The organism is Stutzerimonas frequens (genome assembly GCF_024448335.1).
GTDB classification, from domain to species: Bacteria; Pseudomonadota; Gammaproteobacteria; order Pseudomonadales; family Pseudomonadaceae; genus Stutzerimonas; species Stutzerimonas frequens.
In genome coordinates, this window is the sequence record NZ_JAMOHM010000009.1 from 111,171 (window position 1) to 167,139 (window position 55,969).

The window sequence follows — 55,969 nt, forward strand, 5'->3', positions numbered from 1 at the left end:
CCGGCCAGGGCCTGGAGCTCAAGCCCGTCACCCACCCCAACGATCTGTTCGCTGGCGAAGCCGCCGAGTTCGTCTTTCTGCTCGATGGCAAGCCGGTCGCGGATGTCGAGATCAGCGTGATCCCGGGTGGCAACCGCTACCGCGACGAGCTCGGTGAGATAAAGGCGAAAACCGACAAGGACGGCAAGGTCAGCATCACCTGGCCGGAAGCGGGCATGTACTGGATGGAAGCCGAGCTGACCACCGACAAGGGCGTCAGCAAGCCGGCAACCGAACGCCGCGCCAGCTACAGCGCAACCCTGGAAGTGCTGGCGCCCTGACGCGCCGAAAGGCCCGCGCCGTGATGACGGCTCGGGCCTGCCTTATCCCCTTCATCGATGAGCCTTCCGTTGCACTCATCCTTCTTATCCCTCGTGCGCGCCTGGCCGCTGTACAGCTGTATCGCCGTCGCGACCTGCCTGCTCTGGTGGCAACCGGCGCGGGAGGTCAGCGCGGCAGTGGTGATCGCGCTGTATCTCGCGCTTTCGCTGCACTGCTGGCGTGGGCGGCTGCGCCCGCGCGTGGCCGCCGCTGGCCCGGCACAGCTGCTGGTCGCCTACGCCAGCCAGGGCGGCCAGGCACAGGGCTTCGCCGAACGCAGCGCAGCGCAGCTGCGCGACGCAGGCGTGCAGGCGCTGCTGCTGCCGCTCAATGCGCTGGACCCGAATGATTGGCCGGCCCCGCGCGTCCTGTTTGTCGTCAGCACCTATGGCGAAGGCGAGGCGCCGGACAATGCGGTCCGCTTCGAGCGGCGGCTCGCCGCCGCTGGCATCCAGGCGCAATCGCTGGAATATGCCGTACTGGCCTTCGGTGATCGCCAGTACCGGGATTTCTGTGCCTTCGGCCGCCGTCTCGACGAGCGTCTGCGCCAGCTGGGGGGCTTGCCGTTGTTCGACCGGCTGGAAGCCGATCGCGGCGATCCTGGCGTGCTGCGTCACTGGCAACATCAACTGGCCCACCTGAGCGGCGACAGCAATTTCAGCGACTGGCTGCCGGCACCCTATCAAATCTGGCGCCTGAGCGGCCGGCACTGCCTCAATCCCGGCAGCTCCGGTGCGCCGGTGCATCTGCTGACCCTTGCGCCGCCGAGCGAGCAGGCATCATGGCGCGCGGGCGATATCGTCGAGGTCGGCCCGCGCCACGCCCCCGCCCGCGTTGAAGCCTTGTTGCAGGATTCAGGCCTCGATCCGCACGAGGTATTCGATGGCCAGAGCCTGGCCGTACAGCTGTCCAGAAGGCATTTGCCCGCCGCTGGCGACCTGCACGGCCTCGACGCCGAGGCGTTGCTGGCCCTGCCGCTGTTGCCGCATCGCGAATACTCGATCGCCTCGATACCGGCGGACGGCGCCGTGCAGCTGGTGGTGCGCGAAGCCTCCCACGCCGACGGCACGCCCGGGCTCGGTTCCGGCTGGTTATGCCGCTACGCGGCCATTGGCGAAGAGATCGATCTGCGCATCCGCAGCAACCCGGCATTCCACGGCCCGGACGCCGCCACGCCACTCATCCTGATCGGCAACGGCACGGGGATCGCCGGACTGCGTGCGCACTTGCGCGAACGTGCCGCACATCAGGGCTCGCGCAACTGGCTGCTATTCGGCGAGCGCAACGCGGCGCATGACTATCTCTTCCACGAAGAATTGGCACAGTGGCGTGAAAGCGGCCATCTGCAGCGGCTGGACCTGGCGTTCTCCCGCGACCAGCCGGAGAAGCGCTATGTGCAGCACGTCCTGCGGGATGCGGCCGACGACCTGCGCCACTGGGTCGATCAGGGCGCGGCGATCTATGTCTGTGGCAGCCTGGAAGGCATGGGCCAGGAAGTGCAGCAGATCCTGCTCGGCCTGCTCGGCCAGGCGCGACTGGAACAGCTGAGCGAACAGGGGCGCTATCGCCGCGACCTGTACTGACGCCCCTTAACGACAAAGGCCGCTTCGAAGAGCGGCCTTTGTCGTTTCACAGCGGGATCAGAAGTGGAAATTGGTGCTCAGCAACGCGGTCCGACCGGCTGCGACATGGGCATAGTGGCTGCCGTAGACCTGATCGAAGTAGCGCTTGTCGGTCAGGTTCTGCACGTTCAGCTGCAGGTCCAGGTTCTTGCTGACGCGATAGGCGGCCATCGCATCGTAGCGCCAGTACTCAGGCACCTCGATGTTGTTGGCCGCATCGCCGAAGCGGGAGTCGACGTAAGTCGCACCGCCACCGATGGTCAGGTCCTGGGTCAGGTTGTAGGTGTTCCAGAAGCTGAAGCTGTGCTTCGGCGTGCTGGGTACCTCGTTACCGTCGTAAAGCCCTTCCACGTACACCGGCGCCGCGCGCGTACCGATGTTGGCGGCCCCGGACTTGACCAGCTCGGCGTCCAGATAGGTATAGCTGGCGAACACCTGCCAGTTACGGGTGATCTGGCCGGTGGCGCCCAGTTCCAGGCCGTCGACCTGGGTTTCACCGATGCTTTCCTGGAAGCCGCTGGCGTTGGTCACACGTGCATTGGTCTTCTCGGTGCGGAACAGCGCGGCAGTCAGGCCCAGACGCTCATCGAAGAAGTCCCACTTGGTGCCGATCTCGTAGTTGCGATTGCGCTCCGGATCGAGAACCTCGTTGTTCACGCTGAGTGCATCGGAGCCTTCGCCACCGGTCTCGCCGGACGGATTGCTGGAGGTCGACCAGGCCGCATAGATGCTGCCATTGGGCAACGGATTGAAGACCAGACCCAGCTGATAGTTCCAGAAGTGGCTCTTGTTTTCCGGACGGGTTATCACACCATCGGTGGATACGGCCTTCTGCTCCGTTTCGTAGTCGTCGTAGCGCAGGCCCATGTTCAGCGACCATTGCTCGTTGAACTTCAGCGTATCGAATACATAGGCCGCCAGCGTTTCGGTGTCGGTATCGGTCGTCGCCGTGCTACGCGCAATGCTGCCTGTCCAGGCATCCTTGGGACTCGGGTTGTACAGGCTGGTGCAGTCACCAGACGCCAGCGAGGCAGCCGAGCAACCCCGACCATCGACCCCTTGTGTCACGACATATGGGCGGTTGTGCACGCCAACATCGCTGATTTCCACGCCCGTCACCAGGGTGTGCTCGATGCCGCCGGTATCGAAGCGCGCGGTCAGGTCAGTCTGGTTGACCCAGCTCTGGGTATTGGAGTTGCGGCTCTTGGCTGCTCGCGAAACCAGCCCGTTGGGCACGTTGCCGCGCGAATCGTCCGGGTTGGTGACGATGTAATCCAGTGTGGTACGGGCGATTCGCGTGGTGTTGGAGACGGTCAGGTTCTCGTTCAGGTCGTGCTCCAGGCGAATCGTGCCGGCATCCGTGGTGCTCTCGCGGAAGTCGCGGCTCTCCAGCCCGTAGAAGTTATCGCGATCCACGCTCACCGGCTCGCGGCGCGGATTGCTCGGTGTGGCCACTGTCAGCGGAATGCCGTAATCCGGCATGTCATCGGTTTCCAGATGGTAGTAGGACAGCGTCGCCCGGGTCGGCGTATCGAAGCCGAAGGTGATGGTCGGCGCCACGCCCCAGCGGCTGACGTCAACGCCATCGCGGCCGGCGACGTTGGCCTCGTGCTTCATCAGGTTCAGACGGCCGGCGACGTTGTCACCCAGCACGCGGTTGACGTCCAGCGTGTAGCGGCGGGTCTGGTCCGAGCCGAGGGTGACACTGGCGTCGCCGAAGTCGTACTGCTTGGCGGTCTTGCTGATCAGGTTCAGGCTGCCGCCGGTGGAGCCGGCACCGGTGTAGGCGGAACCCGGTCCTTTGCTCACCTCGATGCTTTCGACGTTGAAGATCTCGCGGGTCTGCGAACCCACGTCGCGCAGGCCATCGATGAAGGTGTCGCTCTCGGCGTTGAAGCCGCGAATGATCGGCCGGTCGCCCGCCGGGTTACCGCCCTCGCCCGCACCGAAGGTGATGCCGGAGGTGGTGCGCAAGGCATCGACCAGCGTCAGCGAACCGGTGTCACGGATCACCTGGTCGGTGATCACGGTGACCGACTTGGGTGTCTCGCGCAGCGGCGCGGTGTACTTCTTCGAAGCGGAGGCATCGGCTTTATAGCTTTGCTCCTGCTCACCGATCACGGTCACTTCGTCGAGCGCAACTGGCGCCTCGCCGCGCGCAGCGGTGATATCCGGCGCGGACTGGGCGATGGAGGGGGCGGAGAAAGCGGTTAGGGCAACACCAATAGCCGAAGCCAACACGCGAGGTGGCTGGGCCAGTTCTAGAGACTGACGCGACATGTAATGCGGATCCTTGGAAAGTTGATGCAACTGCGAATTGCTATTATTAGCAGGTAGCATTCTGATACATTCTGCCGCATTCTGAAACACCCAAATGCAAACTAATATCATTTGCTCTTTCCAACCCCTCCGGTGATCCATGCTGCTACGCATTGCCAATGTGTTTTCCCGAGAAGAAACCGACCGTATCCGCACCGCACTGGAACAGGCCGACTGGCGTGACGGCCGCGTCACCGCCGGCTACCAATCGGCCAGGGCGAAACACAACCTGCAGCTGGCGGAGGATGATCCACTGGCGCGCGAAATCGCCGAAGCCATGCTGCAGCGTCTCTGGCAACATCCGCAGTTCATGTCCGCCGCGCTGCCGAGCAAGGTCTTCCCGCCCCTGTTCAACTGCTACACGGCCGGTGGCGAGTTCGGCTATCACATCGACAATGCGGTGCGGCAGGTGCGCAACAGCGCCGAACGCGTGCGCACCGACCTGTCCGCCACGCTGTTCTTCAGCGATCCCGACGAATACGACGGCGGCGACCTGGTGATCCAGGACACCTATGGCACGCAGCGGGTGAAGTTCGCTGCCGGCGACATGGTGCTCTACCCCAGCACCAGCCTGCACAAGGTCGAGCCGGTGACCCGCGGCGCACGGCTGGCCTCGTTCTTCTGGATTCAAAGCCTGGTGCGCGAGGATGCCCAGCGCACGCTGCTCTACGAGATGGATCAGGCCATCCAGCAGCTGACCGCCGATGTGCCGGACCACCCATCCCTGGTGCAACTGACCGGCACCTACCACAACCTGCTGCGCCGCTGGGTCGAGGTCTGATGCGCCTTCTTCTGCGCCGCGAGGAAGCCCTCGACACGACCCAGCTGGACGATCTCGCCGAGCAGCCGCAGCGTGCCGCGCGGCTGGTGCTGGCGGCTGCCGCGGCCGGCGAAGTCGAGGCCCAGGCGCTGCTCGGCCAGATCCTGCTGGAAGGCCACGGCATCCAGGCCGACCCGACGCTGGCCCTGACCTGGTTCGACATCGCCGCCGAACGCGGACATGCCATGGCCTGCAACATGGCCGGACGCTGCCACGAGCACGGCTGGGGTTGCGCCGCCGACCCGACGCGCGCCGCCGACTACTACCGGCGCGCCGCCGATCTGGGCCTGGATTGGGGCATGTACAACCTGGCCAACCTGCTGGCCACAGGGCGTGGCGTGGTGCAGGACCACACGACCGCCTACCGGCTCTATCGTCAGGCTGCCGAGCTTGGTCATGCCAAGTCGATGAACCTGACCGGCCGCTGCCTCGAAGACGGCTGCGGCGTGGCCCGGGATGTCACCGAGGCACATGCCTGGTATGCACGCTCGGCCGAAGCCGGTGACTTCCGCGGGCAGTTCAGCCACGCTGCCGTATTGCTGGCACAGGGCCAATGGGAGCAGGCCCGCGGCTGGCTGGAGCGCGCGTTGCGGCTCGGCCATCTCAGGTTTATCGAGACCGCGCTGGCCAGCCTGCAGGCGGCCGAGCTGCCACTGATCGCCGATATCGTCGAGGCCTATGCGCAGCGACGCGACGAGCTACGCGCCGGGGCGCGGTGAGCGAAAGGCGGAAACGAAAACGCCCCGCATGGCGGGGCGTTCGTGCAGCGACTAAGGCTTAGATGTAGTAAGCCTTCAGCGGCGGGAAGCCGTTGAATTCCACCGCGCTGTAGCTGGTGGTGTAGGCGCCGGTGGATAGCCAGTACAGGCGGTCACCGATGGCCAGGTTCAAAGGCAGGCCGTACTTGTAGTTCTCGTACATGATGTCGGCGCTGTCGCAGGTCGGCCCGGCGATCACCACTTCCTCCACTTCGCCCTTCTTCTCGGCGTAGATCGGAAACTTGATGGACTCGTCCATGGTTTCGATCAGACCGCTGAACTTGCCCACGTCGACATAGACCCAGCGCTCGACCGCGGTACGCGACTTGCGCGCCACCAGCACCACTTCGCTGACCAGGATGCCGGCGTTGGCGATCAGCGAGCGGCCCGGCTCGAGGATGATTTCCGGCAGGTCGTCGCCGAAGTCTTCCTTGAGGAAGCGGATGATCTCCTCGGCATAGGTTTCCAGGCTGTTGGTGCGGGTGATGTAGTTGGCCGGGAAGCCGCCACCCATGTTGATCATCTTCAGCTCGATGCCGTCTTCTTCCTTCAGGCGCTCGAAGATCACCTTGACCTTGGCGATGGCCGCGTCCCACACGGAGATGTCACGCTGCTGCGAGCCGACGTGGAAGGAAATGCCGTAAGGCACCAGGCCCAGCTGGCGAGCGAGAATCAGCAGGTCCATGGCCATGTCGGTCTGGCAGCCGAACTTGCGCGACAGCGGCCAGTCGGCCGTGGTCGAGCCTTCGGTGAGGATGCGTACGTAGACCTTCGAGCCCGGCGCGGCCTTGGCGATATTGCGCAGGTCGGCTTCGGAGTCGGTGGCGAACATGCGCACGCCCTTCTCGAAGAAGTAGCGGATGTCCTTGGATTTCTTGATGGTGTTGCCGTAGCTGATGCGCTCCGGGCCGACGCCGCGGGACATGACCTTGTCCAGCTCGTAGATCGAGGCGATGTCGAAGCTCGAACCCTTGTCACGCAGCAGGTCGATGATTTCCACCGCCGGGTTGGCCTTGACCGCGTAATACACCTTGGCGAATTCGAAACCAGCGCGCAGGTCATCGTAGGCCTTGCTGATGGTTTCGGTGTCGATCACCACGAACGGGGTTTCGTGCTGGTCGGCGAACGCCTTCATCTTCTGGAAGGTGGCGCGAGGGAAATAGTCTTCGATCTTGACCGTCATGCGTGGGACTCCAAATACGGGAAACAAAAGTCGGATGAGGGGTGGAGGGCATCAGCCCTGACAAGAACGCCTGATCAGTTTCCCCACTTTGGTTCGCCTACTTCCCAAGGCATGTCGCCGAGTATCACGGTGGATCTCTCGTCGTCAGTACTTGAGCCGGATGGATCGTTGCCAGCATGGACGTTCGGGCGCGAACTTTAGGACCAAGGGGGGCATAGATCAATCAAAAAAACGTCCCGATTACGCATCCGTTTCGAGTTGTTGTCGATTCAAAACAAAGCGTCCTAGAAACTGCACAAAACCGCCGATTTCCGCTGCCGTGCGGGCCGCAGGAAAATCCATTTGCCGCTATAATCGCCGCCTTTTTTGACAGACCGACTACTCGTCGACGGGTTCCTTAATACCGATGACCACTCAGGCCGCCGAAGTCGCGAAGCGCCGTACCTTCGCCATCATCTCGCACCCCGATGCGGGCAAGACCACCATCACCGAAAAGCTGCTGCTGATGGGCAAGGCGATCGCCGTCGCCGGTACGGTGAAGTCGCGCAAATCCGACCGCCACGCCACCTCCGACTGGATGGAAATGGAGAAGCAGCGCGGCATCTCCATCACCACCTCGGTGATGCAGTTCCCCTACCGCGAGCACATGATCAACCTGCTCGACACCCCTGGCCACGAGGACTTCTCCGAAGACACCTACCGCACCCTGACCGCGGTGGATTCGGCGCTGATGGTGCTCGACGGCGGTAAAGGTGTGGAGCCGCGCACCATCGCACTGATGGACGTGTGCCGCCTGCGGGATACGCCGATCGTCAGCTTCATCAACAAGCTCGACCGCGACATCCGCGACCCGATCGAGCTGCTCGACGAGATCGAAGCAGTACTGAAGATCAAGGCCGCGCCGATCACCTGGCCGATCGGCTGCTATCGCGACTTCAAGGGCGTGTACCACCTGGCCGAGGACCGCATCATCGTATTCGTGCCCGGTCATGGCCACGAACGCATCGAGACGCGGGTCATCGACAAGCTGGACTCCGACGAGGCCCGCGCGCATCTGGGTGACATGTACGACGATTTCGTCGAGCAGCTGGAGCTGGTCCAGGGCGCCTGCCACGAGTTCGACAAGAACGCCTTCCTCAAAGGCGAGATGACGCCGGTGTTCTTCGGCACCGCACTGGGCAACTTCGGCGTCGACCATGTGCTGGACGCCGTCGTCGACTGGGCACCGAAGCCGCTGGCGCGCGTCGCCAACGAGCGCACCGTGGAGCCGGTCGAGGAGAAATTCACAGGCTTCGTGTTCAAGATCCAGGCGAACATGGACCCCAAGCACCGCGACCGTATCGCCTTCATGCGCATCTGCTCGGGCAAGTACGAGAAAGGCATGAAGATGCGCCACGTGCGCATCAAGAAGGACCTGAAGATCGCCGACGCGCTGACCTTCTTCTCCAGCGAGCGGGAGATGCTGGAGGAAGCCTGGGCCGGCGACATCATCGGCCTGCACAACCACGGCACCATCCAGATCGGCGATACCTTCACCGAGGGCGAAGTGCTGGGCTTCACCGGCATCCCGCACTTCGCCCCGGAACTGTTCCGCCGCGTGCGCCTGAAGGACCCGCTCAAATCCAAGCAGCTGCGCCAGGGCCTGCAGGAACTGGCCGAGGAAGGCGCCACCCAGGTGTTCTTCCCCGAGCGCAACAACGACATCATCCTCGGCGCGGTGGGCGTGCTGCAGTTCGACGTCGTCGCCAGCCGCCTGAAGGAGGAATACAAGGTCGAGTGCGCGTATGAGGCGATCAACGTCTGGTCGGCGCGCTGGATCGAGTGCAGCGACGAGAAGAAGCTCAAGGAGTTCAAGGACAAGGCCTACGAGAACCTCGCCGTCGACGGCGGCGGCCACCTGACCTACCTGGCGCCGACCCGGGTGAACCTGAGCCTGATGGAAGAGCGCTGGCCGGACGTGAAATTCCGCGCCACCCGCGAGCATCACTGAGAACCGCCACACAAGCCGAGGACACGCGCTGAGCTATGTTCAGCGCTTATCTCCCTGGAGCTATGCCATGCGTCGTCTGATGTTCCTGCTTGCTCTGCTAATCCCTGCCGCCCAGGCTGGGACGCTGATCAACAGCCCTTACTGGGTCGTAGCCCTCAGCTGCGACAACAACCAGCACTGCTATGCCGCCAGTAACGGCAGCTACACCGGCTCGCTGAACGGCGCGCGACGCTTTGCTGATCAGACCCAGGCGACAAAGTTTCTGAACAGCCTGACCTCCAGCCTGCAAAGTAAATCCCCGCGTCTGGAGCAGCACGTTGAACAGCAGTGCGTCGAGCCGGACAGTAATCGCCCAGCTCAGGGTCGATCCTGCTGAGCGATGTCGGCACAAGCCACACAATACTCGGCCGCCGGCATCGCCCGTAGGCGCGCCTCTTCAATCGGTTCACCGCAGCGCTGGCATTCGCCGTAACGGCCCTGTGCCAGGCGTTGGCGCGCCAGGCCAACGCGGCGCAACTCTTCTTCGGCCTCGATCAGCAGGCCGCGCAATACGTCGTCGTTCTGCCGCTCCTGGGCCTGCTCCGCCGAATCGTGCTCGCGCTCGCGGGCCAGGTCGCGGCGCAGCGCCGCGGCACGCTGCAGGTAGTCACTGCTCAGACGCTCGAGGGCTTGCTGGGGATCGAATCGGGACATGGCGTGGCTCCTTCTGCTGGTGACTAACAGTGTGAACCGCGCCATGCCCTTTGCACTGATGGCCGTCAACCTTCGACGAGTCAGGCCCTCGCCTCCACCAGCATGCCCTGTACTTCCGGCCGCTTGATCAGCGCGTAGACCACCCCGGTCAGCAGGCTCCCGGCCAGGATCGCGACCAGGTAGAGCAATGCATGGTTGATCGCGTTGGGGATCAGCAGCACGAAGAGGCCGCCATGGGGCGCCAGCAGCTTGGCACCGAACGCCATGGACAGCGCGCCGGTCAGCGCACCGCCGGCGATGCTGGCAGGAATCACCCGCAGCGGGTCCTTGGCAGCGAAGGGAATCGCGCCCTCGGAGATGAAGCAGCACCCCAGCACCAGCGCGGCCTTGCCGGCTTCGCGCTCGGTCTGGGCGAACTTGCGCCGGGCGATCAGCGTGGCGATGCCCATGCCGATCGGCGGCACCATGCCGGCGGCCATGGTCGCCGCCATCGGAGCGTAGCTTTGCGAGGCAAGCAGCCCGACGGAGAAGGCATAGGCCGCCTTGTTCACCGGACCGCCGAGATCGACGCACATCATGGTGCCCAGCAGCAGCCCGAGCAGGATCGCGTTGGAGGTGCCCATGGTGTCGAGGAACTCGGTGAGCCCGGCGAGCAGCTTCGCCACCGGCGTGCCGACGATGTAGATCATCACCAGGCCCGTCACCAGGCTGGCCAGCAGCGGAATGATCAGGATCGGCTTGAGCGACTCGATGCTGGCCGGCAGTGGAATCCAGCGACTCACCGCCTTGGCCGCATAGCCGGCGACGAAACCGGCGATGATGCCGCCAATGAAGCCCGCGCCGAGCGTGCCGGCCAGCAAGCCGCCGATCATGCCGGGCGCCAGGCCCGGGCGGTCGGCGATGGAATAGGCGATGTAACCGGCCAGCAGCGGCACCATCAGCTGGAAAGCGGTTTCGCCGCCGATCTTCATCAAGGCAGCGGCTAGCGTGCCCTCCTCCTTGAACGCCTCGATGCCGAAGACGAACGACAGGGCGATCAACAGACCGCCCGCCACCACCATCGGCAGCATGTAGGACACCCCGGTCAGCAGGTGCTTGTAGACACCGGTCTTCTCCGCTTTCTGCTCTCCCGTAGCGGCACTTGCCGTGACGCCACCGCCGAGCACGGCCGCTTCCTGCAGCGCACGATCCAGCGTCGCCTCCGGTTGCTTCAGTGCGACACCGGTGCCGCAGCGGAACACGCGCTTGCCGGCGAAACGGGTGACATCCACCTCGATATCGGTCGCCAGCAGCACCGCGTCGGCTTCCTCGATGGCCTGGGGGTCGAGCACGTTGCGCGCGCCCACCGAGCCACGCGTCTCCACCTGCAGGTCGTAGCCCTTGCGCGCGGCGGCCTGCTGCAGCGCCTCGGCGGCCATGAAGGTGTGCGCCACGCCGGTCGGGCATGCGGTGATGGCCACCAGCCTGGGTTTGCCGGCGGACGGCGCGGCGTCGGCTTCGTCGACCGGCTGCAATTCGGTCGCGGTATCGGCGGCGCTGCGCAGGAAGCCTTCCGGGTCGAGCAGGGCCTCGGACGGGGTCGACTGCACGACACGCTTGCCGACGAAGCGTTGCAGCGACAATGGCCCGGTTTTCACCACCACCACCAGATCGGCGTTGGCGATCTGCGCGGCCGTGAGCGGCGAACCGATGGCCTTGGGGTCGTGGACTTCCACGGCGGTCGACCAGCCCAGGCGATGAGCCGCGGCTTCGAGCAAGCGCGAGGTCAGCACGCTGGTGACCATTCCGTTGGGGCAGGCCGTGATGATGAGCAGATTCATTCCTTCACCTCTTGTAATTATTGGCTGAGCGGCTGCAGCCGCACGGCCGCTTCAAGCTCGGCCAGTTGCGCCCGATCAGTGATACCGAAGCCAACCTGCCCGACGGCCTGAGCGGCAATCGCCGTGGCATGCGCCAGCGTTCGCTCGGCCGGCCAACCCGCCAGCAAGCCGTGGAGCATGCCGGCCAGCAGCGAATCCCCGGCGCCCACGGTGCTGACCACCCGCACCTTGGGCGGCTGGGCATGCCAGGCGGCTGCCGGCGAAAACCAGCTGACCCCCGCGGCGCCCTGGGACATCACGACATGCTCGATGCGGGCATTCAGGCGGCGCGCCTCGTCGGCCAGGGCCTGCGCGTCGGCCGGATCGAGGTCGCGGGCCTGGGCCAGCTCTTCTTCGTTGGGCTTGATCAGCCAGGGTGACAGGGCCAGCCCTTCGCGCAGCGCCGGGCCACTGGTGTCCAGCGCAACACGCGCACCGAGCCGCGCGAGCTGCTGCAGCAGCTCGACGAACCACGGAGCCTCGACGCCGCGCGGCAGGCTGCCGGCCACCACGACCAGCTCATGGCCAGGCACCATGCGTTCGAGGCGGGCTAGCAGCTCGTCGCGCTGGGCGGCACCGACCTCCAGCCCCGGGCCATTGATATCGGTAATTCGCCCATCCGCCTCGGCCAGCTTGATGTTGCTGCGGGTCTCGCCCGCCACGCGGACGAATTCGTCGGCAAAGCCCCGCGCGGCGAACAGCTGCTCGAAAGGCTGGGCATTGGCTTCGCCGAGAAAGCCGGTCACGGTCAGCTGATGGCCGAGATCGGCTAGGACCTGGGCAACGTTGAGCCCCTTGCCCGCGGCATGCACCTGCAGGTTGTCGCTGCGATTGACTTCACCCAGACGCAGCGCGGGCAGCTGCACGGTGAGATCGAGCGCGGGATTGAGGGTGACAGTCAGTATGCGCGCCATCAGCAGTGCTCCCCGACGAAGGCGCGCACTTCATGGGCGCCGGGCAACATCAGGGCCTGCTGAGCCAGCCTCTGGCAAGCGGCGAAGTCCAGCTCGCGCACCCGCGCCTTGACCAGCGCGATGCTGCGCGCCGACACGCTCAACTCGTCAACGCCCAGCCCCACCAGCATGGGTATTGCCAGCGCATCGGCGGCCAGTTCGCCGCAGACGCCGACCCATTTGTCCTGCGCGTGGGCGGCTTCCACCGTCATACCGATCAGGCGCAACACGGCCGGGTGCAGCCCATCGGCCTGGCCGGACAGCGTCGGGTGGCCGCGGTCGATTGCCAGCGTGTACTGGGTCAGATCGTTGGTACCGATGCTGAAAAAATCGACTTCCTGCGCCAGCACCGGCGCGATCAGCGCGGCGGACGGGATCTCGATCATGATGCCCACCTGCAGGTCGGCCACTGGCAATTCGACGCGCAGGCGATCGACCAGCGCCTTGGCGGTGCGCCATTCCTCGATATTGCCGACCATGGGAAACATGATCCGCAGCGGCCGGCCGTCGGCGGAGGCGAGCAAGGCACGCAGCTGGGTTTCGAGGATGTCTGGGCGCTGCAGGCTCAGGCGAATGCCGCGCACACCGAGGAAGGGGTTCTCCTCGGCCGGCATCGGCCAGTACGGCAGCGGCTTGTCGCCGCCGACATCGAGCGTGCGCACCACCAGGGGCCGGCCTTCGAGGGCTTCCAGCACACGGCGGTATTCGGCTTCCTGGGTCGCCTGATCCGGCGCCTGAGCGTGGTTCATGAACACCAGCTCGGTGCGCAGCAGGCCGATGCCCTCGGCACCGAGCGCCACCGCCTCGGGCGTCTCGCCGGCGGCGCCGATGTTGGCAGCGATCTCCACCGGATGGCCGTCACGGGTGATCGCCGGCTCCAGACGTCGCTCATGGGCCAGGCGCTTGCGTTCCTCCCGCGCGGCGCGCTCGCCCCGGGCCTGTTCGAGCTGCGTATCGCTCGGCGCCACCAGCAGCTCACCGCGCTCGCCATCGAGTAGCAGCAGGGTGTTGGGCGCCAGGCCGAGCACACCGGCCCCCGCGCCGACGATGGCCGGAATACCCAGGGCCCGGGCAATGATGGCGCTGTGCGACGTGGCGCCGCCGCCGGCGGTGAGAATGCCGGCGACGCGCTGGGCATTGAGGGTGGCGACGTCCGACGGCGCCACCTCGTCCATCACCAGAATGTAGGGCTCATCCGGGGCCTGCTCGGCTTCGACACCGGCCAGGCTGGCCAGCACGCGGCGGCCCACGTCGCGTAGGTCGGCCGCACGCTCGGCGAGCAGCTGGTCATGCAGCGCCTCCTGCTGCTGCGCCGCGCTTTCGATTTCCTCCATCCAGGCCGCCTCGGCGCTGAGGCCTTTGTGCAGGCGCACCTGCACCTCTTCGCGCAGGGCAGGATCCCTGAGCATGGCCTGGTGGGTGGTAAAGATGTCGCGGATGCTGGCGACCTGGCTCTGCGCGATCAGCGTGCCGATTTCCGCGAACACCTTGTCCAGCGCCGCGTCGAGCCGCTGCAGCTCGACGGCGGGCGATTCGCCGCGCCGCGGATAGTCGATCGCCTGCGGCTTGCGCACCAGCACCGGGCCGATGGCGATGCCGGGCGAGGCGGCGATGCCGATCACCTGCTCGCCGGCCCGCAAGGCGGGCACGTCCTGGGCGGCTTCGTTCAGTTGCACGGTGGCAGCTGGCGGCTCCGCCGGTTCCCCGCCGACTGGCAGCGGCTCGATTTCCTCGCCCAGCCCTTCCTCCACCGCGCGCACCAACGCCGGCAAGGCATCGTCGGCGATCGAGGGCTCGGCGATGAACTCCAGCACCTGCCCGCGATGCGAGCCCATCGCCAGCAGCTTGCTCAGGCTCTTGGCCGACACCCCCGCGCTCTGGCTGCCGGCCAGGCGCACGCGGATCTCGCCGGCAAAGGCCTGTGCGACCTCGGTCAGCACCTTGGCCGGGCGGGCATGCAGGCCGTGGGCATTGGCCAGCGGCACGCGGGCGCTCGGCCAGTCCGCCGGCACGTCGCCGCCCAGGGCTTCGAGCACGGTGCGACTGGAGGTCGCCTGGCTCAGCTCCGCGCCGCGCCCCTCGATCAGCAGGTTGCACAGGCGCTCGAGCATCGCCCGGTGCGCTTCACCGAGACTGGCCAGCACGAACAGGCCGTTGAGCGGCTGGCCATGGTGATCCAGCGACGCGGCGGGTGTGACGAACGCCAGCCCCGGTCGCTGCACCGACTGCTCGCTGCTCAGCCACCAGAGGCCCTCACCCAGCGGCAAGGCCTGGTCGAGCGCGAGCCCGGCATTGAAGCCGGAGACCACGCATTCGGCGCGCTTGAGCAGCTTGACGCCCTGCCAGGCCAGCTCATCGAAGTCCTCGGCGGCGACGCCCAGCCCCACCAGCTCGCCATCGAGCGCCAGTTCCTGCGGCGCCCCCTGCAGCAGCGCGATGATCGCCTCGGGGCTTTCGGCCTTCTGCAGCGCCTCACTGAGGTCGCCCTCGCCGAGGGCGCGGGTCAGCAGCTGCAGCAGACGCAGATGCTCGTCGGAACGCGCGGCGATGCCGATGGCGAGGTGGACCTGCTGGCCGTTGCCCCAGTCGACGCCCTCCGGAAAATGCAGCAGCCGCACGCCCGTGGTGAACACCTGATCGCGGGTTTCCGGGGTGCCATGGGGGATCGCGATGCCCTGGCCGAGAAAGGTCGAGCCCTGGGCTTCGCGTGCGCGCAAACCGTCCAGGTAGCCGGGGGCCACCAGCCCGTCGGCGACCAGCACCTCGCCGAGCAGGGCCAGCGCGGCCGGTTTGTCCGCCGCGACCTGATGCATGTGGATGTGCTGCGCATTCAACTCAAGCATGGAGAACTCCTGCGGGGCTCGCGATTGTTGTGGCCGACGATGCGCCGGCATTGCCCGAATCCTGGGCTGGCGCTTCAGACCTGAGAGCTGCTGAAACGTTTCAGCCAAGGCTGGCACATTACGCAATATTGGGTAATTCTAGAAGCCCGAGTTCATACCACCCGTCTTAGGCCCCCAGTTGAAACTGACCGACATCGCCCGCCTCGCCAACGTTTCGGTAACCACCGCCAGCTACGTGCTCAACGGCAAGGCCGCGCAGCGACGGATCAGCCCAGCCACGGTCGAGCGCGTGCTGGCGGTCGCCGAGCAGCAGGGTTTTCAGCTCGACCAGCAGGCCGCCGGGCTGCGCCGCGGCCAGTCCCGGACCCTCGGTTTCATCGTGCCGGACCTGGAAAACCCCAGCTATGCACGCCTGGCCAAGCTGCTCGAGCAGCGTGCGCGACAGCGCGGTTACCAGTTGCTGATCGCCGGGACCGACGACGAGCCGGACACCGAGCGCCAGGTCATCCAGGTGCTGCGCTCGCGACGCTGCGATGCGCTGATCGTCGCCAGCTGCCTGCCGGCGGACGATGCCGGGTACCGCAAGGTCCAGGCGACCGGCACGCCGGTGATCGCACTGGACCGTGCGCTGGATGCCGTGCACTTCTGTTCGGTGGTCAGCGACGACCGCGAAGCCGGCGCGCAGCTGACCCGCTCGCTGGACGTGCCGCCCGAGGCGCATGTCGCCCTGATCAGCGCGCGCCCGGCGCTGCGCATCAGCCAGCAGCGCGAGGAAGGTTTCCAGCAGGCACTGGCGCAGCACCGCGGGCCGGTCAGCATCCTGCGTGCCGAGCAGTTCAGCCGCGCCTGCGGCCGCGCGCAGATGCTCGCCCTGCTCGACCGCGGCGCGCTGCCCGATGCGCTGATCACCACCGCCTACGTGCTGCTGGAAGGCGTGTTCGACGCGCTGCGCGAGCGCGACCTGCTATGGCCCGAACAGCTGCGGCTGGGCACCTTCGGTGATGCGCAGTTGCTGGATTTCCTGCCGATCCGGGTCAACGCGATTTCCCAGCAGCACGCGCAGATCGCCGAGCAGGTGCTGGAGCAGGCCATTCGCGCCATCGAACAGGGCGACTACCGCCCCGGCGTGATCGCCATCGAGCGCGAGCTGAAGGTCCGCCGCGGCTGACGCCCTCTTGCGGGCGCCGACGCACTGGCGGAAGCTTGTCGTCTTTCGAACAGCCCGCCTCCCCTGATGAACATCGAACAGATCACCCAGCGCCTGCATGCGATCCGCGATCGCAACGACTGGCAGCGCTTTCACAGCCCGAAGAACCTCGCCATGGCCGCCAGTGTGGAAATGGCCGAGCTGGTGGAAATCTTCCAGTGGCAGACCGAGGACGAGTCGCGCCAGCTATCGGCCGACAAGCTCGAGCACGCTGGCCAGGAGGTCGGCGACATCCTCATGTACCTGCTGCTGATGTGCAGCGAGCTGGGGATCGACATGGAACAGGCGCTGCTGGACAAGCTGGCCGACAACGAGCGGCGCTTCGTCCGATGAGCGACCGCCATTTCGACGAGCTGGCGACGCGTTTCGCCGAGAAGATCTACGGCGGCGCCAAGGGCGCGATCCGCCTGGCCGTGCTGCAGGCCGACCTGGCCGAGATCCTGCCGCCGCGCCCGCTGCGGGTGCTGGACATCGGCGCCGGGCTCGGCCATATGAGCCTCTGGCTGGCGCAGCAGGGCCATGCGGTCACCCTCGCCGAGCCCGCCGAACCGATGCTGCAAGGCGCCCGCCAGCAGTTCGCCGACGCCGGTCAGCAGGCCACCTTCATCCAGGCACCCTGGCAGGAGGTGGAAACGCATGTCGACGGCCGCTTCGACCTGGTCATCTGCCACGCCGTGCTGGAGTGGCTCGCCGAGCCCCAGGCGATCCTGCCGGTGCTGCACCGCCTAACCGCGGCCGATGGCTGGCTGTCGCTGGCCTTCTACAACCGCGATGCGCTGATCTACCGCAACCTGCTCAAGGGCCACTTCAAGAAGCTGCGCAGCCAGACCTATGCCGGCGAGCGGCAGAGCCTGACCCCGCAGCAACCGCTGGACCCACGCGAACTGGCCGCGCAACTCGCGCCGCACTGGCAGGTCGAATCCAGCAGTGGCGTGCGCGTTTTCCATGACTACATGCCCGCCGATTTCCAGGCCCGCACCGAGCCGGCCGACCTCATCGAGATGGAACTGGCCTACCGCCGCCATCCCACCTTCGCCGGCCTCGGGCGCTATCTGCACTGGTTGTGCCGGCCACGCTGAGCCGGCCGGGAGGTTTCCATGTCGACCCGCGCGTTTATGCCCTTGCTCTGCCTTACCCTCGCGGCCTGCCAGAGCCAGAACCCCTATACCGACGAATCGGCGCCGATACCGCCCGCCCCTCCGGTGGAACAGATCCAGGCGCCCACCTACCCGGCCGCGCCCCGGGACTTCTCCAGCTACCAGCACTGGAGCTGGCGCAGCCCGCCAGCGGGTACGGCTTCGATCAGCGGTGAAGAACTGCAGGAAATGGTCGCCGGCGCCCTCGATCAACGTGGTCTGCGGCCGGCACCGGGCAACGCTCCGGGTGATGTACGGATCAGCGCCAGCGCCAGCAAGGAAACCCGAGTCCGCCAGACCTACGACAACTACGGCTACGGCCCGCATGTCGGCGTAGGCCGTTATGGCGGTGGCTACGGCACCGGGTATGGCGTCGGCACCAGCGTGCCCATCGTGCGCAACTACGAGGAGGAAGTCGTCTCGGTGCGCATTGAGATGTTCGATGCGGCCTCCGGGCAATCGGTCTGGAGCAATCGTGCCGAAGCGCGCCTGAGCGGCAGCAGGGCCAAGCAGCAAGATGCGGTGCGCCAGGCCGTCGAACGGGCGCTGGCCGATTATCCGCCGCGCTGAGTGCGGCAAGTGGCTACGCGCCGAACGAAGGCGCCGGGCCTAGACTGAGCAGACCCTTCCCTGGAGAACGATCATGTTCCGCCGTCTGTTGCTGATTCCCCTACTCCTCGCCCTCGTCGCCTGCCAGGGCCCGCAGGTGCAGCGTGATTTTGATCCGACACGGGATTTCTCCGCCTATCGCGCCTGGAGCTGGAAGGAGCCGGCCTTGCAGTACCGGCCGGATGACCCGCGCATACAGAGCGACCTCACCGAGCAGCGCATCCGCGACGCCATTGCCGAGCAACTGGACCAGCGCGGACTGCGTCCCGCCACGGCGGCTGCCGCGGCCGGCGTGCAGGTGCAGGCCTGGTACATCGTCGACCAGCGAACCCAGCAATACACGACCACATCCGGCGCATGGGGTTATCCCTGGTATGGCTACTGGGGCGGACCGATGCTCACCGACACCCGCACCATCGACTACCAGGTCGGCACCTTGCAGATCGACCTGTATGACGCTACCGATGGCAAGCTGGTCTGGCGTGGCAGCGCCGAGCAGACCCTGAGCAGCCGCCAGAGTACCCCCGAGCAACGCGCTGGCAGCATGCGCGAGCTGGTGGCGCGGGTGCTGTCGCAGTATCCACCACGCTGAACGAAATGCCCGAATCTGTCAGGGTGCTGGCGAGCGGTCGCCGCACTCGCCATACTGTCGCGCCCCTGATCCGGAGACCCGAAATGCCTGCTGTTGCCTGGTGGTTGCTCACCCTGCCGTTCATTGCCGGAGCCATGCTGCCGTTGCAGGCCGGGATCAACGGTCAGGTGGCGCGCCAGCTCGGCAACGTCATGGGCGCGGCATTGCTTTCGTTCACCGTGGGAACACTGGCGCTGTTCGTCATCGTGGCAGTGCAGCGCGATATCCCGGCGCTGCAGACCCTCAAGGGCCTGCACTGGTGGCACTGGTGCGGCGGCCTGCTGGGCGCCTTCTTTATCGCCGCCGCCGCCTTCGCCGCGCCGCGCACCGGCGCGCTGCTGTTCATGGCACTCTTGCTGGCCGGTCAGCTATTCGTCGCCCTGCTGCTGGACCACTTCGGCTGGGCCGGCTTTCGTCAGTCACCCATCAGCCTGGGCAAGGTGGCCGGCCTGCTGCTGATCTTCGGCGGTGTCTGGCTGATCCAGCGTGGCTAACCTGGTCACTCGTGCTCGAAGGCGTAGAACAGATTGGGCTCGCTGACCAGATAGAGATTGCCCTGCGCATCGAAGGTCATGCCCTCGGCCTGCGGTACGCTGCGCTCAAGCCCGGCGAAACCGCGCCATAGCGAGCGGAAGCTGACCAGGTCACCTTCGGCATCCAGCTCCAGCATCATCTTCGCCTCGTCGCTGAGCAGCACGAGGTGACCGGTCTGCTCGTCGAAATGCACCGACGACAGGTCGCTGGCCATGTCCAGCTTGTCGATCCAGGCCTCGCGGTCGATGATTTTGATGTCCATGTCGCCCGCCAGGCTGCGTTTGATGCCCTGTATTTCATAGAGCTTGCGTGGCGAGTGCTCCTTGACCACGAACAGCCGATCGCCGGTGCGGTCGTAACCCACGCCCTCAAAACCGGTATTGTCCTCGTCGTTCAGGGCCAGGGTGATGGAGCGCGCTTCGGCACGGCGCAGCGGGCCGGCCAGGTCCGGCACCTGCACCACGACCAGCGCCTGCTGGCGCTCTTCGGTCAGCACCAGCAGGCCGTCACCCAGATAGGTCACACCCTCGACATCTTCGAAGCCCTGCAGCGGATAGCGGGCGATGAACTCACCATCACGACCCAGCGCCAGCAGCTCCTCCGGGTTGTTGACCACGGCCCACAGATGGCCGCGACGCTCGTCGTAGGTCAGCCCGGACAGGTTGTCCTTAACCGTAGCCACGGGCAGCGCATCGATTCTCGCCCGGTATTCCGGCAGCCACAGGCTGCGACGCTCCCAGCTGTGCTCATGCCAGGCGGTTTTCAGCGTATAGAACAGGCGCTCGTCCAGATGCAGCGTCAGGGCGGCATACAGCAAGCCGAACAGAACGCCGCCATATATCCAGGCCGGGCGCAGCGTCGCGATTCGTCCCAGTTGCGCTCGGGCAAGGGCTCGCATCATCAGGTTTCTCTCTCAGGGAATACCGGACAGGCTGCCCGGGAGTTGTTGCAATGGAATGAAGGCAGGGGCACAGGGGGGCTCGCCAGAGACTACGCAGCCTCATACCGACCGCCCCATTGCGGCTTTGTTCCGGTATGACCAATTGAACTCTCGGTCCCGGCCAGCAGCCAAATACCCAGGGCTGCGCTTGCGCACCGCAATCGAACGTTCAGGAGAGTGATACATGCGGGTAGAAGGATTCTTCGAATGGCTGGGACAGGCGCTGGGCGCGGTCATACGTTTCATTGTCGAGGGACTGGGCGACTTCTTCGGCCTGTTTGCCAGAGCCGGACACAATTTCCTCGAGGGGCTTTCCCGCACGCTGGGAATGGACCGCTCGCTGCTGAGCCTGGTCGCGCTGGTTATCGGCCTGCTGTTGCTGGTCGCGGCCGTTCGCTCATTCTTCCGCGGCTCGATCATCGGCGGGCTGGTCTGGCTGTTCCTCGGCTTGTGGCTGCTGAGCTGGCTGATTCACTGATCGCGCCGACACATCGCCCGGTGCGCCCCGGGCACTGCGGTTTTTCCTCTTTTCCCACAGGCCACGTATAGTGCCGGGCCGTCCCGGAGGCCGGTAATGTCGCGCATGCTTGCCGCCTGGCGCCACGCGCCCACGCATCAGAAGGTGTGGGCGCTGGCGGCGCCGATGATCCTGTCGAACCTGTCCGTGCCACTGGTAGCGCTGGTGGACAGCAGTGTGATCGGCCATCTGCCGCACGCTCACCAGCTGGGCGCGGTGGCGGTTGGCGGCAGCCTGTACACGCTGCTGGTGTGGGTGATGGGCTTCCTGCGCATGGGGACCACCGGCTTCGCCGCCCAGGCCGCTGGCCGCAACGATGGCGGCGCGCTGCGCCAGATCCTCCTGCAGGGGCTGTTGCTGGCCCTCGGCTTCGCCCTGCTGCTGGGCACGCTCGGCGTGCCGCTCAAGGGCGCCGCGCTGCAGCTGATACAGCCCTCCGCGGAACTGGACGACCTGACCCGTGACTATTTCCATACGCGCCTGTTCGGCCTACCCGCGGCGCTGGCCAGCTATGCGCTGATCGGCTGGTTTCTCGGCACGCAGAACGCCCGCGCGCCGCTGGCCATTCTGCTGACGACGAACCTGATCAATGTCGCGCTGGACCTGTGGTTCGTGCTCGGCCTCGACTGGGGCGTGGCCGGCGCCGCGCGCGCCTCGGTGATCGCCGAATGGAGCGGCGCGCTGCTTGGCCTGGCCCTTACTCGCAAGGCCCTGGCGCGTTATCCCGGCCGACTCAACACTCGCGCGCTGCGGCACTGGACAAGCTGGCGCCCGCTGATGGCGGTCAACCGCGACATTTTCCTGCGCTCGCTGGCACTGCAGCTGGTGTTCTTCCTGGTCACGGTGCAGGGCACCCGCCTGGGCGATGCCACAGTCGCCGCCAACGCCCTGCTGCTCAACGGCCTGCTGCTGACCGCGCATGCCCTCGACGGACTGGCCCATGCGGTGGAAGCCTTGAGCGGGCATGCCATCGGTGCAGGCGACCGCAACGCACTGCAACGGGTGATGGTGGTTGCCGGGGGTTGGTCATTGCTGGCCAGCATCGCCTTCGGCCTGTTCTTTCTGTTCGGCGGCCAGCTGTTCATCCAGTTGCAGACCGACATACCCGAAGTGCGCCAGACCGCGCTGACCTACTTGCCCTATCTGGCGGCATTGCCGCTGATCGCGGTCTGGAGCTATCTGCTCGATGGCCTGTTCATCGGTGCCACCCGCGCGCGGGAGATGCGCAACAGCATGCTGCTGGCGGTGGCGCTGACGTTACCGCTGGGCTGGCTGCTGCAGGGGCTGGGCAATCACGGCTTGTGGCTGGCGTTTCTCACCTTCATGCTGACGCGCGGCATCTGCCTGGGCGTGCTCGCCTTGCGTCTGCAGCGCCGCGGCGCCTGGTTTACCATGAGCACGCCTGACACCACACATTCCGAAGGACGCTGAACATGGCCTATGCCATTGCCGCCTACCTGCACTTTCTGGCGATCTTCCTGCTATTTGCCCTGTTGCTGCTGGAGCATCAGCTGTTCCGCCAGCCGCTGACGCTGGAGCGCGCGCGCAGCCTGTTCCGTATCGACATAGCCTTTGGCATCACGGCCGCGGCCGTGCTGGCGAGCGGCATCGCCCGGGCGGTCTTCTATGGCAAGGGTCTGGACTACTATCTGAAAAACGGCTTCTTTCACGCCAAGGTCGGTTTGTTCGTGGTCGTCGCCGTCCTGTCCATCTACCCGACGCTGACCTTTCTGCGCTGGCGCCCCGCGCTCACGGCAGGCCAGGCGCCGACCGTCTCGAGCGGCAGCGCCAGGTGGGTCAAGCTGTCCATCCGCCTGGAGCTGCTGCTGCTCGCGCTGATTCCCCTGCTGGCGGCACTGATGGCACGAGGCTTCGGCGTCATGCCCGGCTGACGCCGGGCCCCCATCAGGGCGTCAGGTAGGACGAACGCGTCAGGCCCAGGCGCAGCGCGTCGATGTACTGCGTGCGTTCCTTGGCGCTCAACTTGGCCCCGGCCACCTTGTCGCGGTAGTAGGTCATCAGCTCCTCGGGCGACAGATGCACATAGCGCAGCATGTCCTCGATGGTGTCATGGGTCTCGATGCCGGCGTGGTAGTAGCTACCGTCCTCGCGCTGATAAACGTTCACCGAGTCGGTGTCGCCGAACAGGTTGTGCATGTCGCCAAGAATCTCCTGATAGGCACCTACCAGGAACACGCCGAGGAAGTACTCCTCGCCAGGCGCGACCTCGTGCACCGGCATGCTGCTTTCGATGCTCTGCTCGTCGACGTAGTGCTTGATCTTGCCATCCGAGTCGCAAGTCAGATCCTGCAGCACGGCGCGCCGCACCGGCTCCTCGGTCAACCGCTGCAGCGGCACGATCGGCAGGATCTGGTCGATCGCCCAGGTGTCCGGCAGGCTCTGGAACACCGAGAAGTTACAGATGTACTTGTCCGCCAGCTTGTCGTTGAGCTCGTCGAGCACCGCCCGATGCGAGCGCTGACGGGCCTTGAGCTGGTTGTACAGGCGGCGGCAGATGGCGAAATAGCTCTGCTCGGCCAGCGCCTTCTGTGCCAGGGTCAGCTTGCCGGACGCGTACTGCGCGCTGGACTCGCTCATGTAATGGGTGGCGCGCCAGTAGGTCTCGGTGACCATTTCCGGGTCGGTCGGGCCGAGCAGATCGGCCAGAGACTGGACGATTTCCGGCAGATCGTCGTAGTTATCGATCACCGGCAACTCGTCGTTGTGCCGCTCGACGTCGGTGACCTGCATGACCAGCACCGCATGATGCGCCGTCATCGCCCGCCCGCTCTCGGAGAAAATGTTCGGGTGCGGCAGGCCCTGCGCCTCGCAGAACTCCTTGAGCATGCCGACCACGGTACCGGCGTATTCGTCGATGTCGTAGTTGATCGAACTGGCATTGCGCGAGTGGGTGCCGTCGTAGTCGACTCCCAAGCCGCCGCCGACATCGATGTAATCCACCGGCAGCCCGAGTGCACGCAATTCTGCGTAATAGCGGATGGCTTCCCGGAAGCCCTGGCGGTAGTCGGCCAGGTTGGCGATCTGCGAGCCCATGTGGAAGTGCAACAGGCGAATGCCCTGATCCATCTCTGCGGCGCGGAAGCGTTCGATCACCGAGAGCAACTGCGCTGCGGACAAGCCGAACTTGGAACGCTCGCCACCGGTATCGGCCCACTTGGACGATGCCAGCGACGACAGGCGCACGCGCAGGCCGACCTGCGGGGTCAGCTTGAGCTCGTTGGCCTCCTCGATCACCAGGCCGACCTCGGACTCCTTCTCGATGACGATGAACACATTGTGGCCGAGCTTCTGCCCCATCAGCGCCAGGCGGATGAACTCGCGGTCCTTGTAGCCGTTGCAGACAATGGTGCCGCCCTTCGGCGCCAGCGCCAGCACCGCCATCAGCTCCGGCTTGGAGCCTGCCTCCAGGCCGATGGAAACGTTCTGCGTGGCGATGATGTTCTCCACCACCGCTTCCTGCTGATTGACCTTGATCGGGTACAACGCGGTGTACTTGCCGGCGTACTCCATGCGCTCGATGTTGGCGTCGAAGGCTCCGGTCAGGCGCCGCACGCGGTCCTGCAGGATGCCGGGAAACCGCACCAGCAGCGGCAGCGACAGCCCCGCCTCGCGCAATTGCTCGATCAGCCCGTTGAACTCGATCGGCTCGCCGCTGGGGCCCTGCGGGCGAACCTCGACGTTGCCCTGATCATTGATGGCGAAGTAACCGGCACCCCAGTGGCGAATGCCATAGATGCTGCGGCTGTCAGCAGCGGTCCACTGGCTGCCGTCATCTTTACGTGTGCGTCGTACGGGCATCGAAGCCTCCCGGAAAGAATTGAACGTTTCGCCTCAGGCAGATGCGCCCAGCGAAGGCTATGCGGCTTCGACAGCCGATATGCGTAAAAAGGTGAAAATTGGTGAGGCGATCACAGCGACATCAGCCGCCGGACTTCTTGGCCTTGAAGCCACGCTTGGTCAGCTCGTCAATCAGCAGCTGAACATGATCGCCCTGAATCTCGATGACGCCTTCCTTCAGCGCCCCGCCCGTGCCGCAGCGGCGTTTCAGCGCGCTGGCGAGCTCCTTGAGCTCGCTCTCCGGCAGGGGCACGCCACTGATGGTCGTCACCGTCTTGCCGCCCCGCCCCTTGCTCTCGCGGCGCACCCGTGCAATGCCGTCGCCTTCGGGCACAACGCTTTGTTTGCAGATGCAACTGCCCAGCGGCTGACTGCACTCGGGACAATGCCGGCCGGCATCGGTGGAATAGACCAGCCCGCTCAGGCCGGCCAGGGAAGTGGTTTTCTTCGCCACACAAACCTCACTCGCCAATCTGGCTCTGCCTGGCAGAGCCGAAGTGCCGGCTAATTTACCAGCAATGCGAGTCGCTAGCAGAACAGCGTCCGGGCAGCGGGATCGAAGCCCGGACTTCGTGAAGCTGGAGCAAGGCGAAGAGCCGATCAGCCCTTCTGATCAGCAAGACGCCCGGCTGGCGCATAAGGCGATGGATCGACGATCGGCTCGCGGCCAAGCATCAGGTCCGCCAGCAGCTGGCAGGACGCCGGCGCCAGTACCAACCCGTTGCGGAAGTGCCCGCAGTTCAGCCACAGCCCATCGAAGCCGCTCACCGGTCCTATATAAGGCACGCCGTCCGGCGAACCGGGCCGCAGACCTGCCCAGTGTTTGACCACTTGCGCGTCGGCCAGCGCGGGCAACAGCTCGATCGCTGTTGCCCTCAGGCTTTCCAGCGCGTCTTCGGTCGGCGTCTTGTCGAAGCCGACATCTTCCAGCGTGCTGCCGACCAGGATATGGCCGTCGCGCCGCGGAATCGCATAGCGCCGTTTGGCCAGCACCATGCTCGGCAGGAAGTCCTCGGCGCACTTGAATAGAATCATCTGCCCCTTCATCGGCTTGACCGGGATCTGCAGTCCCAGAGTCGCCAGCAACTGGGCGCTCCAGGCACCGGCCGCGACGACCACGTGATCAGCCCGCGTATCGCCCTGCGCCGTCCTCACACCCACGACCCGCGAGCCATCCTGCAGAAAGCTCTCGACCGGGCAATGCTCGATCACATTCACATTGGGCAGCTGCCGCAGCGCCGCACGCAACGCCTGCAGCAGCCGCGGATTGCGAATATTGGCAACTCCCTGCATATACACGGCCCGCTGGTATCCATCGCCCAGCGAAGGCACCGCCCGATGTACCGCCTCCATCGGCACCGCTTGCATCGGTCGGCCATAACGCTCAGCCCAGCTCAGCGCCTCGGCCTCGTCGTGCAGGTCGAGCCAGTAGAGGCCCGTCACATGCACCTCAGGGTCCACCCCGGTCTCTTCCAGAAGTCGCTCGCCGAGCTGCGGATAGAAATCCTGCGACCAATGCGCCAGCGCCGTAACCGCCGGGCTGTAGCGCCACGGATACAGCGGCGAAACGATCCCGCCGCCAGCCCAGGAGGCTTCGCCGCCGACATTGCCAGACTCCAACAGAGACACCGACTTCCCCGCCTCCGCCAGTCGATAGGCAGATAGCAGACCGATCACGCCCCCACCGACAACGATCACTTCTTGATTCACATCACACTCCAACCGTCTGGTTCACATTTCTGCCCGTCCCGGCTTGGACTGACAGGCGACCTGCTTTAAAAGAGGCCTCGTGCATCGTTGAACATCCACATGCACAGACAGCGGCCAGGATGGCTGCGCATCATACGTGCAAAGGAACCGCACCATGCCTAATCGAGGTCAAGGCTTCACGCTTGTTGAACTTCTGATCACCGTGTCAGTACTCGGGATTGTCGTTTCGATGGCTGTACCCGCCGTTGAGACGCTTATCACGCGAAGCCGCCAGAAAGCTCTGCTTGAAGAGCTCTGGACAGCTGTACAAGGCGCCAGAGCAGCGGCGGTCATGAGAAAGGAGCCCATCGAAATATGCGCTTCGAAAGATGCGACGAACTGTGTTTCAGACTGGACGGGAGGCTGGCTGGTACGCAGCCCTGGCGCGCAGAAAACTCTCAACGTCACTCAATTAGCGCCTGGAAACGACGTTCGATGGAAGGGAATGGGACAATCCATTCGCTTTCGTAGCAACGGAACCACGCTAAACAACGGGTCGTTCTATCAATGCCACGATTCGAAGGTAGCCTGGCAGCTCAAACTCAGCCGGCAGGGACGACTCAGAAAAGTACCCACGGTTGAATACAAAGACAGCACCCTCTGCAATTAACGCTGAACGCCCTGCATCAAGCCGGCGACCGGATTATTGATTGTGAAACGACTCACATAAGAAACAGCTCAGTTACCGGCCATCGCCACAAACTGGCCGATTATCTCTGGCAGCAGGACAACAGGCCGCTGCGAACCCATCATCCGCTCAAGAATTTCTATGGAGCACACCATGTCACGCCGTCGCGACATGCATGGATTCACCCTGATCGAATTGTTGATCACCTTGGCACTGCTAACCATCGTGGTGACCATGGCAGTCCCGAATTTCACGTTTTTTATCCAGAAGACACGCTTGCAGAGCAAAGCCGAGGAGTTGGTAGGTTTCTTACAGTACGCCCGGGGCGAAGCAGTGACACAGAGGACCGCCGCCTCGATCGCTGTAGACGATAACGGCCCGTGGATCCTAACTGTTGGCAACAATGAACGTCAGCTGGAGCACACCCCCGCTCAAGCTCAGATGCTCGCAGACGTGGCTAACGTGACGTACCGGACGAATGGCACTGCGACCCCGGCGCTGATCACACTCTGCCTTGATGACAACCCCGATACCGGATTCGTCGTGGAAGTGCAGTCCAGCGGGGCAGCACGATTGCATCCGCGCGGCAAAGACGTCGATGGCAGCAATTTGACTAGCTGCGAGCCATGAGGAAGAGCATGAAAAACAGCAAAGGCTTTAGCTTGATCGAAGTGATGGTAACCCTGGTGCTCACCACTATTGGCATCCTTGGCATGGTAGCAATGCAAGGTCGCAGCATTCAGTACACACAAGACTCGGTACAGAGAAACGCCGCAGTCATGCTGGCAGATGACTATGTGGAAATCATTCGAGCCAATCCCGAAGAGCTCTTTGAAAAGGCGCCGCCGAAGGAGCCGTTTTACAGTGGATTCAAAGACGCATCCCCGTTTTACAAGGACGCAGGAAGTGATTTCTCAACTGCTCCGGTGGCTTGCGTGAGCAACCCTAAAAGCGCATTGGAGATGCGCAACTGCTGGGTGGAAGCAGCACAGGCAGCACTACCGAATGCAGCAGCTCTATTTGAAGAGGCCTTCTATGTTTGTCGCAGCTCTGCTCCAGGTACCTGTGACGACAAAGGCTCCATGCTGGAAATTCAATTGGCATGGGCGGTAAAAGCTGGCACCTGCCCTGATGACAGAGCCCCCAACGACACCACCTGTATCTACAGAACCCGAGTCGAACTATGAGCACCCATAAACTCAATGCGCAGCGCGGGCTGTCGATGATCGAGCTTCTGGTAGCCCTCGCCATCAGCAGCTTTCTACTTCTAGGCATAAGCCAGATATATCTCGACAACAAGCGCACTCAGCTCTTCCAGCAGAATCAGACCGGCAACCAAGAAAACAGCCGCTTCGCTGCCCTGATACTGAACGAGTACCTTGGCAAAGCGGGCTACCGCCGCGCACCGGACCAGCTAATCGAAGAAGCATTTCCGGAGAAGTCCTATCCCGGATGCAAACAGTTCGGGAAAGGAAGCGCTGTTTCCGCAACTACTGACGGGCTAGGTATATGTCTACGCTATCAGCCAGTAGTCAGTGGTGAACTCGATTGCCATGGCAATGCCAGCCCCGCGTTCACCGATACCACTGCGTTCAAGCCCGCGCCCACCAGCAGCCTCATTGTTCTGGCTATCAAGTACGTTCCTGGTACCGATCCGCAAGACCTGAACTCCGGCACCTTGGAGTGCAGCAATGTGACGGCGAACAATCCAAGCTACGTAGAACTCATCTCGGGTGTCGCTGACTTTCGGCTTGAGTTCGGAGTGGGCGGCAAAGACTTACTGGAAAGAAAACTCACCGAAGGCAGCAATCGCTTCGTAAGTGCAAGCGCATGGAGCGAGAACAACGGCCCGATACGCGCGGTGCGTTACTCACTTCTTCTTGCGAGCAACGAAGGCCAACGGGACAGCGAGTCCTCGGTTTACAGCAACTGGTACGACTCTGCTGATGCCACGACAAAAGCACGTCTTGCTGATGGAGACGGCAACCGCATCTATCAGGTAGCTCACGCCACACAGACAATCAGGAACTTGATGCCATGACCGCCTTTCTGCCTGTACGGGAGCGCGGCGCTACATTGCTGGTCGCGCTTGTAATGCTGCTAATCATGACTGTGCTCGCACTCTCTAGCATGCGCGGCGTCGTTCTGGAATCTAGAATAACCGGTAACCGTGCAGAGAACTTGCGCTTGAAGGGTGCAGCCAGTGCAGCGCTACGTGAAGCTGAGTTTCGCTTCTATGGTCCGGCATATTTACGCGACAAACTTGAGCCCAGCCAAAGTAACTGCCAAAAGAACAATGTGTTGCTAGCAAACGGCGCCAACCGTCCTTGCTTGCTCAACATCAGCGATGAAGCCGATCGTCTTGCCTTCATGCTAGACCCTTTGGCATTCCTTAAAAATAGTTCAGCTCAAAACAAAACGGGCGCCGACACGGATGCCGCCGACGCAACCGACTTCATCACCTGGATGCCTTACCGCGGCAGAATAGCTGGAAATGATAACGAGACATCTACCGATTTCGGCGCTTACTGGAACACGCATTTAATTTCAATTGGCGAAGATGACGCCACAGCTTTGAATGCAGAGTATGGGGCGGTAATGGAAGGCCGAGGCACTTATTTTTATCAGATAAATGGACAAGCCGACGACCGGCTAGCCGTGCAGTCAACAGCCGCTAATGTCTACGTTGGCCTGAACAACTAAGGAATATGAATATGATCGCTAATTGTTCTGGCATAGCGAGAACTTTGATTGCAGCAGCGATTGGCTCCGCCATCTTCACTGCACCTTTGAGCTCGAGCGCCGCAGTATCCCAACAACCTCTCTCTCTTACCGAGGGGGTTGCGCCTAACCTTCTGGTTACATTAGATGACTCGGGGAGCATGGCATGGGACTATGCGCCCGACGGCCGGTCAAACTGGGGCATTGCGTTAAAATCTAACGCAACCAACTCGATGTATTACAATCCAAACCACACGTACAGGCTACCCAAAAAACTGAGCCTGGACAGCTCTGGCGAAATTGTAGTCCAAGAGTACAGTGCACCCACAGAATACTCGGCGGTACCCGTTGACGGATTCAATCCAGACGGAAGCAAGGCCACGCTATATAAGGTAACGGAGCAATGCAACAAGTGGGGCTGCACCACCACAACAACCGATAACTTCTATTACTACAACTACAATGCAGGCACCTCCACATGCCCTAGCAAGCCATCAGCAAAGCCGGCAGACAGTTGCTTCACCAAGGTTTCAGTTACTGGGGAGCAACGTCGAAACTTTGCGATCTGGTATTCTTTTTATCGCACAAGAAACCTTGCCACTCGCACCGCGGCGAATCTCGCCTTTTATACCCTACCAGAAAATGTGCGGCTCACCTGGGGTGCACTTAACACCTGCGCAATAGGCGCCGGCACAACTAGCGGAACATGCAACACTAATACCATTGGACGCTTTTCCGGCGAGCACCGCGTGAATTTCTTCAATTGGCTCAGCGAACTACCTAGATCAGGCGGAACGCCTTTGCATAACGCGATGATGCGTGCTGGCGATTTCCTCAAGAACAACTCTAAAGCCTACAGAGATGACGATGGTAGTGAGTACTCATGCCGCGCGAGCTATCATATATTGATGACCGACGGCATGTGGAACGGAAGGCCCAGCGGCACAACAAATCATGATGGCGAACTTGACTACCCCTACAAAGATGATCAAGCAAACACTTTGGCTGACTGGGCATATTATTACTGGGCGAACGACCTTCGCCCTGACATAGCCAACAATATCCGCCCATATCTTCCATTTGAAACCGGAAACGAAGCGAACGACAAAAAAGACCCACGCAATAACCCTGCCAATTGGCAGCACATGGTTAATTTTACCGTAGGCTTGGGTCTGACCAATTCATTACAGCAGGCTACCGCCCCCACTTGGGGTGGTTCAACGTTCGCCAACCATAGCGAACTGATGAATATGGGGACTAACGGCAAACGCTGGCCGGGAGTTGGGAACGACGACCCTGACAACGTGTATGACGTCTGGCACGCGGCAATTAACTCGCGGGGCGAATTCTTCAGCTCAGATTCGCCTGACAGTCTCGTTGCGGCCTTCGCTAATATTCTAAGCCGTATCGCTGAACGCACCACCTCTGCCGCCAGCCCAGCCATTAACTCCGGCATGCAGGATGACGGGACTGGCGGATTAGTCAGCTATGCCTATCAAACGTCTTATTCAAGCGATGAGAGCTGGGCTGGCGATATCAAGGGGTATCTGAAGACGAAAACGCTCAACGCCGTAACTGGTCTCTACGAGGTTACGACTACCGAGGAATGGAGCGCCCGTGAAAAGCTTGCCAGCCGCAGCACCGGCCGGAACATCACCATTGCTGCTTCGACCGGTGGGACGCTGGGCGATGCCGATGGTCTCACTGATCTGACTTGGAGCCATGCCGGGGACGCAAATACAGCTGGCACACTCGCTTATTTCCTGCGACAAGATCCGGATGATGGCGACACTCTGGAAACTGATAGCACGAACGCACAGTTGCGCCTGGATTTCCTCAAAGGGGACCGAAGCGAAGAAGGGACGCTTTTTCGCAAACGCAGTACAGTTCTCGGTGACATGATTGCTTCAAAACCCGTGACGGTACGAGGGGCTCGCTACTTGAGCAGTTATGCGGAACGCCTGCACCCGGGAAGCGACTACGCCGAATTTGTCACGTTGCAAAGAGAACGATCGCCTCGCGTCTATGTTGGAGCCAATGATGGGATGCTTCACGGTTTCGACGCCGCAACCGGGCATGAATCCTTTGCCTTCGTTCCAACCGCAGTTTTTCCAAAGTTGCATAAGCTCACGGGGAAAAGCTACCAGGGCGCTCATCACCAATTTTACGTAGATGGCTCACCAGTGGTTGCCGACGTTTTCATAGGCAACGAATGGCGGACCGTGTTGGTTGGTACCTTGCGGGCGGGCGGAAAGGGACTGTTCGCGCTGGACGTCACCGAGCCTACTGCGATCAAGCTCTTGTGGGAGTTTCATGACAACTCCATTCCCAGCAGCAACGATGTTCGTTTGGGCTACAGCTTCCCACAACCTACGATCGCAAGACTGCATAACGGCAAGTGGGCTGTGGTAACAGGAAATGGCTACGACAGCAGCAACAAGGACAACGGCAAGGCAGCTTTGCTGATTATCGACATGGAAACCGGCGAACTCACCAAGAGCCTGGAAGTCAGCGGGGCGGAAGGCGTAAGTAATGGCTTGTCGACGCCGAAATTGACTGATTTTAACGCTGACGGTGTCGCGGACTTTGCGTATGCCGGCGACCTCCAAGGAAATCTCTGGCGGTTCAACCTTACTCCAGAAGATATGGTAGCCCCTTATACTCGTCTGGAGAATGAAACAAGCACGGCGGAGATAGGATTCAAGGTTTCCTACTCCAACAAGCCTCTTTTCAAGGCCGTCACTGACAAGGGTGTGCGCCAACCGATCACCGCGGCGCCTTCCATCATCCGTCACCCGACGCTGCATGGATATCTGGTTGTTTTCGGCACAGGAAAATATTTCGAAGAGGGCGACAAGGACGGCTCATCCACGACGCAAAGCATCTATGGCATCTGGGACACTGACACACTCAATCCCAAGAACGGCTTACAGCCAGCCAACCTAGTCAGGAGCCAGCTTCAGGCGCAATCAATGAACGCTACGCTTGAAAGCGAAGTTACCGGCCGTGACGCTCGTCTTTTGAGCCAGAATGGCGTGAAATGGGCCATTCCACCAACGCCTACCAACCCTCAGTGGACGGACGATGCTGGCCACAAATATGGTTGGGTCTTCGATTTACCGCTTAATAGCGAGATGATGATCGAGAACATGGCTACCTTAGGTCGGACGTTGTTTTTCCAGACTTTAGTACCCAATGCTGACCCATGCTCGTCGGGCGTCGAAACCTGGACTTACGCAATCAACCCCCAGACGGGGGGGCGCACCCTGCATCATGCCTTCGTCGACCACCGCAGTGCTAATAATCCCGACACGGTCATTTCCGCGGTACGCCAGGACGGCGAAGGCGGCCTGACCTTGGGGCAAGGGCCTGATACTAAGTACGAGCTATGCACCGGCCTGGAATGCAAGCCAGTGTTCCCAGACCCCTCCAGCCTCGGTCGCCAAAGCTGGCGCCCAATAGGGAATTAACCACATGAGCATCAGATTGCGAGCTTCGCTTACCGCGCTATCGTTGATATTCCTATCAGGCTTCGCTAAGGCAGCGACCTTTGAAGCCGTGGGCACTATTGAAGACGTTCGGCTCGGCCAGAATCTTGTGGTAGTCGAGAGGGTTACGTACGCCCTGCCAAATAAAACCGTGATCAACGGAACCCCGGCGATTCTCCAGCTAAAGCCGGGCTACCTCATCGGCTTCAGTGGCACTGAAGCCTCGCCACACTCAATCATCGAGTCGCTCTATCTGTATCCTGACTCGGTGCGTAGCGTTGAATTGGGAGAGCAGCCGTGACCGCACGAACCAGTGGCTTCACTCTGATTGAGCTGATGATAGTGGTCGGCATTCTGGGAGTACTTGCTGCTATCGCGTACCCCAACTACACCGAATATGTCCAACGTAGCAATCGCAGTGAGGGACAAGCGTTGCTCAATGACGCAGCGGCTAGTCAGGAGCGCTTCTTTGCACAGAACAATCGTTATGTAACGGCCGCGGCAGACATTGCCAAACTGGGCCTGCGCGGCACTAGCGGTACCACCGTCAATTCGGACAATGGGAAATACACTTTAACGGTAGGTACGGCCGCCAACGATGGCGGCTATACGCTGACGGCAACGCAGAACTTTGGAGATGCAGCCTGCGGAAATCTGACCCTAAACGCTCGCGGCGTAAAGGGTCGTAGCGGGACAAAAAGCGTCGAAGCGTGCTGGAAATAAACTAACGGCTAGAAAAGCCCGGCGCTTGCCGGGTTTTTCTAGCCGCCAGCGACGCTTTTTAAACCGCCTTCAACCGCAACTCCTTCGGCATGGAGAACGTCACGTTCTCCGGCCGCCCTTCCAATTCATTCATGTCAGTGGCGCCCCACTCCTTCAGCTGCTCGATTACCCCACGCACCAGCACCTCAGGTGCCGATGCGCCGGCAGTGATGCCGATGCGCTCGACGCTCTCGAACCACTCGCGCTTGAGGTCCTCGGCGCCGTCGATCAGATAGGCCGGGGTGTTCATGCGCTCTGCCAGCTCACGCAGACGGTTTGAGTTTGAGCTGTTGGGGCTGCCGACCACCAGTACCACGTCGCATTCATCGGCCAGTTGCTTCACCGCATCCTGGCGGTTCTGTGTGGCGTAACAGATGTCGTCCTTGCGTGGACCGCCGATGCTCGGGTACTTGCGGCGCAACGCGTCGATGACGCGACTGGTGTCATCCATGGACAACGTGGTCTGGGTGACGAATGCCAGGGCCTCGGGGTTGCGCACCTGCAGCTGGGCAACATCCTCTTCATCCTCGACCAGGTAGATCGCGCCGCCATTGCGCGCGTCGTACTGCCCCATGGTTCCTTCGACTTCAGGGTGGCCCTGGTGGCCGATGAGGATGCATTCGCGCCCTTCACGGCTGTACTTGGCCACTTCCAGATGCACCTTGGTCACCAGCGGACAGGTGGCGTCGAATACCTTCAGGCCGCGTTTCTCCGCTTCCTGCCGAACGGCCTGCGAAACGCCATGGGCGCTGAAGATGACGATGACGTTGTCCGGCACCTGATCCAGCTCCTCGACGAAGACCGCACCGCGGGCACGCAGGTCTTCCACGACGAACTTGTTGTGCACGACCTCATGTCGCACATAGATCGGAGGCCCGAAGACTTCCAGAGCGCGGTTGACGATTTCGATGGCGCGATCTACACCCGCGCAGAAGCCGCGAGGGTTGGCGAGTTTGATTTGCATGATGGGTCTCGGCACGCGAAGGCTTGATGACGGGGGAGTGTAACGCGATACGTGCGGGCATTCTCGGGTGCCCTTCGTCAGCCGGCGGACGCGAACGCCCCCGCTGCTGCGAGCCGGTTACACCGGTTTGACGTCGATGATTTCGACGTCGAACGTAAGGGTCTTGCCAGCCAGAGGATGGTTGAAGTCGACAGTGACCTGATTGTCATCGAAGGCTTTCACGACCCCCGGCAGCTCGGTGCGGGCCGCGTCCTGAAAGCTCACCATCAAGCCTTCGGAGAGCTCCATCCCGGCGAACTGGCTGCGCGGCATGACCTGCACGTTCTGCGGGTTGATCTGGCCGAAGCCCTGCTCCGGAGCAATCTGCAGGGTGCGCTTGTCACCGGCCTTCAGCCCATAGAGCTGTTGCTCGAAACCCGGCAGCAAGTTGCCGTCACCCACCTTGAAGGTGGCCGGTTTCTTGTCGAACGTGCTGTCGACCAGCTCGCCCGTCTCCAGGCCGAGCGCAAAATGCAGGGTGACTTCCTTGTCCGGCCCAATGCGCTGTTCAGTCATGTGCGGATTCTCCGGTCTTGTTGCCCTTGAACATATCCAGCGCCAGCATCACGGCGCCTACGGTAATGGCGCTATCGGCGATGTTGAACGCCGGGAAGTACCAGCGGTTCTGCCAATGCACCAGGATGAAGTCGACCACGTGACCAAGCACCACGCGGTCATAGAGGTTGCCCAAAGCGCCCCCCAATACCAAAGCCAACGCAACGGCGAGCCAGGTTTCGCTGGCCTTCAGGCGCTTGAGCCAGACCACCAGCACGACGCTCACGCCAATGGCGATCGCCGCGAACAGCCAGCGCTGCCAGCCGCTGTGGTCGGCCAGAAAGCTAAACGCCGCACCGGTGTTGTAGGCCAGGGTCCAGGCGAAGTAGTCGGGGATGACCTCGACCTTCTGGTACAGGCTGAAATTGGCCTCAAACCAGTGCTTGGTGGCCTGATCGAGGGCGATGACCAATACGCTCAGCCAGAGCCAGGCAAGCTTGCCGAAACGCGCCGTCATGCAATGGCCTCCGCAGGAACACGACGCGGCAGAGCGCGCATCAGTCCAGCAGCAGTGAAGACCGCATCGTGATGGTGAGCTGAAGCCCAGCCTACGATCGGCTGCACGGACTCACGCATAGTGACGGACCTCACCGGCGCCTTCGATGTTTTCCACGCAGCGTCCACAGATTTCCGGGTGTTCGGCATGGCTGCCCACGTCGGGCAAATGGTGCCAGCAGCGGCCGCACTTGCTGTGCTCGGTCTTGCGGACCAGCAATTTGAGACCGGCCAACTCGCTGTCCACAGCCTCGGCGGGCGCCTGCGCCAATGGCGCGATATCTACCGCCGAAGTGATCAGAACGAAGCGCAGTTCACTACCAAGACGAGCCAGCTCGCCGGCCAGCGACTCCTCGGCATACAGGGTGACTTCGGCCTGCAGGTTACCGCCGATGGCCTTGGCGTTGCGCTGGTTCTCCAGCTCCTTGTTTACCGCCGCCTTGACCTCCATGACCTTGTCCCAGAACGGGCGACCCAGCTCGAAGCCGTCTGGCAGCTCGGCAAGCCCTTCGTACCAGGTATTGAGCATCACCGACTCGTTACGCTCGCCCGGCAGGTACTGCCAGATCTCTTCGGCGGTGAACGCCAGGATCGGTGCGATCCAGCGCACCAGCGCCTCGGCAATGTGGTACAGCGCCGTCTGGCAGGAACGCCGCGGCAGACTGTCGGCGCCGGTGGTGTACTGGCGGTCCTTGATGATGTCCAGATAGAAGCCGCCCAGCTCCTGCACGCAGAAGTTGTGCACCTTCTGGTAAACGTTCCAGAACCGGTAGGTGGTGTAAGCCTCCTCGATCTCGCGCTGCAGCAGCAGCGCACGGTCGATGGCCCAGCGATCCAGCGCAATCAGCTGATCATTCGGCACCATGTGCTGCGCCGGGTCGAAACCGTCGAGATTCGAGAGCAGGAAGCGCGCGGTGTTGCGGATACGCCGGTAGGCATCGGCGCTGCGCTGCAGGATCTGCTTGGAAACCGCCATCTCGCCGGAATAGTCGGTGGCCGAGACCCACAGACGCAGGATATCGGCGCCCATGCTGTCGGTGATCTCCTGCGGCGCGATGACGTTGCCGAGGGACTTGGACATCTTGCGGCCATTCTCGTCCACGGTGAAACCGTGGGTGAGCAGCCCCTTGTATGGCGCGTGCCCGTCGATGGCGGCGCCGGTCAGCAGCGAGGAATGGAACCAGCCGCGATGCTGATCGGAGCCTTCCAGATATAGATCGGCACGCGGCCCCTGCTCGTGGCCCATGGGGTGCGAGCCGCGCATCACGTGCCAGTGGGTGGTGCCGGAATCGAACCAGACGTCCAGGGTATCGGTGATCTTCTCGTACTGCGCTGCTTCGTCGCCGAGCAGCTCGGCCGCGTCCAGCTTCGACCAGGCCTCGATACCGCCCTGCTCTACGCGCTGCGCCACCTGCTCCATCAGCTCGACGGTGCGCGGGTGCAGTTCGCCGCTTTCCTTGTGCAGGAAGAACGGGATCGGCACGCCCCAGGTGCGCTGGCGCGAGATGCACCAGTCCGGACGTCCGGCGATCATTCCGTGCAGACGCACCTGCCCCCAGGCCGGGACGAACTCGGTCTGCTCGATGGCATCCAGTGCACGGCGACGCAGCGAGCTGCCGTCGTGGGCGACCTTGTCCATGCCCACGAACCACTGCGCCGTAGCGCGGTAGATCAGCGGGGTCTTGTGTCGCCAGCAATGCATGTAGCTGTGCTGGATCGACTCATGCTTGAGTAGCGCGCCGACTTCGGCGAGCTTTTCGACGATCGCCGGATTGGCCTTCCAGATGAACTGGCCGCCAAAGAACGGCAGATCCGGGACATAGACGCCGTTGCTCTGCACCGGGCCGAGAATGTCGTCATTCTCCATCCCGTAGTGCTTGCAGGAGCGGAAGTCGTCCTCGCCGTATGCGGGCGCCGAATGGACGATACCAGTACCGGCACCGGTTTCCACGTAGTCGGCCAGATAGACCGGAGCGAAGCGCTCGTAGAACGGATGACGGAAGCGGATCAGCTCCAGCGCCTTGCCTTCGCAACGGGCGATGATTTCACCGGCCAGGCCATAGCGCTGCAGACAGGACTCGACCAGTTCTTCGGCCAGCACCAGCAGGCGCTCGCCGGTGTCCACCAGCGCATAGACGAAGTCGGGATGCACGTTCAGCGCCTGGTTGGCCGGAATGGTCCAGGGCGTGGTCGTCCAGATGACGATGCTGGCGCGCTTGGCCAGGCTGGCCAGGCCGAACGCGGCGGCCAGCTTGTCGGCGTCCTCGACATCGAAGGCGACGTCGATGGCATCGGATTTCTTGTCCTGATACTCCACCTCGGCCTCTGCCAGCGCCGAGCCGCAGTCGAAGCACCAGTTGACCGGCTTCAGCCCCTTGAAGACAAAACCACCCTCGACCATCTTGGCCAGCGCCCGGATTTCCCCGGCCTCATTGGCGAAGTCCATGGTCTTGTAGGGGTTGTCCCAGTCGCCCAGAACGCCGAGACGAATGAAATCGGCCTTCTGCCCTTCGATCTGCTCGGCGGCGTAGGCGCGGCACCGCTCGCGGGTCAGATCCGCTGGCTGGTTCTTGCCGAAGGTGGTCTCGACCTTGTGCTCGATTGGCAGACCGTGGCAGTCCCAACCCGGCACGTAAGGTGCGTCGAACCCGGCAAGGGTACGCGAGCGGACGATCATGTCCTTGATGACCTTGTTCACCGCATGGCCGATGTGGATGTTGCCGTTGGCGTACGGCGGGCCATCGTGCAGGATGAACTTCGGGCGTCCCTCGCCGATCTGCCGCAGCTTCCGGTACAGGTCGATGCTGTTCCAGCGCTGCAGAATCTCCGGCTCGCGCTGTGGCAGACCGGCCTTCATCGGAAATGCCGTGGACGGCAGATTGAGGGTCGCTTTGTAATCGGTCATTTCAGTCCTGACTCGTCATAAGGGATGAAGCCCGCCAGTAATCACGGGCAGCGGCGATGTCCGCATCGATCGCCGTCTTGAGCGCCTCAAGCGAGGCAAAGCGCTGCTCGTCGCGCAGCTTGCGATGAAAGGTCACCTGCACCAGACGGCCATACAGGTCACCCTGGTAATCGAGCAGATGGACCTCCAGATGGGGCTGGCCGTCGCTTTCGACCGTAGGCCGCATGCCGATGTTGGCCACGCCGGCGAACACATTGCCCTCAACCTCGAGTGTCACGACGAACACGCCGCTGAGCGGAGTGTTGCGACGCTTGAGCTGGACATTGGCAGTCGGCGCGCCCAGCTGGCGACCGAGCTTCTGCCCATGCATGACCCGCCCTGTGATCGCGAAGGGCCTGCCGAGCAATGCCTCGGCACAGCCCAGGTCACCATCGGCCAGGACCTGGCGCAGCCGCGTGCTGCTGACACGCTCGCCATCCACCTCGATGGTGGTGGCCGCCTCGACACTGAAGCCTTCGGCGGCGCCAGCCTTGAGCAGGAAGTCGAAATCGCCGGCACGGTCACAGCCGAAACGGAAATCGTCGCCCACTTCAAGATGCCGCACGCCGAGGCCTTCAACCAGCGTGGCGTGGACGAACTCGGCCGCGCTGAGCTCACGCAGCCGACGATTGAACGCCAGGCACAGCACCAGATCGACGCCCTGCCCGCTCAACAGCTGCAGCTTTTCACGCAAGCGGGTGAGCCGCGCCGGCGCCTTGTCCGGCGAGAAGAACTCACGCGGTTGCGGCTCGAAGATCACCACGCAGCTCGGCAGCCCCAGCTCGGCCGCGCGTTCGCGCAAGCGCGCCAGGATGGCCTGATGCCCCCGGTGCACGCCGTCGAAATTACCGATGGTGGCGACGCAGCCCCGATGTCGGGGGCGCAGGTTGTGAAGACCTCGAACCAGCTGCATACCGCACTTCTTGCTTGAAAAGTGGCCGATTATACGCATGTGACATGGCGAGCGGACAGGTTTGCATCGGCCGGACAGTGGCGATCAATGCCGCAAATGTCGCGGCCGCAACCCCGTCAGCAAGAGCCCGCCGGCAAATGCCGCCAGGCCGGCACAGACCAGCAAGCCCAGTTGCAGCGCGCGCTGCTGCCAACCCCACTGGAACCAGTCCTGGGCCGGCACGTTCAGCCACCAGACCACCGCCACCATCGCCGCACAGGCCGCCGCCAGGCGCAGGCCGAACAGCCACCAGCCGGGTGCCGGCCGATAGACGCCGATCTTGTACAGCCCCCAGAAAAGCAGCACGGCATTGAGCATGGATGACAGCGAAGTCGCCAGCGCCAGGCCGACGTGCTGCAGCGGCCAGATCAGAATCAGGTTCATCACCATGTTCGCCACCATACAGATCACGGCGACACGCACCGGCGTCTTCAGGTCCTGACGCGCGAAGAAGCCCGGTGCCAGCACCTTGATCAGCATGAACGCCAGCACGCCCAGCGAGTACGCCTGCAGCGCCCGTGCCGACTGCACTACCGCCTCCTCGCTCATGGCGCCGTAGTAGAACAGGCTGGCGATCATCGGTTCGGCGAGAATGCCCAGTGCCAGTGCCGCCGGTACGCCCACCAGCAGCACCATGCGCAGTGCCCAGTCCAGAGTCGCCGAGAACGCCTTGGGATCCTCGCCAGCATGCTGGCGCGACAGGCTCGGTAGAATTACCGTGCCGATGGCGATGCCAAACGCACCCAGCGGCAATTCGGACAGCCGGTCGGCGTAATAGAGCCAGGAGACGCTGCCGGTTTGCAGGAAGGACGCCAGCACGGTATCCAGCAGCAGATTGATCTGGCTTACCGAAACCCCGAACAGCGCCGGCACCATCAACAGCATGATGCGCCGCACCCCCTCGTCACCCCGCTTGACTCGTGGCCTGGGCAGCAGCCCCAGCTTGGCGACATACGGCAGCTGGAACGCCAGCTGGGCGAACCCGGCGATGAACACGCCCCAGGCCAGCGCCATGATCGGCTGATCGAAATAGGGGGTCAGGAACACCGCCGACATGATCATGCAGACGTTGAGCAGCACAGGCGTGAAACCGGGCACCGCGAAATAGCCGTAGCTGTTCAGCACCCCGGAGGTGAAGGCCGTCAGCGAGATCAGCATCAGATAGGGAAAGGTGATGCGCAGCAACTCGCCGGCCAGCTGCATTTTCGCCGGATCGTCGTGAAATCCCGGCGCGAAGACCATCACCACATAGGGTGCGAACAGCACGCCCAGCGCGGTCAGCCCCGCCAGAATGAGCCCCAGCATGCCAGCCGTACGATCCACCAGCTGCTTGACGTCCGCCAGCGTGCGCTTGGTGCGGTACTCCGACAGCACCGGCACGAATGCCTGGGCGAAGGCCCCCTCGGCGAACAGCCGGCGCAGGAAGTTGGGGATCTTGAACGCGATGAAGAACGCGTCCGCCGCCGCACCGGAGCCGAAGTAGCTGGCGACCACCATATCGCGTACCATGCCCAGCACGCGCGACAGCAGGGTCATGACACTGACCACGGCGCTGGAGCGCAACAATCCGCCCTTGCCGATTTTTTCGGACATTTGTCTTCCTAGAGTTGCAGCGAGAGTGATCGACCGGGCGCCCTGCGCCGGCCTGATCGATGGCCAGTTACGACACGAAATGAGGCGGCGAGTTTAGCCTCAGCCCATCTGTCCGGCCAGCTTCTCAAGCCATTCGACCAGGCTTGACAAGCGCCCTTCGCATCGGCATGATTCGCGGCCTTATTTGCTTTGCAACCCCCACGTTTTCGAGGAGTTCGACGGTGGCCAACAGCCCTTCCGCCAAAAAACGCGCAATTCAGGCTGAGAAGCGTCGCAGCCACAACGCCAGCTTGCGCTCCATGGTTCGCACCTACATCAAGAATGTGGTCAAGGCCATCGACGCCAAGGACCTGGACAAGGCCCGCGCAGCCTACACCGCCGCTGTGCCGGTCATCGACCGCATGGCCGACAAAGGCATCATCCACAAGAACAAAGCTGCTCGTCACAAGAGCCGCCTGAACGGCCACATCAAGGCCCTCGGCGAAGCTGCTGCAGCCTAACTGCAGGTTCTTGTAAAAAAAACCGGCCTAGCGCCGGTTTTTTTGTGCCTGCTTTTTCTGCCTCACCCGACAGATCGAGACGACCGCAATTATTGCGTCACTGGCCAGGGCAGAATCGGAATCGCCGTCACAGCATTCTGCGGACTACCCTCGATGACCCGGTCGCTGTACACGAGATAGACCAGCGCATTGCGCGACTCGTCGAAGAAACGCACCACCTGCATGGTCTTGAACACCAGCGACGTGCGCTCCTTGAACACCACATCGCCATCCTTGAGCTTGCCCTTGATGCGAATCGGGCCGACCTGACGACAGGCGATGGAGGCCTCCGCGCGATCCTCCGCCAGCCCCAGGCCACCTTTGATTCCACCAGTCTTGGCCCGCGACAGATAGCAGGTCACGCCATCGACCATGGGATCATCGAATGCCTCGACGACGATCTTGTGATTCGGCCCGAGCCACTTGAACACCGTGTCGACCGCGCCGATCTCCTCGGCAGCCGCCAGGCCCGGCAGGGCCAATCCCACCATCAGTGCCGCAATCGCCAAGCGCATGGAACACCTCAGGCCAGAATCATGTTGTCGCGATGGATCAACTCGGGCTCATCGACATAGCCCAGCAGCTTTTCGATCTCGTCGGATGGCCGCCCGAGAATGCGCTGCGCCTCAGCCGCACTGTAATTCACCAGCCCACGCGCCACCTCGGCGCCCTGCGGTCCGACGCAGACCACCATCTCGCCACGGCGGAACGCGCCCTGCACCGCACGCACGCCGACCGGCAGCAGACTGCGATTACCCTGACGCAAGGCAAGCACCGCCCCGTCGTCGAGGGTCAGCGTGCCACGCGTCTGCAGATGGCCGGCCAGCCATTGCTTGCGCGCCGCATGCCGATTGCATTCAGGCGCCAGCAGGGTACCCAGCCGCTCGCCCGCCTTGAGGCGCGACAGCACCTGCTCGATGCGCCCACCGACGATCACCGTGTGCGCACCGGAACGCGCAGCGAGGCGCGCCGCCCGGAGCTTCGTCTGCATGCCGCCGCGCCCCAGGGCGCCACCGGTGCCGCCTGCGACCGCATCCAGCGCCGGGTCGTCGGCACGCGCCTCGCTGATCAGATTGGCTTCGGGGTTATGACGCGGATCGGCATCGAACATGCCATCGCGATCGGTGAGGATCACCAGCAGATCGGCCTCGACCAGATTGGCAACCAGCGCGGCCAGGGTATCGTTGTCACCGAAGCGGATCTCGTCGGTAACAACCGTGTCGTTCTCATTGATGACCGGCACGACACCGAGATCGATGAGCGTGCGCAACGTGCTGCGCGCATTGAGGTAGCGCTTGCGATCGGACAGATCGTCATGGGTGACCAGAATCTGCGCGGTCTGCTGATCGCAGCGCGCGAAGCTCGACTCCCAGGCACGGATCAGCCCCATCTGGCCCACCGCAGCGGCAGCCTGAAGCTCGTGCACCGCCTTGGGGCGCGAAGCCCAGCCGAGACGACTCATGCCGGCAGCCACCGCACCGGACGACACCAGCACCAACTCGACGCCCGCCGCTCGCAGCGCCACCATCTGGTCGACCCAGACAGCCATCGCCGCCTGATCGAGCCCTCGACCGTCGGCGGTCAGCAGCGCACTGCCAATCTTCACCACCCAGCGCCGCGCGCCGCTCACCTTGTCCCGCATCGTTCCCGCCTTCCATTCGGCCAAAACACTTCCGGATCGGGCTGCGCACGAGCCAGCCCGCCGACCACCCGCCTGAACCAGGCCTCACAGCGGCCCAACGCCCGCCTCAGCGAACGTAGATGATCTCGGCACCGCCCTCGTCATCATCATCGTCGTCGAAGTCGTCATCATCCGCCTCCTCGACCGACTTGACGCCAGCACGACGCAGCGCCCGCTGATCATCGAGCTCCTGCAGCCGGGCCCGCGCCTCGTCCTCGATCTGCCGATCCAGCTCGGCAAGCGCCTCGGCATACTCCGGCTCCTCGGCGATACGCACGGCGCGCTCGTCCAGGTAACGCATGATCGCCTGACTGAGCGCCTCGGTACCCTCGCTCTCCAGCGCGGAGATGACGAACACCGGTCCTTTCCATTCCAGCCGCTCGACCACCTGCCGGACGCGCTCTTCGCGCTCCTCTTCAAGCAGCTGATCGGCCTTGTTCAGCACCAGCCAGCGATCACGCTGCGTCAGCGCCGGACTGAACTTCTCCAGCTCGTGCAGGATCACCTCAGCAGCATCGGCAGGGTCACTGCCGTCCAGCGGCGCCATATCGACTAGATGCAGCAGCAGACGGGTACGCGCCAAGTGCTTGAGGAAGCGAATGCCGAGCCCGGCACCTTCCGAGGCACCCTCGATCAGCCCCGGAATATCGGCAATCACGAAGCTCTTGTAGCGACCCACGCTGACCACGCCGAGGTTCGGCACCAGCGTGGTGAACGGATAGTCAGCCACCTTCGGCTTGGCCGCCGACACCGAGCGAATGAAGGTACTCTTGCCGGCATTCGGCAATCCGAGCAGACCGACGTCCGCCAGCACCTTCAGCTCCAGCTTGAGGTCGCGCGCATCGCCCGGCTTGCCTGGCGTTGTCTGCCGCGGCGCGCGGTTGGTGCTGGACTTGAAACGCGTATTGCCGAGCCCGTGCCAGCCACCCTGCGCCACCAGCAGTCGCTGACCAGCCTTGGTCAGGTCGCCCATGATTTCCTGGGTCGCCGCATCGATGACCGTGGTACCTACCGGCACCGGCAGGATAAGGTCTTCGCCTTTGGCGCCAGTGCAATCGGTACTGCCGCCCTTCTGCCCGTTCTGCGCATGAAAGCGCCGGGTATAGCGATAGTCCACCAGGGTATTGAGGTTCTCGTCAGCCTCGAGATACACCGAGCCGCCGTCACCACCATCACCACCGTTGGGACCACCCTTTTCGATGAACTTCTCGCGACGGAAGCTCATCATGCCGTTACCGCCGTCGCCGGCCTTTACAAAAATCGATACTTCATCGACGAATTTCATGGGAACGCCTCCCGTCGCAGGACGGGCTTAAGAAACAAGAACGTAAGGATCTTGCGAAAAACCGGACGATCGCCAAGCGGTTCTCGGCAAGAGCCTCACAGGATACAGAAACAAAAAAGCCCCGTCGCATGACAGGGCTTTTCCAGCAACGCCGCAGTTAGGCTGCGACGACGCTCACGTAGCGACGGCCAAAAGCGCCCTTCACTTCGAACTTGACCACGCCTTCGACCTTGGCGAAGAGGGTGTGGTCCTTGCCCATGCCAACGCCATAACCGGCGTGGAACTGGGTGCCGCGCTGACGCACGATGATGTTGCCGGCCTTGATGGCCTGGCCGCCGTACATCTTCACGCCAAGTCGTTTGGCCTCTGAGTCGCGACCGTTGCGGGTAGAACCGCCAGCTTTTTTGTGTGCCATGAGTTCAATACTCCTATATGGGGATTCAGGCCCGATTAGCCCTGAATACCGGTGATTTTGACCTCAGTGAACCACTGACGGTGGCCCTGACGCTTCATGTGGTGCTTACGACGGCGGAACTTGATGATGGTCACTTTGTCGTGGCGGCCCTGGGCAACCACTTCAGCGGTGACTTTGGCACCATCGACCACCGGAGCGCCGATCTTCACATCGTCGCCGTTGCCGATCAGCAGAACGCGGTCAAAGGTGACAGCTTCGCCAGTCGGAACTTCGAGTTTTTCAATCTTGAGGTATTCGCCTTCGGCAACCTTGTATTGCTTGCCGCCGGTTACGATAACTGCGTACATCTTGTATCTCCGTTGATCCTGCTCACCCAGCGCTTTGAAAGAATGATTGGTGGCTGGCATGGCTGCATGGGGCCGGAAGGTGACGCCCGTGCAATTGCGTAAGGCAGGGAAATGCCCAGGGGGAAGTTCAGGGTCCGCGATTGTACGCATGCACCACACCCCGCGCAATAGCCAAAGGGCGTTGCCTTGACAGTGCCAGACCCGCCCCCTAGCATGCCGCGCAATCTGCGAGGAGTCCCCGATGCAACCCCAGCCTTTCTATCAAGTTGTGGCGGACGATTTTGCCGCTGTCGACGGCATCATCCGCAAGCAGCTGACTTCGCGCGTTCCTCTGGTGGAAAAGATCGGGGATTACATCACTTCGGCCGGCGGCAAACGCCTGCGCCCGCTGCTGGTGCTGCTGAGCGGCAGCGCGCTGGGCCATCAGGGCGAGCAATTGCGCCTGCTCGCCGCCATCATCGAATTCCTTCACACCTCCACGCTGCTGCATGACGACGTCGTCGATATGTCCGGCATGCGTCGTGGCCGCTCCACCGCCAACGCGCTATGGGGCAATGCTCCCAGCGTGCTGGTTGGCGACTTTCTATATGCACGCTCGTTCGAAATGATGGTCGAGCTGGATTCGATGCCGGTCATGCGCATCATTTCTCAGGCGACCCGAGTCATCGCCGAAGGCGAAGTGCTGCAGCTGTCGAAAGTTCGCGACGCCAGCACCACCGAAGAGATCTATATGGAAGTCATCCGCGGCAAGACCGCGATGCTCTTCGAGGCCTCGACGCACAGCGCCGCCACGCTCGCCGCCGCCAGCGAGGAACAGCGCGAGGCGTTGCGCACCTTCGGTGACCACCTCGGCATTGCCTTCCAACTGGTCGACGACCTGCTCGACTATCAGGGCGATACCGAAACCCTCGGCAAGAACGTCGGCGACGACCTCGCCGAAGGCAAACCCACGCTGCCGCTGATCTACACCATGCGCGAAGGCACTGCCGAACAGGCCGCCCTGGTGCGCAAGGCCATCCAGAAAGGCGGGCTGGAAGACCTGGAGAGCATCCGCGCTGCGGTCGAAGCCTCGGGAGCCCTGGACTACACCGCCAGGCTCGCCCGCGACTATGCCGAACGTGCCATCGCCTGCCTCGAAGTCGTTCCGGCCAACCAATATCGCGATGCGCTGGCCGATCTCTGCCGTTTCGCAGTAGCCCGCACTCACTGATCTGCTACATCGCTGCGTCGCCTGCCGGCGCAGCTGTCCACCTATAGCCGCATAACTACCTGGCTCGCCGCAACTCGATCGGTAGGTGAAAATTCGCGCTTGCATCTTTGCAAATAACAATTATTCTCATTAAGAGATTGAATTGGAGATGCCGCATGACTTATCTGATCGACGCCTGGCTGGACCGGCCGCAGCCCTACCTTCGCATACTCGACCGCAATACCGGCGCGGTGTGCGTTTCACTGGATGGAGAGGCGCTGGAGGAGCTGCGCGAGCAGGGCGATCTCGACCTGCAGGAACTCAGTACGAACGAACCTTGCGTGCTCAAGGAGCAGATCCGCAATCTGTTTCTGTTCAGCTATGCCCGGGCATTGCGCCCCTGAGCTGATCGAGACCTGAACGCGCGCACCGAGGTGGGAACACGCGCGTCCCGTGGCCAGCGCCGCCGCGCATTGCGCGCGACAGCTACCGAGAGACCGTCGATCGCAACCGCGTCAGAGCACGTCCAGCAGTTCGACGTCGAACACCAGCGTACTGTGGGGCGGGATGCTACCGACGCCCTGCGCACCATAGGCCAGTTCGCTCGGCACATAGAGGCGCCATTTGCTACCGGCATTCATCAGCTGCAGCGCCTCGGTCCAGCCGGCGATGACGCCTCCGACCGGGAACTCGGCCGGCTGGCCGCGCTGGTAGGAGCTGTCAAACACGCTACCGTCGATCAGGGTGCCGTGGTAGTGGGTCCGCACGCTGTCTTCGCGGGTCGGCTTGGCGCCGTCGCCTGCGGACAGCACTTCATACTGCAGGCCGGATTCCAGCACCACCACGCCGTCGCGCTTGGCGTTCTCGGCGAGGAAGGCACGGCCTTCGGCAGCGGCGGCCTCGGCCTTCTGCTGAGCTTCGACCTGCATGCGCTGGCGGATCACCGCGAAGCTGGCGTTCAGCGCCTCGGGGCTCACCTGGCTGGCAGCACCGGCGAACGCGTCGCGAATACCGGCGATCACCGCGTCGAGGCTGACACCCGGCGGCGGGTTGTCACGCAGCTGGTCACCCAGCTGACGGCCGATGCCGTAGCTGACGCGGGTTTCGTCGGTGGAGAGATTGAGTTCGGTCATGCCGGGCTCCGGTCAGGTAAAAAAGGTCGGCCAGCCTAGCACAGCCGGATAGCCGGAGTCGTCGCAGCCTGGCCCTCACATGCGTCGGCAGCGCTGCGAGCAGTAACGCACTTCGTCCCAGCAGCGCGCCCACTTCCTGCGCCAGCTGAACGGCAGACCACAGCGGGCACAGATCTTCGATGGCAGGTCGGCCTTCCTTCTCACAAGGAATCCCCAGCATCCAGCCGTGCCAGCAGCGCTTCGCCACGCTGCCAGAGCGCCTGCTGCCTAGCCTCGTCCATGCGGGTCAGGTTGCGATAGACCATGGCCATTCGTGGATTGTCCTGCAGCCGCTCACGGTGGCGCATCAGGAAGTGCCAGTACAGCGCGTTGAATGGGCAGGCGTCCTTCGTCGTGCTCTCGGCCACCCTGTATGAGCAGCCCTGGCAGTAATCGGACATCCGCTTGATGTACTGGCCGCTCGCGCAGTAGGGCTTGGACCCCAGGTAACCGCCGTCGGCGTGCAGCACCATGCCAAGCACGTTTGGCAGCTCCACCCACTCGAAGGCATCCATGTACACGGCCAGGTACCAGTCGCACAGCGCAGGCGGTGCGATACCCGCGAGCAGGGCGAAGTTGCCCGTCACCATCAGCCGCTGGATATGATGCGCGTAGGCCAGTTCGAGCGTCTGGCCGATCACCTGGCGCATGCAGTTCATCCGCGTCCGACCGGTCCAGTAGAACTCCGGCAGTGGTCGGTCGTTGCCGAATGCATTGCGCCGCGCATAGTCGGGCATCTGCAGCCAGTAGATACCGCGCACATACTCGCGCCAGCCGATCAGCTGGCGAATGAGACCCTCGGCCGCGTTCAACGCAACGCGCCCTTCACGGTACGCCGCCTCGACATCGAGGCACAGTCGGCGTACATCGAGCAGACCCACATTGAGCGCAGCGCCGATGCGCGCATGAAACAGGAAGGGTTCGCCGCTGGCCATGGCGTCCTGGTAATCACCGAACGCCGCCAGGCCGAAATCCAGAAAGTGCTTCCAGAGCCGCTCGGCCTCGGCGTGGGTCACTGGATAATCGAAGCTGTCGAGGCGCCCGTAGTGATGCGCGAAACGCGCTTCGACCAGCACCAGCACCTCGCGGGTGATGCCATCGCAGGCAAAACGCGACCTGAGAAAGCCACGCGTGCCACGCGGCAACGGCTTACGGTTGTCAGAGTCGAGATTCCAGACACCGCCCTCCGGCGAGCCATCCGGATTCAGCAGCAACCCGGTTCGACGCCGCATATCCCGGTAGAAGAACTCCATGCGCAACTGCTGCTTGCCCCGCGCCCAGCGTGCGAACTCGCTGCGCGAGCAGAGAAAGCGCCGATCTTCATGCCAGTTGATTGGCAACCCCGTGCCCTTCAGCGACTGCTCGACGCGCCAGTCGCCGGTTTCGGTGATGTGTATTGTTTCGGGCCGGTGCAATGCGGCAAAGCGGGCCAGCTCACCCGCCAGAGAGCCGCTGTTGGCCGGATCATCGAGCCGCACGTAATCCACTGCCACGCCACGTTCGCGAAGCGCTTCGGCGAAATGGCGCATGGCACTGAACAGAAAGACGATCTTCTGTGGGTGGTGCGGGACATGACCAGCCTCCTCAGCTACCTCGGCCAACAACACCCGATCACGCGATGGGTCCAGGCCGCTCAGCGCGGACAGCTCGAAGCTCAACTGATCGCCAAGCACCAGCCGCAACGCGGCGACACTCTGGCTGCCGGATGCTGCGCCCCTCCGGCGCGGTGACAATGCTCGGCTCACCACTGCGAGCGCATACCGATAGGTACGCGCAAAGGCTCGCGCAGCCCCTCGGACAGGCCGCACATCTCATCGTAGGGCGACTGTTGCACCAGATGGAAAGGCAGCTCGGGCAGTTCCCGCAGCAGATCACGGGCATGCTCGACCGAACGCAGATGCCAGACGCGACCGAGCTCATCGACCAGGCTGTGACGCTGGCCTTGCAGATAGATATCGAGGATGTAGATGCCGCCCTCGAGGGAGATCAGCTCGAGGGCGTCGATGTGACCGGCATCGGCGTGCCGGACAAGGTCTTGGAGGTTCATGGCGGGCTCCCCGGAAAATCCGATACAGAATATTTAACAAAAAAAAATTTCTGTACAGCTTTTCCGTTCAGCCCTGCGACACACTCAGTGCTTGGTGAGCTTGTCGAGGTAGCCCATGGCGAACGCCGAGACCACGAACGTCAGATGGATGATCACGTACCACATCAGCTTTTCGCTCTCCAGCTGCTGCGCATCCATGAACATACGCAGCAGGTGGATTGAGGAGATGGCGACGATGGAGGCCGCGACCTTCATTTTCAGCGAGCCGGAATCCATCTTGCCGAGCCAGTCGAGCTTTTCCTTGCCCTCTTCGATGTCGAGCTGCGAAACGAAATTCTCGTAGCCGGAGATCATCACCATCACCAGCAGACCACCGACTAACGCCATGTCGATCAGCGACAGGAGCTTGAGGATGAGCTCGGCCTCGCCGAGCGAGAGAATCGCCGGGAGGATATGAAATATTTCCTGGAAGAACTTGATCGCCAGCGCCAGCAGAGCGAACGCCAGGCCGAAATAGATGGGAGCCAGCAGCCAGCGAGCGGCATACATGGCATTTTCGAGAATACGCTCCATGAGGTCTCACACGGGAAATGACGAAGGACGCGAGTATACGCAGCAGGGACGAGTGCACCAAGGCAGTCAGGGAGCGCTATCCGGCATGTGGATAAGCACAAGGGCATCACGCGGCCAATTCGCCTGGAACGATTGGCCGCGACGTGCTCGGCCGTCGAGCGCAACTATTCCCAACCGCTCAGAAAGCGCCCTTGGTTGGCGTTGACGCGGCGCAGCTCGGCTTGCATGTGCAGCTGCCAGATGGATGGATCGGTCGACTCGGCGTAACCCTGCCCCATCAGGTTGTCGGCGATCGCAGCGAGCACCGACTCGGCCTTGGCAGGCCCGTGGAACGGGCCCTGCACCTTGATGGCGGTGGGCTGACCATCGGCCAGTCCGGCGGCGCAGAGCAACGTCCACAAACCGTTACCGCCGGCAAGCGGGCGTATAGCGCATTCGATTCGGGTAACCAGGCCCAGGCACTGGCGGTTCAGACACAAGTTGTGCGGCATGGTGGCGGTCCTCGCATCGGCCGACGCGGGAGACACCCTGTCCGGGTGGGCGCGCAAGCCTGTTTATCCCCTGAAGCTGTGGATAACCATGTGGATGGAGGGTGGATGCCCTCCTCCATTGCAGACCCGCCGCTGGCGCTATCGTTCCGTTCAAAAACCGCACAATGGCGCAGTCAATCTCCACCCTCAGGCGTGGACGGTGCCTGATCGGCGGTCGCCGACTCGCTCTTGCCTTCGTCTTCCATTTCGATCTCGGCAATATCACGCAGACGCTCGACCACCCTGGCGTTGACGCTGCCCTTGGGGAAGTGCCCCTGTTCGTTGGCGGCACCGACGTCTTCGCCGACCAGAAGCGATAAAGCCTCATCCACCTGTCTTACAGCATAGACGTGGAATCGCTGCTGGCGTACCGCTTCGAGCACACGCTCATCGAGCATCAGTGTGGTGACGTTGGCAAAGGGGATGATCACCCCCTGCTCGCCGGTCAGCCCACGTGCTTCGCAAAGGCGGAAAAAGCCCTCGATCTTCTCGTTGACCCCGCCGACCGCCTGCACTTCGCCGAACTGGTTGATCGAGCCGGTAATGGCGAAACACTGCTTGAGCGGTGTACGCGACAGCGCCGAGATCAGCGCACAGCATTCGCCCAGCGAGGCACTGTCACCGTCGACGTAGCCGTAGGACTGCTCGAGCGCGATGCTTGCCGAGATTTCCAGCGGAAACTCCTGGGCATAGCGGCTGCCGAGGTAGCCAGTGAGAATCATCACCCCTTTGGAGTGGATCGGCTGGCCGAGATTGACCTCGCGCTCGATGTCGACGATCCCCGAACCGCCCGGGTAGACGGTGGCGGAGATGCGCGCCGGCATGCCAAAGGCCGAATCGCCGACTTCCAGCACAGTCAGCCCGTTGCACTTGCCGATCGCTGCGCCTTCGCTGTCGATCAGGATCACCCCGGCAAGGATATCCTCGAGTATCCGCGCCGAAACCCGACCGGTGCGCGTGGCCTTGGCCTTCAGCGCACGCTCGATGTGACCGACATCGGTGACCTCGTCCTTGGCCAGCTGGCGAATGAAATCGGCCTCGCTGACCAGCTGGAACAGGTCGCCGATACGTGCCGACAAGCGCCCCTGATGTTCGGCCAGGCGTGCGCTGTAGGTAGCCAGACGCGCGACGGCCGCGGCGGTTAGCGGCGCCATGCCCTCTTCCGAAGTGCGGGTCTTCATCAGCTGCGCAAACTGCTCGAGGCTGTCCTCCGCCAGCGGAATGTCCTCGTCGAAGTCCACCAGCACGCGGAACATCTCCTGGAAGTCCGGATCCAGGTCCTGCAGCGTGTAATAGAGCTGGCGCGAGCCGATGATGATCACCTTGACGTTCAGCGGGATCACCTGCGGCGTCAGCGTCACGGTGGCCAGGCGGCCCAGCTCGGCGAGCGGCGACTCCATCTTCAGTTTGCGTGACTGCAGGGCCCGCTTGAGCGCTTCCCATACAAAGGGCTCGCTGAGCAGTTTCTCGGCCTCGAGCATCAGAAAACCGCCATTGGCGCGGTGCAGGGCGCCCGGGCGCAGCTGGCGGTAGCTGGTGTAGAGCGCGCCCTGATCGGTGTTGTACTCGATTCGACCGAACAGATTGTCGTAGGTCGGGTGCGGCTCGAATACCACCGGTGCGCCACCATCGACCGGATGGCCGACCACCAGGCTCGGGCTGTACTGCTCTTCCAGCAGCACCCGGTTCTGCGCTTCCGGACGGTTCTCGTCGACCAGTTGCTCGACCACCGTCTTCAACAGGTTGACCTGCACCGCCTGCAGGTACGCTTCGATACCTGCGTTCTCCGCATATTTCTCGGACAGCGGCGCGAGCAGCGGCTGCAGCGCCTGGCTGATGGTTTCATCGTTGAGCTGGCGCAGCTGGTTGGTCGACTCGCGCTTCCACTGCGGCAGGCTCGCCAGCTCTTCGTTCAGCCGCACTTCCAGCGCGGAGATGTCCTCGTGATAACGCTCGCGCTCGCTCTCCGGCAGCTGCGCGAACTCTGTTTCGTCCAGCGCCTTGCCTTCCTTCATGGGTGTGAAGGCGATGTTGGTGCTGTCGCGATAGAGAGCGATCTCCTTTTCCAGGGCGAGCTTCTCGATCACATCCAAGGCCTTGTCGTAGCGCTGATTGAAGCCGCGGTCGATGGCGCTCTTCTTCTGCTGGAAACTCGGATGCTCGAATACCGCCGGAAAGGTCGCCAGCAGGTTGTCGATCAACTGATTGATATCGGCGATGAACGCAGCGGCACCGCCATGTGGCAGCTCGAGCACGCGCGGCTCGCGAGGCTCGTCGAAGTTGTTCACATAGACCCAATCCGACGGCGTCTCCAGTCGTTTCCCTTCGGCCTTCAAATACCGTCGCACGAAGGAAAAACGCCCGGTGCCGGGCTCGCCCATGACATAGACGTTATAGCCCGGGCGCGGCATCGCCACGCCAAACTGCAGCGCCTCGACCGCGCGCTCCTGGCCGAGTACGCCGAGAAAGGGCTCAAGCTCGGCGGTGGTCTTGAAGTTGAATTGGCTGGGCTCGAAGGGACGGGTCAGCGCATCGGGTGCCAGGCGCAGGCCGGCAGCGACAGTTTCAGGCATCGGGAATCCTTGACGGGGTGGCGCGCAGCCACGATTGATGCGCGTCATTCTCGCGCCGAGCCAGCCGCGCCGCAAGGTTGAAGCCGGTGTCTCCTGGCCGGCGACCGCCGGATGTGGCTGACCGGGGTTCGCTGCTCTTTCGTTGGCCGACGCATGCCGACATATGTAGAAACAATCGATGGTGTCCGATCTGTTCGCAGATCTTGATGTGGGTCAACCGGCCACTTGACGAAAAGGCGCCTCCTAGAGCCAGCCAACACAAAAGGAGCTTCCGTGATGCGCCCTTCTATTCCGTTATTGCTTAGCAGCCTACTAATGACCAGCGCAGCGAACGCTGATGAGCTGCGTGAGCGCGCCAACGCGATGTTCAAACCGATTCCGGACAAGGTCACCGAGGTCCGCGGTCAGAAGGTCAGCGAAGATCAGGCAATGCTCGGTCACAAACTCTGGTTCGACCCGCGCCTGTCCAGCAGTCACGTCATCAGCTGCAACACCTGCCACAACCTGAGCATCGGCGGCAGCGACAACGTGCCAACCTCGATCGGTCACGGCTGGCAGAAGGGCCCGCGCAACTCGCCCACCGTGCTGAACGCCGTATTCAACGCCGCGCAGTTCTGGGACGGACGCGCCAAGGATCTGCAGGAACAGGCCAAGGGGCCGGTCCAGGCAAGCGTGGAAATGAACAGTACGCCCGAGCGTGTCGTCTCGACGCTGCAGAGCATTCCGGAGTACGCCGCCGAGTTCAAGAAGGCCTTCCCCAACGACAAGGAGCCGGTCAGTTTCGACAACATGGCCTACGCCCTGGAAGCCTTCGAAGTCAGCCTGACCACGCCGAACTCGCCGTTCGACCGCTTCCTCAAGGGTGAGGACGGGGCGCTGGACGACAAACAGAAACAGGGGCTCGCCCTGTTCATGGACGCCGGCTGCTCTTCCTGCCACAACGGCGTCAACCTTGGCGGTCAGGGTTACTTCCCCTTCGGCGTGATCAAGAAGCCCGGAGCCGAAGTACTGCCGACCGGCGACAAGGGACGCTTCGCGGTGACCAATACCGCCAGCGACGAGTACGTCTTCCGTGCCGCGCCGCTGCGCAATGTCGCGCTGACCCCGCCGTACTTCCACAGTGGTGAGGTCTGGGAGCTCGAACAGGCCGTTGCGATCATGGGTGACAGCCAACTGGGCCGTAAACTGGACAAGGACGAAGTCAGCGCGATTACTGCGTTCCTGCACAGCGTGACCGGCGAGCAGCCGCAAGTCGCCTATCCGGTACTTCCCGCCAGCACCGCGAACACTCCGAAGCCAGAGTGATCGCTCCCCGTTACCCGGCGCCAGCCGCCGGGTAACGGCCCCCGTTTCAGCTTCCCCTCTGCTCCTTGAGCAGGTCGCGTATCTCGGTCAGCAACAACTCTTCCTTGGAGGGCGCTGGCGGCGCAGATGGCGCCTCGGCTTCCTTGCGCTTGAGATGGTTGATCGCCTTGATCGCCATAAAGATGGCAAAGGCGATGATCACGAAATCCACCACGGTCTGAATGAATGCACCGTACCGCAGCACCACCGCAGGGGCCTCGCCGACGGCGTCCTTGAGCACTATCGCCAGATCCGAGAAGTCCATACCGCCGATCAGCAGCCCCAGCGGCGGCATGATCACCCCGTCGACGAACGACGACACGATCTTGCCGAACGCAGCGCCGATGACGATACCCACGGCCATGTCGACGACATTTCCCCGCACGGCAAACGCCTTGAATTCGTTGATCAGACTCATACGTAGATTTTCCTTTAGTGGATGACCGGGCCGCCCGCCACGCCCCCCGCGGACATGGCGGTGAACGCCGTGGTAGAGCATAGGCGAGCTTGCCGGCGCAGGCCACGACAGAACGCCTTTCATCGACCGGTTAT

Annotated in this window: 56 protein-coding genes (1 of these 56 running past the window's edge); 27 read left to right on the plus strand and 29 right to left on the minus strand. The window is 62.9% G+C overall.

Annotation, left to right across the window (positions count from 1 at the left end; translation table 11 throughout):
- Positions 1–320, plus strand: partial view of a DUF4198 domain-containing protein gene (locus NAO55_RS13905; protein WP_102840549.1) — the end only. Its footprint begins 556 nt before the window's first position; the window shows 320 of its 876 coding nt (coding positions 557–876); the start codon falls outside the window, past its left edge; the stop codon is at positions 318–320.
- A 69-nt stretch (positions 321–389) separates the two neighbouring features.
- The gene (locus NAO55_RS13910; RefSeq protein ID WP_102840548.1) at positions 390–1,943 is read left to right on the plus strand and encodes a sulfite reductase subunit alpha; all 1,554 of its coding nucleotides are present in this window, start codon (positions 390–392) and stop codon (positions 1,941–1,943) included.
- Positions 1,944–2,000: 57 nt separating this feature from the next.
- On the opposite strand, the gene NAO55_RS13915 is transcribed toward NAO55_RS13910, so the two are convergent.
- Positions 2,001–4,262: a TonB-dependent receptor gene (locus NAO55_RS13915; protein WP_102840547.1), complete on the minus strand. Its 2,262-nt coding sequence runs from the start codon at positions 4,260–4,262 to the stop codon at positions 2,001–2,003.
- A gap of 139 nt (positions 4,263–4,401) precedes the next feature.
- On the opposite strand from NAO55_RS13915, the gene NAO55_RS13920 reads away from it, so the two are divergent.
- Positions 4,402–5,082, plus strand: coding sequence for a Fe2+-dependent dioxygenase (locus NAO55_RS13920; protein WP_102840546.1), 681 nt, complete (start codon positions 4,402–4,404; stop codon positions 5,080–5,082).
- Positions 5,082–5,840 carry a tetratricopeptide repeat protein gene (locus NAO55_RS13925; RefSeq protein ID WP_102840545.1) on the plus strand — a complete coding sequence of 253 codons (759 nt, stop codon included), beginning with the start codon at positions 5,082–5,084 and terminating at the stop codon, positions 5,838–5,840. Before NAO55_RS13920 ends, NAO55_RS13925 begins: the two co-directional genes overlap by 1 nt.
- A gap of 58 nt (positions 5,841–5,898) precedes the next feature.
- Here the strand turns inward: NAO55_RS13925 and NAO55_RS13930 are convergent, their stop codons facing one another.
- On the minus strand, positions 5,899–7,062 hold the full coding sequence (locus tag NAO55_RS13930; protein ID WP_102840544.1) for a type III PLP-dependent enzyme: 1,164 nt from the start codon (positions 7,060–7,062) through the stop codon (positions 5,899–5,901).
- A 406-nt stretch (positions 7,063–7,468) separates the two neighbouring features.
- On the opposite strand from NAO55_RS13930, the gene NAO55_RS13935 reads away from it, so the two are divergent.
- Both NAO55_RS13935 and NAO55_RS13940 read left to right on the plus strand, forming a co-directional pair.
- Positions 7,469–9,052: a peptide chain release factor 3 gene (locus NAO55_RS13935; RefSeq protein ID WP_102840543.1), complete on the plus strand. Its 1,584-nt coding sequence runs from the start codon at positions 7,469–7,471 to the stop codon at positions 9,050–9,052.
- 67 nt (positions 9,053–9,119) lie between these two features.
- Positions 9,120–9,428: a hypothetical protein gene (locus NAO55_RS13940; protein ID WP_102840542.1), complete on the plus strand. Its 309-nt coding sequence runs from the start codon at positions 9,120–9,122 to the stop codon at positions 9,426–9,428.
- On the opposite strand, the gene NAO55_RS13945 is transcribed toward NAO55_RS13940, so the two are convergent.
- From NAO55_RS13945 to ptsP, 4 genes are all read right to left on the minus strand, one after another.
- The gene (locus NAO55_RS13945) at positions 9,410–9,745 is read right to left on the minus strand and encodes a TraR/DksA family transcriptional regulator (protein ID WP_102840541.1); all 336 of its coding nucleotides are present in this window, start codon (positions 9,743–9,745) and stop codon (positions 9,410–9,412) included. The two genes, NAO55_RS13940 and NAO55_RS13945, sit on opposite strands and share 19 nt — an antisense overlap.
- Positions 9,746–9,825: 80 nt before the next feature.
- Entirely contained in the window at positions 9,826–11,565 is a 1,740-nt protein-coding gene (locus tag NAO55_RS13950) for a PTS fructose-like transporter subunit IIB (RefSeq protein WP_102840540.1), read from the minus strand.
- 17 nt (positions 11,566–11,582) lie between these two features.
- Positions 11,583–12,518 carry a 1-phosphofructokinase gene (pfkB, locus tag NAO55_RS13955; protein ID WP_102840539.1) on the minus strand — a complete coding sequence of 312 codons (936 nt, stop codon included), beginning with the start codon at positions 12,516–12,518 and terminating at the stop codon, positions 11,583–11,585.
- Positions 12,518–15,400, minus strand: coding sequence for a phosphoenolpyruvate--protein phosphotransferase (gene ptsP / locus NAO55_RS13960; protein ID WP_102840538.1), 2,883 nt, complete (start codon positions 15,398–15,400; stop codon positions 12,518–12,520). Before ptsP ends, pfkB begins: the two co-directional genes overlap by 1 nt.
- A gap of 178 nt (positions 15,401–15,578) precedes the next feature.
- On the opposite strand from ptsP, the gene cra reads away from it, so the two are divergent.
- From cra to NAO55_RS13990, 6 genes are all read left to right on the plus strand, one after another.
- Positions 15,579–16,568, plus strand: a complete 990-nt coding sequence (gene cra / locus NAO55_RS13965; protein WP_102840537.1) for a catabolite repressor/activator — start codon at positions 15,579–15,581, stop codon at positions 16,566–16,568.
- 66 nt (positions 16,569–16,634) lie between these two features.
- Positions 16,635–16,940, plus strand: a complete 306-nt coding sequence (locus tag NAO55_RS13970) for a nucleotide pyrophosphohydrolase (protein WP_013981886.1) — start codon at positions 16,635–16,637, stop codon at positions 16,938–16,940.
- Complete coding sequence (locus tag NAO55_RS13975) at positions 16,937–17,686, plus strand: methyltransferase domain-containing protein (RefSeq protein ID WP_045159211.1); 750 nt, start codon at positions 16,937–16,939, stop codon at positions 17,684–17,686. Before NAO55_RS13970 ends, NAO55_RS13975 begins: the two co-directional genes overlap by 4 nt.
- 18 nt (positions 17,687–17,704) lie before the next feature.
- On the plus strand, positions 17,705–18,313 hold the full coding sequence (locus tag NAO55_RS13980) for a DUF4136 domain-containing protein (RefSeq protein WP_102840536.1): 609 nt from the start codon (positions 17,705–17,707) through the stop codon (positions 18,311–18,313).
- 73 nt (positions 18,314–18,386) lie between these two features.
- Positions 18,387–18,944 carry a DUF4136 domain-containing protein gene (locus tag NAO55_RS13985; RefSeq protein ID WP_102840535.1) on the plus strand — a complete coding sequence of 186 codons (558 nt, stop codon included), beginning with the start codon at positions 18,387–18,389 and terminating at the stop codon, positions 18,942–18,944.
- Between the two features lie 83 nt (positions 18,945–19,027).
- Positions 19,028–19,477 (plus strand): DMT family transporter, encoded by a 450-nt coding sequence (locus tag NAO55_RS13990; RefSeq protein WP_102840534.1) that lies wholly within the window; start codon positions 19,028–19,030, stop codon positions 19,475–19,477.
- Positions 19,478–19,482: 5 nt separating this feature from the next.
- Here the strand turns inward: NAO55_RS13990 and NAO55_RS13995 are convergent, their stop codons facing one another.
- On the minus strand, positions 19,483–20,415 hold the full coding sequence (locus tag NAO55_RS13995) for an SdiA-regulated domain-containing protein (protein ID WP_102840945.1): 933 nt from the start codon (positions 20,413–20,415) through the stop codon (positions 19,483–19,485).
- Between the two features lie 226 nt (positions 20,416–20,641).
- On the opposite strand from NAO55_RS13995, the gene NAO55_RS14000 reads away from it, so the two are divergent.
- The 3 genes from NAO55_RS14000 to NAO55_RS14010 all read left to right on the plus strand — a co-directional run bounded on the left by NAO55_RS14000 (position 20,642) and on the right by NAO55_RS14010 (position 22,866).
- The gene (locus NAO55_RS14000; protein WP_063544321.1) at positions 20,642–20,935 is read left to right on the plus strand and encodes a hypothetical protein; all 294 of its coding nucleotides are present in this window, start codon (positions 20,642–20,644) and stop codon (positions 20,933–20,935) included.
- Positions 20,936–21,031: 96 nt separating this feature from the next.
- A complete protein-coding gene (locus tag NAO55_RS14005; RefSeq protein WP_102840533.1) occupies positions 21,032–22,405 on the plus strand; it encodes an MATE family efflux transporter in 1,374 nt (457 codons plus the stop codon).
- A gap of 2 nt (positions 22,406–22,407) precedes the next feature.
- Entirely contained in the window at positions 22,408–22,866 is a 459-nt protein-coding gene (locus tag NAO55_RS14010; protein ID WP_102840532.1) for a DUF2214 family protein, read from the plus strand.
- 13 nt (positions 22,867–22,879) lie between these two features.
- On the opposite strand, the gene speA is transcribed toward NAO55_RS14010, so the two are convergent.
- From speA to thiO, 3 genes are all read right to left on the minus strand, one after another.
- Entirely contained in the window at positions 22,880–24,793 is a 1,914-nt protein-coding gene (gene speA / locus NAO55_RS14015) for an arginine decarboxylase (protein WP_102840531.1), read from the minus strand.
- A gap of 121 nt (positions 24,794–24,914) precedes the next feature.
- A complete protein-coding gene (locus NAO55_RS14020; protein WP_102840530.1) occupies positions 24,915–25,286 on the minus strand; it encodes a translation initiation factor Sui1 in 372 nt (123 codons plus the stop codon).
- A gap of 146 nt (positions 25,287–25,432) precedes the next feature.
- Positions 25,433–26,542: a glycine oxidase ThiO gene (gene thiO, locus NAO55_RS14025; protein WP_102840529.1), complete on the minus strand. Its 1,110-nt coding sequence runs from the start codon at positions 26,540–26,542 to the stop codon at positions 25,433–25,435.
- A 154-nt stretch (positions 26,543–26,696) separates the two neighbouring features.
- Between thiO and NAO55_RS14030 the strand changes: the two genes are divergently transcribed.
- From NAO55_RS14030 to NAO55_RS14065, 8 genes are all read left to right on the plus strand, one after another.
- Entirely contained in the window at positions 26,697–27,191 is a 495-nt protein-coding gene (locus tag NAO55_RS14030) for a GspH/FimT family pseudopilin (protein ID WP_102840528.1), read from the plus strand.
- A 171-nt stretch (positions 27,192–27,362) separates the two neighbouring features.
- Positions 27,363–27,839, plus strand: coding sequence for a GspH/FimT family pseudopilin (locus tag NAO55_RS14035; protein ID WP_063544308.1), 477 nt, complete (start codon positions 27,363–27,365; stop codon positions 27,837–27,839).
- Between the two features lie 8 nt (positions 27,840–27,847).
- Positions 27,848–28,396: a type IV pilus modification protein PilV gene (pilV, locus tag NAO55_RS14040; RefSeq protein WP_102840527.1), complete on the plus strand. Its 549-nt coding sequence runs from the start codon at positions 27,848–27,850 to the stop codon at positions 28,394–28,396.
- On the plus strand, positions 28,393–29,250 hold the full coding sequence (locus tag NAO55_RS14045) for a PilW family protein (RefSeq protein WP_102840526.1): 858 nt from the start codon (positions 28,393–28,395) through the stop codon (positions 29,248–29,250). The genes pilV and NAO55_RS14045 overlap by 4 nt, the downstream gene beginning before the upstream one ends.
- Positions 29,247–29,912 carry a pilus assembly PilX family protein gene (locus NAO55_RS14050; RefSeq protein WP_102840525.1) on the plus strand — a complete coding sequence of 222 codons (666 nt, stop codon included), beginning with the start codon at positions 29,247–29,249 and terminating at the stop codon, positions 29,910–29,912. The genes NAO55_RS14045 and NAO55_RS14050 overlap by 4 nt, the downstream gene beginning before the upstream one ends.
- A gap of 11 nt (positions 29,913–29,923) precedes the next feature.
- Positions 29,924–33,400, plus strand: coding sequence for a pilus assembly protein (locus tag NAO55_RS14055; RefSeq protein ID WP_232244582.1), 3,477 nt, complete (start codon positions 29,924–29,926; stop codon positions 33,398–33,400).
- Between the two features lie 4 nt (positions 33,401–33,404).
- The gene (locus NAO55_RS14060) at positions 33,405–33,719 is read left to right on the plus strand and encodes a PilY2 family type 4a fimbrial biogenesis protein (RefSeq protein WP_102840523.1); all 315 of its coding nucleotides are present in this window, start codon (positions 33,405–33,407) and stop codon (positions 33,717–33,719) included.
- Positions 33,716–34,141 carry a type IV pilin protein gene (locus NAO55_RS14065; RefSeq protein WP_256070218.1) on the plus strand — a complete coding sequence of 142 codons (426 nt, stop codon included), beginning with the start codon at positions 33,716–33,718 and terminating at the stop codon, positions 34,139–34,141. Before NAO55_RS14060 ends, NAO55_RS14065 begins: the two co-directional genes overlap by 4 nt.
- A gap of 58 nt (positions 34,142–34,199) precedes the next feature.
- Here NAO55_RS14065 and ispH read toward each other — a convergent pair whose 3' ends face one another.
- The 6 genes from ispH to murJ form a co-directional block, all read right to left on the minus strand.
- On the minus strand, positions 34,200–35,144 hold the full coding sequence (gene ispH / locus NAO55_RS14070) for a 4-hydroxy-3-methylbut-2-enyl diphosphate reductase (protein ID WP_102840522.1): 945 nt from the start codon (positions 35,142–35,144) through the stop codon (positions 34,200–34,202).
- Between the two features lie 117 nt (positions 35,145–35,261).
- Positions 35,262–35,699, minus strand: a complete 438-nt coding sequence (gene fkpB, locus NAO55_RS14075; RefSeq protein WP_102840521.1) for an FKBP-type peptidyl-prolyl cis-trans isomerase — start codon at positions 35,697–35,699, stop codon at positions 35,262–35,264.
- Positions 35,692–36,195 (minus strand): signal peptidase II, encoded by a 504-nt coding sequence (lspA, locus tag NAO55_RS14080; protein ID WP_014595905.1) that lies wholly within the window; start codon positions 36,193–36,195, stop codon positions 35,692–35,694. Before lspA ends, fkpB begins: the two co-directional genes overlap by 8 nt.
- 111 nt (positions 36,196–36,306) lie before the next feature.
- Positions 36,307–39,138 carry an isoleucine--tRNA ligase gene (ileS, locus tag NAO55_RS14085; protein WP_102840520.1) on the minus strand — a complete coding sequence of 944 codons (2,832 nt, stop codon included), beginning with the start codon at positions 39,136–39,138 and terminating at the stop codon, positions 36,307–36,309.
- A 1-nt stretch (position 39,139) separates the two neighbouring features.
- Entirely contained in the window at positions 39,140–40,090 is a 951-nt protein-coding gene (gene ribF / locus NAO55_RS14090; protein ID WP_102840519.1) for a bifunctional riboflavin kinase/FAD synthetase, read from the minus strand.
- A gap of 84 nt (positions 40,091–40,174) precedes the next feature.
- Positions 40,175–41,722 carry a murein biosynthesis integral membrane protein MurJ gene (gene murJ, locus NAO55_RS14095; protein ID WP_084898826.1) on the minus strand — a complete coding sequence of 516 codons (1,548 nt, stop codon included), beginning with the start codon at positions 41,720–41,722 and terminating at the stop codon, positions 40,175–40,177.
- A 221-nt stretch (positions 41,723–41,943) separates the two neighbouring features.
- On the opposite strand from murJ, the gene rpsT reads away from it, so the two are divergent.
- On the plus strand, positions 41,944–42,222 hold the full coding sequence (rpsT, locus tag NAO55_RS14100) for a 30S ribosomal protein S20 (RefSeq protein WP_003288018.1): 279 nt from the start codon (positions 41,944–41,946) through the stop codon (positions 42,220–42,222).
- An 89-nt stretch (positions 42,223–42,311) separates the two neighbouring features.
- Here rpsT and NAO55_RS14105 read toward each other — a convergent pair whose 3' ends face one another.
- From NAO55_RS14105 to rplU, 5 genes are all read right to left on the minus strand, one after another.
- Positions 42,312–42,776 carry a CreA family protein gene (locus NAO55_RS14105; RefSeq protein ID WP_014595902.1) on the minus strand — a complete coding sequence of 155 codons (465 nt, stop codon included), beginning with the start codon at positions 42,774–42,776 and terminating at the stop codon, positions 42,312–42,314.
- Between the two features lie 8 nt (positions 42,777–42,784).
- Positions 42,785–43,903 carry a glutamate 5-kinase gene (gene proB / locus NAO55_RS14110; RefSeq protein WP_102840518.1) on the minus strand — a complete coding sequence of 373 codons (1,119 nt, stop codon included), beginning with the start codon at positions 43,901–43,903 and terminating at the stop codon, positions 42,785–42,787.
- A gap of 106 nt (positions 43,904–44,009) precedes the next feature.
- Positions 44,010–45,227 carry an Obg family GTPase CgtA gene (gene cgtA, locus NAO55_RS14115; RefSeq protein WP_102840517.1) on the minus strand — a complete coding sequence of 406 codons (1,218 nt, stop codon included), beginning with the start codon at positions 45,225–45,227 and terminating at the stop codon, positions 44,010–44,012.
- 157 nt (positions 45,228–45,384) lie between these two features.
- Entirely contained in the window at positions 45,385–45,642 is a 258-nt protein-coding gene (rpmA, locus tag NAO55_RS14120; protein ID WP_011912146.1) for a 50S ribosomal protein L27, read from the minus strand.
- A gap of 35 nt (positions 45,643–45,677) precedes the next feature.
- On the minus strand, positions 45,678–45,989 hold the full coding sequence (gene rplU, locus NAO55_RS14125) for a 50S ribosomal protein L21 (RefSeq protein ID WP_013981863.1): 312 nt from the start codon (positions 45,987–45,989) through the stop codon (positions 45,678–45,680).
- 241 nt (positions 45,990–46,230) lie between these two features.
- On the opposite strand from rplU, the gene NAO55_RS14130 reads away from it, so the two are divergent.
- Positions 46,231–47,199: a polyprenyl synthetase family protein gene (locus NAO55_RS14130; protein ID WP_102840516.1), complete on the plus strand. Its 969-nt coding sequence runs from the start codon at positions 46,231–46,233 to the stop codon at positions 47,197–47,199.
- Between the two features lie 155 nt (positions 47,200–47,354).
- A complete protein-coding gene (locus tag NAO55_RS14135) occupies positions 47,355–47,582 on the plus strand; it encodes a PA4570 family protein (RefSeq protein WP_049339019.1) in 228 nt (75 codons plus the stop codon).
- Positions 47,583–47,693: 111 nt separating this feature from the next.
- Here NAO55_RS14135 and bamJ read toward each other — a convergent pair whose 3' ends face one another.
- The 7 genes from bamJ to NAO55_RS14170 all read right to left on the minus strand — a co-directional run bounded on the left by bamJ (position 47,694) and on the right by NAO55_RS14170 (position 54,073).
- Complete coding sequence (bamJ, locus tag NAO55_RS14140) at positions 47,694–48,311, minus strand: BamJ family beta-barrel-assembly machinery protein (RefSeq protein ID WP_013981861.1); 618 nt, start codon at positions 48,309–48,311, stop codon at positions 47,694–47,696.
- A 75-nt stretch (positions 48,312–48,386) separates the two neighbouring features.
- Complete coding sequence (locus NAO55_RS14145; protein ID WP_073865976.1) at positions 48,387–48,515, minus strand: DUF2256 domain-containing protein; 129 nt, start codon at positions 48,513–48,515, stop codon at positions 48,387–48,389.
- The gene (locus tag NAO55_RS14150) at positions 48,512–50,083 is read right to left on the minus strand and encodes a cryptochrome/photolyase family protein (protein WP_102840515.1); all 1,572 of its coding nucleotides are present in this window, start codon (positions 50,081–50,083) and stop codon (positions 48,512–48,514) included. Before NAO55_RS14150 ends, NAO55_RS14145 begins: the two co-directional genes overlap by 4 nt.
- Positions 50,084–50,091: 8 nt before the next feature.
- Positions 50,092–50,397 (minus strand): DUF6482 family protein, encoded by a 306-nt coding sequence (locus tag NAO55_RS14155; protein ID WP_102840514.1) that lies wholly within the window; start codon positions 50,395–50,397, stop codon positions 50,092–50,094.
- Between the two features lie 84 nt (positions 50,398–50,481).
- Positions 50,482–50,970 (minus strand): TIGR00645 family protein, encoded by a 489-nt coding sequence (locus NAO55_RS14160; protein WP_063544266.1) that lies wholly within the window; start codon positions 50,968–50,970, stop codon positions 50,482–50,484.
- 164 nt (positions 50,971–51,134) lie between these two features.
- Positions 51,135–51,461: a PA4575 family protein gene (locus NAO55_RS14165; protein ID WP_063544264.1), complete on the minus strand. Its 327-nt coding sequence runs from the start codon at positions 51,459–51,461 to the stop codon at positions 51,135–51,137.
- Positions 51,462–51,634: 173 nt separating this feature from the next.
- Entirely contained in the window at positions 51,635–54,073 is a 2,439-nt protein-coding gene (locus NAO55_RS14170; RefSeq protein WP_102840513.1) for a Lon protease family protein, read from the minus strand.
- Between the two features lie 276 nt (positions 54,074–54,349).
- On the opposite strand from NAO55_RS14170, the gene NAO55_RS14175 reads away from it, so the two are divergent.
- On the plus strand, positions 54,350–55,378 hold the full coding sequence (locus NAO55_RS14175) for a cytochrome-c peroxidase (RefSeq protein WP_038657144.1): 1,029 nt from the start codon (positions 54,350–54,352) through the stop codon (positions 55,376–55,378).
- 46 nt (positions 55,379–55,424) lie between these two features.
- Here NAO55_RS14175 and mscL read toward each other — a convergent pair whose 3' ends face one another.
- Positions 55,425–55,835 (minus strand): large-conductance mechanosensitive channel protein MscL, encoded by a 411-nt coding sequence (mscL, locus tag NAO55_RS14180; protein ID WP_102840512.1) that lies wholly within the window; start codon positions 55,833–55,835, stop codon positions 55,425–55,427.
- Positions 55,836–55,969 lie beyond the last annotated feature (134 nt).

What these genes read in the sequence shown, in the direction of transcription:
- NAO55_RS14175 (WP_038657144.1), top strand. Translation starts at nt 54,350, where the DNA reads ATGCGCCCTTCTATTCCGTTATTGCTTAGCAGCCTACTAATGACCAGC.
- rplU (WP_013981863.1), bottom strand. Translation starts at nt 45,989, where the DNA reads ATGTACGCAGTTATCGTAACCGGCGGCAAGCAATACAAGGTTGCCGAA.
- NAO55_RS14050 (WP_102840525.1), top strand. Translation starts at nt 29,247, where the DNA reads ATGACCGCCTTTCTGCCTGTACGGGAGCGCGGCGCTACATTGCTGGTC.
- NAO55_RS14130 (WP_102840516.1), top strand. Translation starts at nt 46,231, where the DNA reads ATGCAACCCCAGCCTTTCTATCAAGTTGTGGCGGACGATTTTGCCGCT.
- NAO55_RS14060 (WP_102840523.1), top strand. Translation starts at nt 33,405, where the DNA reads ATGAGCATCAGATTGCGAGCTTCGCTTACCGCGCTATCGTTGATATTC.
- NAO55_RS13935 (WP_102840543.1), top strand. Translation starts at nt 7,469, where the DNA reads ATGACCACTCAGGCCGCCGAAGTCGCGAAGCGCCGTACCTTCGCCATC.
- NAO55_RS14170 (WP_102840513.1), bottom strand. Translation starts at nt 54,073, where the DNA reads ATGCCTGAAACTGTCGCTGCCGGCCTGCGCCTGGCACCCGATGCGCTG.
- NAO55_RS13985 (WP_102840535.1), top strand. Translation starts at nt 18,387, where the DNA reads ATGTTCCGCCGTCTGTTGCTGATTCCCCTACTCCTCGCCCTCGTCGCC.
- NAO55_RS13980 (WP_102840536.1), top strand. Translation starts at nt 17,705, where the DNA reads ATGTCGACCCGCGCGTTTATGCCCTTGCTCTGCCTTACCCTCGCGGCC.
- cgtA (WP_102840517.1), bottom strand. Translation starts at nt 45,227, where the DNA reads ATGAAATTCGTCGATGAAGTATCGATTTTTGTAAAGGCCGGCGACGGC.
- pilV (WP_102840527.1), top strand. Translation starts at nt 27,848, where the DNA reads ATGAAAAACAGCAAAGGCTTTAGCTTGATCGAAGTGATGGTAACCCTG.
- murJ (WP_084898826.1), bottom strand. Translation starts at nt 41,722, where the DNA reads ATGTCCGAAAAAATCGGCAAGGGCGGATTGTTGCGCTCCAGCGCCGTG.
- NAO55_RS13925 (WP_102840545.1), top strand. Translation starts at nt 5,082, where the DNA reads ATGCGCCTTCTTCTGCGCCGCGAGGAAGCCCTCGACACGACCCAGCTG.
- ribF (WP_102840519.1), bottom strand. Translation starts at nt 40,090, where the DNA reads ATGCAGCTGGTTCGAGGTCTTCACAACCTGCGCCCCCGACATCGGGGC.
- NAO55_RS13975 (WP_045159211.1), top strand. Translation starts at nt 16,937, where the DNA reads ATGAGCGACCGCCATTTCGACGAGCTGGCGACGCGTTTCGCCGAGAAG.
- NAO55_RS13945 (WP_102840541.1), bottom strand. Translation starts at nt 9,745, where the DNA reads ATGTCCCGATTCGATCCCCAGCAAGCCCTCGAGCGTCTGAGCAGTGAC.
- NAO55_RS14105 (WP_014595902.1), bottom strand. Translation starts at nt 42,776, where the DNA reads ATGCGCTTGGCGATTGCGGCACTGATGGTGGGATTGGCCCTGCCGGGC.
- ptsP (WP_102840538.1), bottom strand. Translation starts at nt 15,400, where the DNA reads ATGCTTGAGTTGAATGCGCAGCACATCCACATGCATCAGGTCGCGGCG.
- NAO55_RS14005 (WP_102840533.1), top strand. Translation starts at nt 21,032, where the DNA reads ATGTCGCGCATGCTTGCCGCCTGGCGCCACGCGCCCACGCATCAGAAG.
- NAO55_RS14055 (WP_232244582.1), top strand. Translation starts at nt 29,924, where the DNA reads ATGATCGCTAATTGTTCTGGCATAGCGAGAACTTTGATTGCAGCAGCG.
- NAO55_RS13970 (WP_013981886.1), top strand. Translation starts at nt 16,635, where the DNA reads ATGAACATCGAACAGATCACCCAGCGCCTGCATGCGATCCGCGATCGC.
- NAO55_RS14000 (WP_063544321.1), top strand. Translation starts at nt 20,642, where the DNA reads ATGCGGGTAGAAGGATTCTTCGAATGGCTGGGACAGGCGCTGGGCGCG.
- NAO55_RS13990 (WP_102840534.1), top strand. Translation starts at nt 19,028, where the DNA reads ATGCCTGCTGTTGCCTGGTGGTTGCTCACCCTGCCGTTCATTGCCGGA.
- NAO55_RS13995 (WP_102840945.1), bottom strand. Translation starts at nt 20,415, where the DNA reads ATGCGAGCCCTTGCCCGAGCGCAACTGGGACGAATCGCGACGCTGCGC.
- speA (WP_102840531.1), bottom strand. Translation starts at nt 24,793, where the DNA reads ATGCCCGTACGACGCACACGTAAAGATGACGGCAGCCAGTGGACCGCT.
- bamJ (WP_013981861.1), bottom strand. Translation starts at nt 48,311, where the DNA reads ATGACCGAACTCAATCTCTCCACCGACGAAACCCGCGTCAGCTACGGC.
- fkpB (WP_102840521.1), bottom strand. Translation starts at nt 35,699, where the DNA reads ATGACTGAACAGCGCATTGGGCCGGACAAGGAAGTCACCCTGCATTTT.
- NAO55_RS14010 (WP_102840532.1), top strand. Translation starts at nt 22,408, where the DNA reads ATGGCCTATGCCATTGCCGCCTACCTGCACTTTCTGGCGATCTTCCTG.
- lspA (WP_014595905.1), bottom strand. Translation starts at nt 36,195, where the DNA reads ATGACGGCGCGTTTCGGCAAGCTTGCCTGGCTCTGGCTGAGCGTATTG.
- ispH (WP_102840522.1), bottom strand. Translation starts at nt 35,144, where the DNA reads ATGCAAATCAAACTCGCCAACCCTCGCGGCTTCTGCGCGGGTGTAGAT.
- NAO55_RS14165 (WP_063544264.1), bottom strand. Translation starts at nt 51,461, where the DNA reads ATGCCGCACAACTTGTGTCTGAACCGCCAGTGCCTGGGCCTGGTTACC.
- NAO55_RS14160 (WP_063544266.1), bottom strand. Translation starts at nt 50,970, where the DNA reads ATGGAGCGTATTCTCGAAAATGCCATGTATGCCGCTCGCTGGCTGCTG.
- mscL (WP_102840512.1), bottom strand. Translation starts at nt 55,835, where the DNA reads ATGAGTCTGATCAACGAATTCAAGGCGTTTGCCGTGCGGGGAAATGTC.
- NAO55_RS14030 (WP_102840528.1), top strand. Translation starts at nt 26,697, where the DNA reads ATGCCTAATCGAGGTCAAGGCTTCACGCTTGTTGAACTTCTGATCACC.
- rpmA (WP_011912146.1), bottom strand. Translation starts at nt 45,642, where the DNA reads ATGGCACACAAAAAAGCTGGCGGTTCTACCCGCAACGGTCGCGACTCA.
- NAO55_RS13915 (WP_102840547.1), bottom strand. Translation starts at nt 4,262, where the DNA reads ATGTCGCGTCAGTCTCTAGAACTGGCCCAGCCACCTCGCGTGTTGGCT.
- NAO55_RS13920 (WP_102840546.1), top strand. Translation starts at nt 4,402, where the DNA reads ATGCTGCTACGCATTGCCAATGTGTTTTCCCGAGAAGAAACCGACCGT.
- NAO55_RS13940 (WP_102840542.1), top strand. Translation starts at nt 9,120, where the DNA reads ATGCGTCGTCTGATGTTCCTGCTTGCTCTGCTAATCCCTGCCGCCCAG.
- proB (WP_102840518.1), bottom strand. Translation starts at nt 43,903, where the DNA reads ATGCGGGACAAGGTGAGCGGCGCGCGGCGCTGGGTGGTGAAGATTGGC.
- NAO55_RS13930 (WP_102840544.1), bottom strand. Translation starts at nt 7,062, where the DNA reads ATGACGGTCAAGATCGAAGACTATTTCCCTCGCGCCACCTTCCAGAAG.
- NAO55_RS14135 (WP_049339019.1), top strand. Translation starts at nt 47,355, where the DNA reads ATGACTTATCTGATCGACGCCTGGCTGGACCGGCCGCAGCCCTACCTT.
- NAO55_RS14045 (WP_102840526.1), top strand. Translation starts at nt 28,393, where the DNA reads ATGAGCACCCATAAACTCAATGCGCAGCGCGGGCTGTCGATGATCGAG.
- ileS (WP_102840520.1), bottom strand. Translation starts at nt 39,138, where the DNA reads ATGACCGATTACAAAGCGACCCTCAATCTGCCGTCCACGGCATTTCCG.
- NAO55_RS14035 (WP_063544308.1), top strand. Translation starts at nt 27,363, where the DNA reads ATGTCACGCCGTCGCGACATGCATGGATTCACCCTGATCGAATTGTTG.
- NAO55_RS13950 (WP_102840540.1), bottom strand. Translation starts at nt 11,565, where the DNA reads ATGAATCTGCTCATCATCACGGCCTGCCCCAACGGAATGGTCACCAGC.
- pfkB (WP_102840539.1), bottom strand. Translation starts at nt 12,518, where the DNA reads ATGGCGCGCATACTGACTGTCACCCTCAATCCCGCGCTCGATCTCACC.
- NAO55_RS14155 (WP_102840514.1), bottom strand. Translation starts at nt 50,397, where the DNA reads ATGAACCTCCAAGACCTTGTCCGGCACGCCGATGCCGGTCACATCGAC.